General features: G+C 69.8%; 44 protein-coding genes. 16 read left to right on the top strand and 28 right to left on the bottom strand.

Annotation, left to right across the window (positions count from 1 at the left end):
- Window positions 1–19: 19 nt before the first annotated feature.
- Window positions 20–2,287 carry a transglycosylase domain-containing protein gene (locus ACFUPX_RS34130; protein ID WP_383331729.1) on the bottom strand — a complete coding sequence of 756 codons (2,268 nt, stop codon included), beginning with the start codon at window positions 2,285–2,287 and terminating at the stop codon, window positions 20–22.
- Between the two features lie 317 nt (window positions 2,288–2,604).
- On the opposite strand from ACFUPX_RS34130, the gene ACFUPX_RS34125 reads away from it, so the two are divergent.
- The 3 genes from ACFUPX_RS34125 to ACFUPX_RS34115 are packed head-to-tail and all read left to right on the top strand — an operon-like array spanning window position 2,605 to window position 6,256.
- Window positions 2,605–3,132 (top strand): PadR family transcriptional regulator, encoded by a 528-nt coding sequence (locus ACFUPX_RS34125; RefSeq protein ID WP_383331726.1) that lies wholly within the window; start codon window positions 2,605–2,607, stop codon window positions 3,130–3,132.
- Complete coding sequence (locus ACFUPX_RS34120; protein ID WP_383331723.1) at window positions 3,129–3,815, top strand: ABC transporter ATP-binding protein; 687 nt, start codon at window positions 3,129–3,131, stop codon at window positions 3,813–3,815. The genes ACFUPX_RS34125 and ACFUPX_RS34120 overlap by 4 nt, the downstream gene beginning before the upstream one ends.
- Window positions 3,812–6,256, top strand: a complete 2,445-nt coding sequence (locus ACFUPX_RS34115) for an FtsX-like permease family protein (protein ID WP_383331720.1) — start codon at window positions 3,812–3,814, stop codon at window positions 6,254–6,256. The genes ACFUPX_RS34120 and ACFUPX_RS34115 overlap by 4 nt, the downstream gene beginning before the upstream one ends.
- A gap of 36 nt (window positions 6,257–6,292) precedes the next feature.
- On the opposite strand, the gene ACFUPX_RS34110 is transcribed toward ACFUPX_RS34115, so the two are convergent.
- Window positions 6,293–7,249, bottom strand: a complete 957-nt coding sequence (locus ACFUPX_RS34110) for a LysR substrate-binding domain-containing protein (protein ID WP_383331717.1) — start codon at window positions 7,247–7,249, stop codon at window positions 6,293–6,295.
- A 170-nt stretch (window positions 7,250–7,419) separates the two neighbouring features.
- On the opposite strand from ACFUPX_RS34110, the gene ACFUPX_RS34105 reads away from it, so the two are divergent.
- Together ACFUPX_RS34105 and ACFUPX_RS34100 are read left to right on the top strand one after the other, a co-directional pair.
- Complete coding sequence (locus ACFUPX_RS34105) at window positions 7,420–7,974, top strand: peroxiredoxin (RefSeq protein ID WP_383331714.1); 555 nt, start codon at window positions 7,420–7,422, stop codon at window positions 7,972–7,974.
- A gap of 15 nt (window positions 7,975–7,989) precedes the next feature.
- Window positions 7,990–8,523, top strand: coding sequence for an alkyl hydroperoxide reductase (locus tag ACFUPX_RS34100; RefSeq protein WP_363307894.1), 534 nt, complete (start codon window positions 7,990–7,992; stop codon window positions 8,521–8,523).
- Between the two features lie 83 nt (window positions 8,524–8,606).
- Here ACFUPX_RS34100 and ACFUPX_RS34095 read toward each other — a convergent pair whose 3' ends face one another.
- The 5 genes from ACFUPX_RS34095 to ACFUPX_RS34075 form a co-directional block, all read right to left on the bottom strand.
- Window positions 8,607–12,011 carry a PQQ-binding-like beta-propeller repeat protein gene (locus tag ACFUPX_RS34095; RefSeq protein ID WP_383331711.1) on the bottom strand — a complete coding sequence of 1,135 codons (3,405 nt, stop codon included), beginning with the start codon at window positions 12,009–12,011 and terminating at the stop codon, window positions 8,607–8,609.
- A 54-nt stretch (window positions 12,012–12,065) separates the two neighbouring features.
- A complete protein-coding gene (locus tag ACFUPX_RS34090) occupies window positions 12,066–13,448 on the bottom strand; it encodes an AI-2E family transporter (RefSeq protein ID WP_383331708.1) in 1,383 nt (460 codons plus the stop codon).
- A 126-nt stretch (window positions 13,449–13,574) separates the two neighbouring features.
- The gene (locus ACFUPX_RS34085; RefSeq protein ID WP_383331705.1) at window positions 13,575–14,315 is read right to left on the bottom strand and encodes a lytic transglycosylase domain-containing protein; all 741 of its coding nucleotides are present in this window, start codon (window positions 14,313–14,315) and stop codon (window positions 13,575–13,577) included.
- Between the two features lie 391 nt (window positions 14,316–14,706).
- Complete coding sequence (locus tag ACFUPX_RS34080; RefSeq protein ID WP_383331702.1) at window positions 14,707–16,029, bottom strand: PhoH family protein; 1,323 nt, start codon at window positions 16,027–16,029, stop codon at window positions 14,707–14,709.
- A gap of 318 nt (window positions 16,030–16,347) precedes the next feature.
- On the bottom strand, window positions 16,348–17,109 hold the full coding sequence (locus tag ACFUPX_RS34075) for an isoprenyl transferase (protein WP_383331699.1): 762 nt from the start codon (window positions 17,107–17,109) through the stop codon (window positions 16,348–16,350).
- A gap of 129 nt (window positions 17,110–17,238) precedes the next feature.
- Between ACFUPX_RS34075 and mgrA the strand changes: the two genes are divergently transcribed.
- Window positions 17,239–18,276 (top strand): L-glyceraldehyde 3-phosphate reductase, encoded by a 1,038-nt coding sequence (mgrA, locus tag ACFUPX_RS34070; protein ID WP_383331696.1) that lies wholly within the window; start codon window positions 17,239–17,241, stop codon window positions 18,274–18,276.
- A 96-nt stretch (window positions 18,277–18,372) separates the two neighbouring features.
- On the opposite strand, the gene ACFUPX_RS34065 is transcribed toward mgrA, so the two are convergent.
- A complete protein-coding gene (locus ACFUPX_RS34065) occupies window positions 18,373–18,885 on the bottom strand; it encodes a hypothetical protein (RefSeq protein WP_383331693.1) in 513 nt (170 codons plus the stop codon).
- Window positions 18,886–19,314: 429 nt separating this feature from the next.
- On the opposite strand from ACFUPX_RS34065, the gene ACFUPX_RS34060 reads away from it, so the two are divergent.
- Window positions 19,315–19,677, top strand: coding sequence for a DUF192 domain-containing protein (locus ACFUPX_RS34060; protein ID WP_383331690.1), 363 nt, complete (start codon window positions 19,315–19,317; stop codon window positions 19,675–19,677).
- Between the two features lie 205 nt (window positions 19,678–19,882).
- Here ACFUPX_RS34060 and ACFUPX_RS34055 read toward each other — a convergent pair whose 3' ends face one another.
- Entirely contained in the window at window positions 19,883–20,368 is a 486-nt protein-coding gene (locus ACFUPX_RS34055) for a winged helix-turn-helix transcriptional regulator (protein ID WP_383331687.1), read from the bottom strand.
- A gap of 61 nt (window positions 20,369–20,429) precedes the next feature.
- On the opposite strand from ACFUPX_RS34055, the gene ACFUPX_RS34050 reads away from it, so the two are divergent.
- Entirely contained in the window at window positions 20,430–21,671 is a 1,242-nt protein-coding gene (locus ACFUPX_RS34050; RefSeq protein WP_383331684.1) for a winged helix DNA-binding domain-containing protein, read from the top strand.
- Here ACFUPX_RS34050 and ACFUPX_RS34045 read toward each other — a convergent pair whose 3' ends face one another.
- Window positions 21,672–22,439, bottom strand: a complete 768-nt coding sequence (locus tag ACFUPX_RS34045) for a class I SAM-dependent methyltransferase (RefSeq protein WP_383331681.1) — start codon at window positions 22,437–22,439, stop codon at window positions 21,672–21,674.
- A gap of 118 nt (window positions 22,440–22,557) precedes the next feature.
- Here ACFUPX_RS34045 and ACFUPX_RS34040 point away from each other — a divergent pair, with 118 nt between their 5' ends.
- From ACFUPX_RS34040 to ACFUPX_RS34030, 3 genes are all read left to right on the top strand, one after another.
- Window positions 22,558–23,052 (top strand): nuclear transport factor 2 family protein, encoded by a 495-nt coding sequence (locus ACFUPX_RS34040; RefSeq protein WP_383331678.1) that lies wholly within the window; start codon window positions 22,558–22,560, stop codon window positions 23,050–23,052.
- A 30-nt stretch (window positions 23,053–23,082) separates the two neighbouring features.
- Window positions 23,083–23,661: a GNAT family N-acetyltransferase gene (locus tag ACFUPX_RS34035; RefSeq protein ID WP_383331675.1), complete on the top strand. Its 579-nt coding sequence runs from the start codon at window positions 23,083–23,085 to the stop codon at window positions 23,659–23,661.
- A 91-nt stretch (window positions 23,662–23,752) separates the two neighbouring features.
- A complete protein-coding gene (locus ACFUPX_RS34030; protein ID WP_383331672.1) occupies window positions 23,753–24,106 on the top strand; it encodes an antibiotic biosynthesis monooxygenase family protein in 354 nt (117 codons plus the stop codon).
- 2,081 nt (window positions 24,107–26,187) lie between these two features.
- On the opposite strand, the gene ACFUPX_RS34025 is transcribed toward ACFUPX_RS34030, so the two are convergent.
- The 11 genes from ACFUPX_RS34025 to ACFUPX_RS33975 all read right to left on the bottom strand — a co-directional run bounded on the left by ACFUPX_RS34025 (window position 26,188) and on the right by ACFUPX_RS33975 (window position 36,149).
- The gene (locus ACFUPX_RS34025; protein WP_383331669.1) at window positions 26,188–26,847 is read right to left on the bottom strand and encodes an OmpA family protein; all 660 of its coding nucleotides are present in this window, start codon (window positions 26,845–26,847) and stop codon (window positions 26,188–26,190) included.
- Window positions 26,848–26,850: 3 nt separating this feature from the next.
- Window positions 26,851–27,249: a hypothetical protein gene (locus tag ACFUPX_RS34020; RefSeq protein ID WP_383331666.1), complete on the bottom strand. Its 399-nt coding sequence runs from the start codon at window positions 27,247–27,249 to the stop codon at window positions 26,851–26,853.
- Between the two features lie 239 nt (window positions 27,250–27,488).
- Window positions 27,489–28,094, bottom strand: a complete 606-nt coding sequence (locus ACFUPX_RS34015) for a pilus assembly protein TadG-related protein (RefSeq protein ID WP_383331663.1) — start codon at window positions 28,092–28,094, stop codon at window positions 27,489–27,491.
- Complete coding sequence (locus ACFUPX_RS34010; RefSeq protein WP_383331735.1) at window positions 28,094–28,282, bottom strand: hypothetical protein; 189 nt, start codon at window positions 28,280–28,282, stop codon at window positions 28,094–28,096. The genes ACFUPX_RS34015 and ACFUPX_RS34010 overlap by 1 nt, the downstream gene beginning before the upstream one ends.
- Window positions 28,283–28,818: 536 nt before the next feature.
- On the bottom strand, window positions 28,819–29,709 hold the full coding sequence (locus tag ACFUPX_RS34005; RefSeq protein WP_383331660.1) for a DUF5936 domain-containing protein: 891 nt from the start codon (window positions 29,707–29,709) through the stop codon (window positions 28,819–28,821).
- Between the two features lie 13 nt (window positions 29,710–29,722).
- Window positions 29,723–30,667 (bottom strand): type II secretion system F family protein, encoded by a 945-nt coding sequence (locus tag ACFUPX_RS34000; protein ID WP_383331657.1) that lies wholly within the window; start codon window positions 30,665–30,667, stop codon window positions 29,723–29,725.
- 22 nt (window positions 30,668–30,689) lie between these two features.
- Window positions 30,690–32,048 (bottom strand): CpaF family protein, encoded by a 1,359-nt coding sequence (locus ACFUPX_RS33995; RefSeq protein WP_383331654.1) that lies wholly within the window; start codon window positions 32,046–32,048, stop codon window positions 30,690–30,692.
- A gap of 10 nt (window positions 32,049–32,058) precedes the next feature.
- The gene (locus tag ACFUPX_RS33990) at window positions 32,059–32,388 is read right to left on the bottom strand and encodes a TadE/TadG family type IV pilus assembly protein (RefSeq protein WP_383331651.1); all 330 of its coding nucleotides are present in this window, start codon (window positions 32,386–32,388) and stop codon (window positions 32,059–32,061) included.
- Window positions 32,389–32,660: 272 nt separating this feature from the next.
- A complete protein-coding gene (locus tag ACFUPX_RS33985) occupies window positions 32,661–34,277 on the bottom strand; it encodes a CpaE family protein (protein ID WP_383331648.1) in 1,617 nt (538 codons plus the stop codon).
- A gap of 127 nt (window positions 34,278–34,404) precedes the next feature.
- Window positions 34,405–35,112, bottom strand: a complete 708-nt coding sequence (gene cpaB, locus ACFUPX_RS33980; RefSeq protein WP_383331645.1) for a Flp pilus assembly protein CpaB — start codon at window positions 35,110–35,112, stop codon at window positions 34,405–34,407.
- A gap of 125 nt (window positions 35,113–35,237) precedes the next feature.
- On the bottom strand, window positions 35,238–36,149 hold the full coding sequence (locus ACFUPX_RS33975; RefSeq protein ID WP_383331642.1) for a hypothetical protein: 912 nt from the start codon (window positions 36,147–36,149) through the stop codon (window positions 35,238–35,240).
- 247 nt (window positions 36,150–36,396) lie between these two features.
- Between ACFUPX_RS33975 and ACFUPX_RS33970 the strand changes: the two genes are divergently transcribed.
- Window positions 36,397–37,410 (top strand): chitinase, encoded by a 1,014-nt coding sequence (locus ACFUPX_RS33970; RefSeq protein ID WP_383331640.1) that lies wholly within the window; start codon window positions 36,397–36,399, stop codon window positions 37,408–37,410.
- A gap of 69 nt (window positions 37,411–37,479) precedes the next feature.
- Here the strand turns inward: ACFUPX_RS33970 and ACFUPX_RS33965 are convergent, their stop codons facing one another.
- Window positions 37,480–38,814, bottom strand: a complete 1,335-nt coding sequence (locus ACFUPX_RS33965; protein WP_383331637.1) for an Nramp family divalent metal transporter — start codon at window positions 38,812–38,814, stop codon at window positions 37,480–37,482.
- A 175-nt stretch (window positions 38,815–38,989) separates the two neighbouring features.
- On the opposite strand from ACFUPX_RS33965, the gene ACFUPX_RS33960 reads away from it, so the two are divergent.
- A complete protein-coding gene (locus ACFUPX_RS33960) occupies window positions 38,990–40,339 on the top strand; it encodes a M14 family metallopeptidase (protein WP_383331635.1) in 1,350 nt (449 codons plus the stop codon).
- Window positions 40,340–40,420: 81 nt separating this feature from the next.
- Here the strand turns inward: ACFUPX_RS33960 and ACFUPX_RS33955 are convergent, their stop codons facing one another.
- The 4 genes from ACFUPX_RS33955 to ACFUPX_RS33940 all read right to left on the bottom strand — a co-directional run bounded on the left by ACFUPX_RS33955 (window position 40,421) and on the right by ACFUPX_RS33940 (window position 44,225).
- Entirely contained in the window at window positions 40,421–41,911 is a 1,491-nt protein-coding gene (locus tag ACFUPX_RS33955) for a GntP family permease (protein ID WP_383331632.1), read from the bottom strand.
- Window positions 41,912–42,038: 127 nt separating this feature from the next.
- Entirely contained in the window at window positions 42,039–42,449 is a 411-nt protein-coding gene (locus tag ACFUPX_RS33950) for a RidA family protein (protein WP_383331629.1), read from the bottom strand.
- Between the two features lie 7 nt (window positions 42,450–42,456).
- A complete protein-coding gene (locus tag ACFUPX_RS33945; protein ID WP_383331626.1) occupies window positions 42,457–43,215 on the bottom strand; it encodes an IclR family transcriptional regulator in 759 nt (252 codons plus the stop codon).
- Complete coding sequence (locus ACFUPX_RS33940) at window positions 43,212–44,225, bottom strand: sugar kinase (protein WP_383331732.1); 1,014 nt, start codon at window positions 44,223–44,225, stop codon at window positions 43,212–43,214. Before ACFUPX_RS33940 ends, ACFUPX_RS33945 begins: the two co-directional genes overlap by 4 nt.
- A 210-nt stretch (window positions 44,226–44,435) precedes the next feature.
- Between ACFUPX_RS33940 and ACFUPX_RS33935 the strand changes: the two genes are divergently transcribed.
- Window positions 44,436–45,743: an amino acid deaminase gene (locus ACFUPX_RS33935; protein WP_383331623.1), complete on the top strand. Its 1,308-nt coding sequence runs from the start codon at window positions 44,436–44,438 to the stop codon at window positions 45,741–45,743.
- Window positions 45,744–46,025: 282 nt separating this feature from the next.
- On the top strand, window positions 46,026–47,639 hold the full coding sequence (locus ACFUPX_RS33930) for an amidohydrolase family protein (RefSeq protein ID WP_383331620.1): 1,614 nt from the start codon (window positions 46,026–46,028) through the stop codon (window positions 47,637–47,639).
- Window positions 47,640–47,688: 49 nt separating this feature from the next.
- Here ACFUPX_RS33930 and ACFUPX_RS33925 read toward each other — a convergent pair whose 3' ends face one another.
- Complete coding sequence (locus ACFUPX_RS33925; RefSeq protein WP_383331617.1) at window positions 47,689–48,297, bottom strand: hypothetical protein; 609 nt, start codon at window positions 48,295–48,297, stop codon at window positions 47,689–47,691.
- A gap of 187 nt (window positions 48,298–48,484) precedes the next feature.
- Here ACFUPX_RS33925 and ACFUPX_RS33920 point away from each other — a divergent pair, with 187 nt between their 5' ends.
- Window positions 48,485–49,909, top strand: a complete 1,425-nt coding sequence (locus tag ACFUPX_RS33920; protein ID WP_383331614.1) for an FG-GAP-like repeat-containing protein — start codon at window positions 48,485–48,487, stop codon at window positions 49,907–49,909.
- 79 nt (window positions 49,910–49,988) lie between these two features.
- Here the strand turns inward: ACFUPX_RS33920 and ACFUPX_RS33915 are convergent, their stop codons facing one another.
- On the bottom strand, window positions 49,989–50,858 hold the full coding sequence (locus ACFUPX_RS33915; RefSeq protein ID WP_383331612.1) for a trypsin-like peptidase domain-containing protein: 870 nt from the start codon (window positions 50,856–50,858) through the stop codon (window positions 49,989–49,991).
- Between the last annotated feature and the right edge of the window lie 197 nt (window positions 50,859–51,055).

Here is a 51,055-nt window from a genome sequence, read left to right as displayed (position 1 = left end):
CCTCAGGACCGTGTGGCCGTCAGTCCCTGTTGTTCGGCCGCCCGTTCGGGTTCTCCGGGATCTCGATGGACTCCGTGGGGTCCGGCTCCTCCGGGTCTTCCGTCGTCGGATCCGTGGTCGGGTCGTCCGTCGTCGGGTCGTCCGTCGGCGGCTTCGTCGTCGGCTTGTCCGTCGTCGGGTCGTCCGTCGGCGGCTTCGTCGTCGGCTTGTCCGTCGTCGGCTCGTCCGTCGGCTCCTGCGGAGCCTGCGTCGTCGGATCCGGGGGCGGTGCGATGGCCGCTCCCATGGACGTGTCCAGGTTGAACTTGCTGGGCGCGCCCATCGCGGAGAACGTGTACGCCGCCCAGATCTGCGCCGGGAAGCTGCCGCCGTCGACGCGCGGCAGACCGCCCGCGCCCTTCATGGAGACCTGCTTGCTCTCCTCGGCCGTGCCCGCGACGCCCTCGCCGAACAGGCCGACGGAGGTGACGAGCTTGGGCGTGTAGCCGGTGAACCAGGCCGACTTGTTGTCGTCGGACGTACCGGTCTTGCCCGCCACGTCCTGCACGGGGCTGCGCACCGCGCTGCCCGTACCGTCGTCGACCACGCCGGTCAGGACCGAGGTGAGCGAGTCCGCGGTGCCGCGGTCGACGACCTCCTCGCCGATCGGGTCCGGCAGCTCGATCGTGCGGTCCTTGTGCTCGACGGACGCCACGATCGCGGGGGTGACCTTCTTGCCGTGGTTGTCGAGCGTCGCGTAGACACCCGCCATCTCCAGCGGGCTCGCGCCCATGGTGCCCAGGGTCTGCGCGGGCACGGCGGGCAGGTCCTCGACGTCCATGCCGAGCTTGCCCGCGGTCTCCAGTACGTCGTCCATGCCGACGTCCACGCCCATCTGCGCGAAGACCGCGTTGACGGACTTGTTCATCGCCTTCTGGACGGTGACGGGCCCGTAGCTCTTGTCGTCCTCGTTCGGCGGCGCGAAGGCGACGTCGCTGCCCTTGACCGGGCGCTTGCTGGTGCCGTCGTAGATCGTGTTCGCCGTGATCGGCTGGCCGGACTGCGTCTGGGCGCCCTTCTCCAGGGCGGCGGCCAGGATCAGCGGCTTGAAGGTGGAGGCCGGCTGGTAGTCGCGCCGGGTGGCGTTGTTCGTGAAGTGCTTCACGTAGTCCTCGCCGCCGTACATCGCGAGGACCTTGCCGGTCTTGGGGTCGACGGACGCGGCGCCCGCCTGCACCCGGGCGTCGGCCTTGCTCTTCTTGGGGTCGAGCTGGTCGTTCAGCTTCTTGTCGACGGCCTTCTCGAGCTTCTTCTGCTTCTTCTCGTCGATGTTGAGCGTGATCGTGTAGCCGCCCGCGTCGAACTGCTCCTCGCTGAGGTGGCCGGCCTTCATGACCTCGGCCTTGGCCTCCTTCACGAGGTAGCCGGTCTGGCCCTCAAGGCCGGGCGCGGCCTTCGGCGAATCCGGCTTGTCGAACGTCAGGCCCTCACGCTCACTCGCGGGCAGCCAGCCCTCCTCGACCATGTTGTCGAGCACGTAGTTCCAGCGCGCCTTGACCAGCTTCTTGCTGGCGTCCGTGGCGGAGGAGTAGTCGTACTGACTGGGGGCCTGGAGGAGAGCGGCGAGATAGGCGCCCTGCGTGACGTTCAGCCGCTCGGCGTCGACGCCGTAGTAGGCCTGGGCGGCGGCCTGGATGCCGTAGGCGCCGCGGCCGTAGTAGCTGGTGTTGATGTACCCGGCGAGGATGTAGTCCTTGCTCTTGTTCTGGTCCACCTTCAGCGAGATGACCAGTTCCTTGAGCTTGCGGGTCACCGTCTGGTCCGACGTCAGGTAGTAGTTCTTGACGTACTGCTGGGTGATCGTCGAGCCACCCTGCTTGCCCTTGCCGGAGACGGTGTTGATCAGGCCGCGGGCGGTGCCCTTGAAGTCGACGCCCTTGTCCTTGTAGAAGGACTTGTTCTCGGCGGCCACGAACGTGCGCTGGACCTCCTTGGGCACCTTGTCCAGGTCGACGACCTCGCGGTTCAGCTCGCCGGTCCTGGCGATGACCTTGCCGCCCTTGTACTTGTAGACGTTGCTCTGGAGCTTGGCCGCCGCATTGCCCTCGGGCACGTCGACCACCATGTAGAGGACGACGAAGGAGAGCATGCCGAGCAGGCAGAGCCCGAAGAACGTACCCAGGATCTTCTTCAGGGTGAAGAAGCGGCGTATGCCCGTGCGCTTGGGTTTGCCGCCACCGGCGGGGCGCCCGCGCGATGCCCGGCGCGCGCCGCGCTGCCGCGCTTGTCGCTCTTCCGCTCGGCCCATGAGTATGTGTGCTCCGCTTCCGTCTCGTTCGTCCGTGCTCTGTCTGCGTCTGGTGCGGCCTGTCCGTACAGATGACTGGCAAGTCAGCTCAAGAAGCTAACACCGCACCTAGGGACAAAGGACTGCCGATCCGGCCTTTTCCGGACGTGACAATCAGCACCTGCCCCACAGGAACCGGTGGCTGCCCCCAGTAAACCGACGGTTCTGGGGCCCAGAAGGTTGCCCGGCTTTCGAACCTGTGATCCCCCAATGAGCCCGGAGCCGGCCCCGAACCGGGGTATACACACCACGTATACACACCGTGTAGAGTGCTCCGTATGTCCATCGGTCACACCCTCCTCGGCCTCCTTGAGTCGGGCCCGCGCCACGGCTACGACCTCAAGCGCACCTTCGACGAGAAGTTCGGTCACGACAAGCCACTGCACTACGGGCAGGTCTACTCGACCATGTCCCGCCTCCTGAAGAACGGCCTCGTCGAGGTCGACGGCATAGAGGCGGGCGGCGGCCCCGAGCGCAAGCGGTACGCGATCACCGAAGCCGGGATCACGGATGTCGAGCAGTGGCTCGCCACCCCGGAGAAGCCCGAGCCCTACCTCCAGTCGACCCTCTACACGAAGGTCGTCCTGGCCCTGCTCACCGAGCGGGACGCCTCGGAGATGCTCGACGCCCAGCGCGCCGAGCACCTGCGCCTGATGCGCATCCTCACCGACCGCAAGCGCAAGGGCGACCTCGCCGACCAGCTGATCTGCGACCACGCGCTCTTCCACCTCGAAGCCGATCTCCGCTGGCTCGAACTGGCCGCCGCACGCCTCGGCAAGCTCGCCCAGGAGGTGCGCTCCGCATGACCCCCGCCGGTTCCCTTCTCACCGCCTCCGGCCTGCGCAAGACGTACGGTCCGACGACCGCGCTCGACGACGCCGGGTTCTCCATCCACCCCGGAGAGGTCGTCGCCGTCATGGGCCCGTCCGGCTCCGGGAAGTCCACGCTCCTGCACTGCCTCGCGGGGATCGTCAAGCCCGACTCGGGCTCCATCACGTACAACGGCCGCGAGCTCACGGGCCTGCCGGACGCCGCGCTGAGCGCCCTGCGCCGCAGCGAGTTCGGCTTCGTCTTCCAGTTCGGGCAGCTGGTCCCCGAGCTGACGTGCGTGGAGAACGTCGCGCTTCCGCTGCGGCTGAACGGCGCCAAGCGCAAGGAGGCCGAGGCGACCGCCCGTACCTGGATGGAGCGCCTGGAGGTCGAGGACGTCGCCGCCAAGCGGCCCGGCGAGGTCTCCGGCGGCCAGGGCCAGCGGGTCGCGGTGGCCCGCGCGCTCGCCACGAGCCCGCGCGTGATCTTCGCCGACGAGCCGACCGGCGCGCTTGACTCGCTCAACGGCGAGCGCGTCATGGAGCTGCTCACCGACGCCGCGCGCTCGGCGAACACCGCCGTCGTCCTGGTCACGCACGAGACGCGGGTCGCCGCCTACTCCGACCGCGAGATCGTCGTACGCGACGGCAGGTCACGGGACATGGAGCGGGCGATATGAGTCTCGACACCCCCGCGAAGGCCCGTACGGGGTCTGCGGCGCCGCATCCCGAGCACACCGCGCCGACGGGCGTCCGCGCCTGGGCCCGCGATCTCGTGATGGGCATACGGTTCGCCGTCGGCGGCGGCCGTGAGGGCTGGACCCGCACGATCCTGACCGCGGTCGGCGTCGGCCTCGGTGTGGCGCTGCTGCTCGGCGCGGCCTCCGTGCCGAACATGCTCCAGAGCCGGGAGGACCGCTCGGTGGCCCGCTCGGACGCGGGCCAGTTCGACGGCAAGCATCACCAGCGCACCGACTCCACCGTCCTCACGCGCGACGCCGGCACCGACTTCCGGGACTCGACGGTGCAGGGCCGTACGGTGCGCGCCGAGGGCGAGCACCCCACCCTGCCGCCCGGCCTGAAGAAGCTCCCGGCAGACGGCGAGATGGTCGTCTCGCCCGCCCTGCGCGACCTTCTGAACAGCTCGGACGGCACGCTCCTCAAGGAGCGCTTCGACCGGTACCGCGTCACGGGCACCATCGGCGACCCGGGCCTCGTGCACCCCCAGGAGCTCTACTTCTACGCCGGTTCCGACGCCCTCACCCAGGCCAAGGGCGGCCACCGGGTAGCGGAGTTCGGCTATCAGGAACCCCCGAAGCCGCTGGATCCGATCCTCATCGTGCTGGTCGTCCTGGGCTGCGTGGTGCTTCTGACCCCCGTGGTCATCTTCATCGGCACGGCGGTCCGCTTCGGCGGCGAGCGGCGGGACAAGCGCCTCGCCGCGCTGCGCCTGGTCGGCGCGGACGCGCGGGCGGTGCGCAGGATCGCGGCGGGCGAGGCCCTGTGCGGGGCGCTGCTCGGCCTGGCCTTCGGCGCTGTCGCCTTCCTGGGCCTGCGCGAGCTGCTCGGCGTGTTCGACGTGTGGAAGATCAGCGCGTTCGCCACCGACGTGACGCCGATACCCGGCCTCGCGGTGCTCGTCCTGCTTGCCGTCCCGCTCACGGCCGTCGTGGTCACGCTGATCTCGCTGCGCGCCGTCGCCATCGAACCCCTCGGCGTCTTCCGCAGCGCGAAGCCCCGCAAGCGCCGGATCTGGTGGCGCGTCGCGATGCCGGTCGTCGGCCTCGGGATCCTCCTCGCCTCGGGCCAGGTCGGGGGCAACGTGGTCAATGGCTACGTCGGGGGCAACGTGGCTCCGCCGGTCTTCGCCATCGGCGCCGGAGCGACGCTCACCCTGGTGGGCCTTGCCGCCCTGCTCCCCTGGCTCGTCGAGGCGGCCGTGGCCAAGCTGCGCGGCGGCCCCGTGCCCTGGCAGCTGGCCACCCGCAGGCTCCAGTTGAGCAGCGGTACGGCGGCCCGCGCGGTCAGCGGCATCACGGTCGCGGTGGCGGGCGCCATCGCCCTGCAGATGATGTTCGGCTCGATGCACGACGACTTCGACCGGGTCACGGACAACGACCCCGGCCGGGCCAAGCTCCAGGTTCGGGCGGACGTCGGGGACGGCGAGCTCGCCGAGCGGATGAACGAGAAGTTCCGTACCACCAAGGGCGTCAAGAACGTCATCGGCACGGTCTCCTCGTACGTCGTGAAGCCGGGCAAACTGAAGAACGCCGACGACATCAGGCCCACCACCGAGCTGACGGTCGGCACCTGCGCGAACCTGCGCGAGCTGGCCCGGATCGGTTCGTGCGAGGACGGCGACACGTTCGTCGTGCACACCGGGGACACCGAGATGAACGACTGGGTCGACGAGTCGGCCCGCCCCGGCAAGCCCATCGACCTGAATTCCGACAGCTGGGACATCCCCGGCCGCAAGCACATCCCGTGGACGCTGCCCGCCGACTCGCGGACGGTCAAGGCCCGCCCCGACCCGGGCGGTGACCTGCACAACGGCATCTTCGCGACGCCCGGTGCGGTCCCCCCGTCCAAGCTGGTCGGCGCCTCGACGAATGCCATGATCCAGATCGATCCGTCGGTGCCGGACAGCGAGGAGTACATCCGCAACACCGCGGCCCGCATCGACCCGTTCCTCAACGTGATGACGCTGCGCGCGGTCGAGCGGGACAAGCAGTACGCCTCCATCCAGACCGGCCTGCAGATCGGCGCGATGGCGACGATGGTCCTCATCGCGGCGTCCATGCTGGTGTCGCTCCTCGAGCAACTGCGCGAGCGCAAGCGCCTGTTGGCCGCCCTCACCGCGTTCGGCACGCGCCGCTCGTCGATGGGGTGGTCGATCCTGTGGCAGACGGCGATCCCGGTGGTGCTCGGCCTCGGCCTCGCCGTCGCGGGCGGCCTCAGCCTCGGGCTCGTCATGGTCCGCATGATCGACAAATCGGTCGAGGACTGGTGGATCTTCCTTCCGCTGGCCGGCGCCGGAGCCGTGCTCGTCGCCGTCGTGACGCTGCTCAGCCTGCCGCCGCTGTGGCGCATGATGCGCCCGGACGGCCTGCGTACGGAGTAACTCCCCGCGCGGGAGCGGGACGTTGCCGGTGCGGGGTCACAACACCCGCACCGGCAACGGCTTCAGGGCCCCCCTCAGGGCGGCGGCCAGCTCCTCGTACTCCGCGGCGCGCGCGGCCCCCGTACGCATCGCCAGGGCGACCCGCCGGGTCGGCGCCGGGTCCGCGAAGTACCCGGTGAGCAGCTGGTTGCTGCGGCTGGTCTCGACGCGGACGGCGGTGCGCGGAAGCAGCGTCACGCCGAGGCCGCCGGCCACCAGCTGTACGAGGGTGGAGAGCCCGGCGGCCGTCGTGGTCACCGGGGCGTCCGCGCGGCCGGCCTCCCGGCAGATGTCCAGGGCCTGGTCGCGCAGGCAGTGCCCCTCGTCGAGCAGCAGCAGGTTCAGCTCGCGCAGGGCGTCGCGCGGAATCCCCTCGCGCCCGCCGAGCCAGTGGTCGAGCGGGGTGACGAGCACGAAGTCCTCGTCGAACAGGGGCAGTTCGGTGACGCCGGGCACGCCGAGCGGCACCGCGAGCAGCAGCAGATCGAGCCGTCCCGCGCCGAGCCCCTCGATCAGCGACGAGGTCTGCTCCTCGTGCACCTGGAGATCGAGGTCCGGGTACCTCTCGTGGACGAGTCCGATGAGCGTGGGCAGCAGGTACGGCGCCACGGTCGGAATCACGCCGAGCCGCAGCGCCCCGGTGAAGGGCGCGCGCACCGCGTCCGCCTCCTCCATCAGCGCCCCGACCTCTTCGAGCACGGCCCTGGCCCGCACCGCGAGGCGCGCGCCCGCCGACGAGAGCAGCACCTTGCGGGTCGTACGCTCAAGGAGGGTGACACCGAGTGTCTCCTCCAGGGCCGAGACGGCGCCGGAGAGCGCGGGCTGGCTCATGCCGATCGCGGCGGCGGCGTCCCGGAAGTGCAGATGCTCGGCGACGGCGGCGAAGGCGCGCAGCTGGGCGAGGCTCGGCTGGCGGGCGCCGCGCTTGGCCGCGGGCTTGGCACTGGTGGCCACGGCACTCCTCCCTCTGACTCCCCTTTACTACGGGGACTGATAGCTAGGTCCGATCAACACGACCCACTCTAGCTATTTCCATAATCAATGCACCCTGTGCCACCATCAACACCAGTCCAACCCCCCAGGAAACTCCCCAAAAGGGATTTTCTTTGCAGCAAGGAGAGCGCGTGCTCACTGTCGGTGACAAGTTCCCCCAGTTCGATCTGACTGCCTGTGTCTCGCTGGAGAAGGGCTCGGAGTTCCAGCAGATCGACCACAAGACCTACGAGGGCAAGTGGAAGATCGTCTTCGCGTGGCCCAAGGACTTCACCTTCGTGTGCCCGACCGAGATCGCCGCTTTCGGCAAGCTGAACGACGAGTTCGCCGACCGTGACGCCCAGGTCCTCGGCTTCTCCGGTGACTCCGAGTTCGTGCACCACGCCTGGCGCAAGGACCACCCGGACCTGACGGACCTGCCCTTCCCGATGCTGGCCGACTCGAAGCACGAGCTCATGCGTGACCTCGGCATCGAGGGCGAGGACGGCTTCGCCCAGCGCGCCGTCTTCATCGTCGACCAGAACAACGAGATCCAGTTCACGATGGTGACCGCCGGTTCCGTCGGCCGTAACCCCAAGGAGGTCCTCCGGGTCCTCGACGCACTCCAGACGGACGAGCTGTGCCCGTGCAACTGGAGCCAGGGCGACGAGACCCTGGACCCGGTCGCGCTCCTCTCGGGCGAGTGAACGGAGCTTTCTGACATGGCACTCGACGAACTGAAGTCCGCCGTACCGGACTACGCCAAGGACCTGAAGCTGAACCTCGGCTCGGTCATCGGCAACTCGGATCTGCCGAAGCAGCAGCTCTGGGGCACGGTGCTCGCCTGCGCGATCGCCTCCCGCTCCCCGAAGGTGCTGCGCGAGCTGGAGCCCGAGGCGAAGGCGAACCTCTCCCCCGAGGCGTACACCGCCGCCAAGTCGGCCGCGGCCGTCATGGCGATGAACAACGTCTTCTACCGCACCCGCCACCTGCTGTCGGACCCCGAGTACGGGACGATGCGGGCCGGCCTGCGGATGAACGTCATCGGCAACCCGGGCGTGGAGAAGGTCGACTTCGAGCTGTGGTCGCTCGCGGTCTCCGCGATCAACGGCTGTGGCCAGTGCCTCGACTCGCACGAGCAGGTGCTGCGCAAGGCCGGCGTGGATCGCGAGACGATCCAGGAAGCCTTCAAGATCGCCGCCGTGATCCAGGCCGTCGGCGTCACGCTGGACTCGGAAGCAGTGCTCTCCGAGTAGCCCTCGCGTCAAAGGGCCCCGCCGACCTACGGGTCGGCGGGGCCCTTCGCGTGCTCGGGCCCTTCGCGTGCTCGGCCCCTCGCTCAGCGGCGGGCGGCCAGCGCGTGGATCGTGCCGTCGTCCGTGAGGGCGAAGATCCGCCCGCCACTGACGGACAGGGCCGACGTGACGCCCGCACCCAGGTCGTAGGCGTGCACCTGCTTGCCGGTCGCACGGTCGACGACGAGCAGCCGTCCGTCCCACGTCCCCACATACACATGCGACTTGGTGACCAGCGGATGCGTGGTCGGCGACCCGGCGCCCTCCGTGCAGCCCATGGCGACCCGCCACTCGTCGTCCAGCGGGCTCTCCCCCGGCAGATATCCGGCCGCGGTCTCCCAGAGCGGCTTCGACGGATCGGCCGCGCGCGTGTCATAGGCGCGTACGACACCGTCGCGCCCCGCCACGTACGCGGTGTCGCCCCACACGGCAGGACTGGTCAGCGGCGCCTGACCCGGCTCGCAGACACCCGCGCCGCCCGCCTTCGACTCCCACGCCTGCGCGCCCGTCCCGGCATCGAACCCGCGGACCCCCGACGACGTGAACGTCACCAGTCGCGGATCACCCGAGGCGGGGTCGGTGAGCACGGGCGACGAATGGCTGTCGATGTCGCCCTTGGTGTCCTTCACCCACAGCTGCTTGCAGGTGGCCAGGTCCATCGCGATGACGGAGGTGCTCGAACCGGAGTGCAGATAGGCCGTGTTGGAGCCGGGTGCACGCACCGCGGTGCTGTGGAACTGCCCCCACGACCCCGCCGCCGCGAACCCTCCCGGCAGGCTCTCGCCGGTCTTCGCGTCCCGGCAGCGCACCTTGTCCCAGTCCTGGTAGACGGCGACGGAACGGCCCTTCGCAGACGCACCGGTGAGCCCGAAGACACTGACCGGACCACCGGCCCGCCCGTAGCGCCGCACGGTCTCCGCCTGCCGCTCCTCGCGGTCGACGGCCTCCCAGACGATGTGACCGTCGTCCGGATCGATGGCGTACACCCTGCCGACACCGGTCGTCAGATAGACACGGCCGCCGTGCAGCGTGGGCGCCGACTCCGCGTCGCCGTCCAGATACGTCCGCCAGATCTCGCGCCCGGAGACCACGTCGTACGCGAGCATCATGCTGTACGGCGAGTCGAAGGCCCGCGACGAGACGATGACCTTGCCGTCCGTGACGACCGAGCCGTTGAGGTTGAACTGCTCCCCGGTGTGGCGCGCCCACTTCAGGTCGAGCGCCGGGCCCGGATCGTCCCCGCTCGCGGAGCGCCCCGCCTCGTCGCCGCCCTGCCGGACCCAGTCCTGCCCCGCACGGACCGCTCCGGCCTTCGCCGTCACCGTGAACGGATTCCTCATCGCGGGCCAGGCCTTGCCCCTGGTGTCGTAGGCGACGGTCTCGGCCGTGTACGCGCCGGGCCGCAGGCCCCGCAGCCGGTCGCTCGCCCGGGTCCAGGAGCCGCGGGCGCCCGGACAGGGCTCGGGCTTCCCGCCGGGCGGTGTGTAGCAGTTCTCTGTGCCGGGCTTCGACGCGCCTTCGCCGAACCTGAGTGAATCGCGCCGCATGACATGGCCGCGCTTGTCCCGCACGGTCACCTTGGCCCGCCCCGGCGTACGGCCGTCGTCCTCCGCGTACACCTCGACCGGCACGCCGTCCTTCGCCGCGTGCACGCTGCCCCGCGCGGGGCTCACCAGCGCGGCATCGTCGTCCACGTCGAACTGCCGGTGGATTCCGGTGGCATGACCGGTGTCCTCGTTCCGGCGCGTGCGCGGGTCGTCGGTGATGCCGCTGAAGTCGAGGACCTTGTAGTCGGGGCGGGCGCCGTCGATCCCGTACGTGCCCTGGTTGTTGACCTCGACCGAGCGCTTGAAGGCGCCGCGCCGGAACTCGGACTGCTGGTTGTGGCCCGCAGCGACCATCCGCACGTCGTACTTGGCGAGTTCGTCGACGGTCGGCTGCATCCCGGCGCCCGGACCCCACTGGGTGAACAGCGAGCGGTGCGCGAAGACGAACACCTGCTTGCCGACCGCGTTCCGGGCGAGGTCCTCGCGCAGCCACTCCAGTTGCGGCTTCAGACCGCCGGCGTCGTAGTTGTCCTCCAGTACGACGACGTGGCGCCCGTCGCGGTCGAAGCTGTACCACTCGGGGCCGAGGTTGCGGCGGTAGTACTCCAGGCTGCCCGCGTACCCCTTGGAGGCCGCCGTGCCGCCGAAGTCGTGGTTGCCCATCACCGGGTAGAAGGGGTGGCCGAGCCTGCCCTCCTCAAGTCCCTTGCTGAACAGGTCGTAGCCGCCCTGGCGGCGCGGCTCCTCCGCGTAGTCGGTGACGGTGAGGTCGCCGGTGGCGATCTGCATCGTCGCCCCCTCGACCTCGGACATCGCCCGGACCTGCCCGGTCCACTGCGGCAGGACCTTGCGCGCCTCCTCGTCGGTGCGGTTGCCGACCTCGGTGTCGGAGTTCATGACCCACTTCTCGGTGGGGTTCGCCGCGTTCCTGTCGGGTACGAGCGCGAAGTCGGCGCCCGTGGAGCCGCTCCCGGCGACCTCGCGGAAGTACTTCGGTATGTAGTCGTCGCGCAGCGCGGGCGTGTAGCCGTCCGGCGAGACGATGCTGACGAGGTCCGTCTCGCGCCGGTCGGGATCGATGTCCAGACGGTACGAACCGTCGCGCCCCGAGGTCGTCCACACCGCACCGTCGGTGACATCGACACCGGCCATGGGCCGCTCGCCCCTGTCCCGCTTGCCGTTGCCGTCGGTGTCCCGGAAGACCGTGCCCGTCACGGCGACGGTCTCCGCCGCCCCGGCCCCGTCGGCGTACGCGGCCTGGGGCGCGAGGCAGGACAGCGCGACCGTCCCCGCGACGGCGCACCTCAGCCGCCCTGTGCGCAGCAGGCGTACGAGAAGGGGGAGTTGCCAGGCGCCGAGCGCGAGGAACGCTCCGGCCGCCGTCACCAGGAGCACGGTGGCCCAGGGGAAGGAAGGCGGCGCGTGCACGCCGTGGGCGTCGACCACCGGGGTGGCCGCGGAGGCGTCCACCGCCGCGCCGTCGAACTCGACGACGACCTGGCTCAGTCCGGCCTTCGCGAGCAGGGCGCTCACGTCGACGGAGTCGAGCCGGCAGCTCCACGCCAGTTCCACGACGACACCGCCCGGCACTCCGCCACTGGCGCCCGCGACGCCGGAGCCCTTGGCCGGGCAGTCCGCCGAGAGCAGCCGGGACGCCCAGGCACCGGCATCCCCCGGGGACACCACGTCGTGGTGGACGGTCAGGCGCCCGCTCGTGGCGCCGTCACCGGGGGCGACGACGAGTTCGGCGCGCTCGCGCGAGACGTGCGCGGCGGCGGGCTGTGCGCCGAGGCCCAGCATGAGGACGAGCAGCGCGAGCGCGAGCCCGCCCGCGGTGCGTATCCGTCTGTTCCGGTGGTTCCGTCTGTTCCGTCTGTACCTGTGGCTGTGGCTCTGTCTCATGCGCGCGGACTCTAGCCACCGGAGGTGGCCGTCAGGCCAAGATCCAGAAACCTTTCACTCGGCGGCGCTCGGCCGTTCCGCCGGCGCGACGTCCGCCGACGCGGCGTCCACCGGCGCGACGTCCAGCGCGGTGGCACCCCGGGGCTGCGGTGACTGCTTCAGGGCGGCTTCGCGCGAGTACGCCCGCAAGTAGCCCACCACGGTGTTGGTGACGGCGACCAGCGGCACCGCGACGACAGCTCCGCCGATCCCGGCGACGAGCCCGCCCGCGGCCACGGACAGCACCACGGCCAGGGGATGCACCCGTACGGCACGTCCGAGGATGAACGGCTGCAGGATGTGGCCCTCGATCTGCTGCACGGCGAGGACCACGACCAGGGTCATCACACCGGTGAAGACTCCCTGGGTCACCAGACCCACCACCACGGCGAGCGCGCCCGAGATCACCGCGCCCACCAGCGGGATGAACGCGAACAGGAAGATGAAGACGGCGAGCGGCACCGCCATCGGCACCCCGAGGAAGTAGATCCCGAGCCCGATGAAGATCGCGTCGATCAGAGCCACTATCACCGTGCCGCGCACATAGGCCGTCAGCGTGCGCCACGCCCTGGGCCCCGCGCCCGCGATACCGGGCCGCGCGGGCGCCGGGACCAGCTTCAGGACCCACTGCCAGATGCGCTTGCCGTCGTACAGCAGGAACAGCGTCGAGAACATCGCGAGCAGGATGCCGGTCATGGCCTCCACGATCACGGTGACCCCTTCGAGCCCCGCCGACGTCAGCTCCTCCGTGTTCGCGCCGACCGCCTCGCGCAGGCTCTTGGCGATGTCGTTGATCTGGTCCTCGGTCACGTGGAACGGGCTGGTGAGCAGCCAGTTGCGCAGATCGTCGATGCCGTCCTGGACCTGGCTGGACAGCGTGTCCACGTTGTCCATGACCTGCCAGACCACGAACCAGCCGACCAGGCCCATGACGACGAAGCCGAGGACGGCCGTGACGACCGTGGCGAGCCCCCGCGGAAGACCGAGCCGCTTGAGCCGGACCACCGTCGGCTGGAGCATCGCGGTGATGAGGAGCGCCGCGACGAAGGCGAAGACGACGAGCTGCACGGCGCTGATGACCTTCATCAACACCCAGAGCGTGCCCGCGAGTACGAGAAGACGCCAGCCGGCCTCGGCCGCGACCCGCATCCCCCACGGCACCGCGGCGACGGGGTCGGGGCGTGCCGATACGGCAGGCGCGTACGCGGGCGGCGCGGGGACCACGGTCTCCGCGTCCGGATCGGCGCCCGCTTCGACGGCCGTGCCGCCGTCGGCGGAAACGGAGTCGGAGTCGAGATCGCGATCCGCATCGGGATCGCGCTCGTCACGCCCCATCCGCTCACTCATCTGAGAGAGTCCGGAACCGAGCCGGCCGATCCACCCTGGTACTCGCGACATGATCCGTCCTCTTCCCCCGTCTTTCCCCACCACTCCCCCCTGGAAGTCGTCGGACTGACCGTACACGGCGAAGACCCCCCACCGAAGGACGGTGAGGGGCCTGCAAAAGGTTGAGTGAGCCGCGGCTCAGTACCAGTTGTTCGCCTGCCAGAAGTCCCAGGCTCCGCACGGGCTTCCGTAGCGGTCGTTCATGTAGCCGAGGCCCCACTTGATCTGCGTGGCGGGGTTCGTCTGCCAGTCGGCTCCGGCCGAGGACATCTTGGAGCCGGGCAGCGCCTGGACGAGGCCGTAGGCGCCCGAAGAGGCGTTGCTGGCCCGGTAGTTCCAGGTCGACTCGTGGTTGACGATGTTGCTGAAGCACTGGAACTGGTCACCGGGGACCATCTGCCGTGCCATCGCCTGGACCTGCGAGACGGAGTACGAGGACTGCTTGGCGAAGTCGCCGGCGTCGCGCGTGGAGGAACGGCTGGCCTTGACCTCGACCTTCTCCTCGCGCTCCTTCTTGGCTGCCGCCTTCTCGGCGGCCTCCTGCTTCTCGGCCGCCTTCTGCTTGGCGATCGCCGACTCGGCAGCCTGCTTGCGCGCTGCTTCAGCCGCCGACTTCTTCGCCGCCGTGTCGGCAGCCGTGGCCTGCGCCTCGGCCTGCTGCGTCAAGGACGCCGTCTGCACCTGGGCCTGCTGGCCCGCGGGAATGTCTGCGAGGAGAGTCGCGTCGCTTGCCGCCGCCTCGAAGTCGTTGTCATTCGAGGCGCCCGGGGTGCTGCCCGAGGCGACACCGACGACAGCGCCAACAGTGGTGACCGCGGTGGCGGATGCCACGGCGAATCCCCGGACCGAAATCCGGCTCACACGGTTTCCTTCCAGCATCGCCCGCATAGGTGACCTCGCGGACGCAATCGTGCCCCTGGACGCTGGCCTCCGCTTGGATCTCGGTCACGGGAGGCACGGGCCCGGTGGGCAACTCCCGTGATGGAAGTGCCACGTGGTGCTTCGGGCGGCATGCGACGGCCACTATGAAGTTCTGTTTTTCTGGGTTGCAGTACCTCTGGAGGTACAGGTGTGTCGCATGCGGGGCCTGACAGGACCCAGACTCTGCCCCAGCCGGATGCCGCAAGGCAATTCTCCGTGCCGTGTGAAAGCTCACACCTCGTTTGCCCCAGGAGTTTTTCGGAAAAGGGCGGACGCCACGACGCCGCCCGGCTAGGCTCCTTCGCTTCGCCGGGCGGCGCCAACTACTGCGTAACCAGAGTGAACTGGCTCAGATCGACCCTTCCTCCAGCATTTCGGTCACGAGTGCCGCGATCTGCGAACGCTCGGAGCGGGTGAGCGTGACGTGGGCGAAGAGCGGATGGCCCTTCAGCTTCTCCACGACGGCAACCACCCCGTCATACCGGCCCACTCGGAGGTTGTCGCGCTGGGCGACGTCATGAGTGAGGATGACCCGGGAGTTCGCCCCGATCCTGGACAGAACGGTCAGAAGGACGTTCCGCTCCAGGGATTGGGCCTCGTCCACGATCACGAACGCGTCGTGCAGCGAGCGCCCGCGGATATGGGTGAGAGGGAGCACTTCGAGCATGCCGCGCGCCGTCACCTCCTCGATGACCGCCTTGCCCGCCACCGAGCCCAGCGTGTCGAAGACCGCCTGCGCCCAGGGGCCCATCTTCTCGGCCTCGGTGCCGGGCAGATAGCCGAGCTCCTGCCCGCCCACCGCGTACAGCGGCCGGAAGACCATCACCTTCTGGTGCTGCCGGCGCTCCAGGACGGCCTCAAGTCCCGCGCAGAGCGCGAGGGCCGACTTGCCGGTGCCCGCCCGGCCGCCCATCGACACGATGCCGATGTCCGGATCGAGCAGCAGATCCAGCGCGATGCGCTGCTCCGCACTCCTCCCCTTGAGGCCGAAGGCCTCACGATCGCCGCGTACGAGACGGACGTTGCCCTCGGCCGTGACGCGGCCAAGTGCCTTGCCCTTCTCCGACTGGATGGTGAGGCCCGTGTGGACGGGCAGGTCGGCCGCCTCGGGCACGTACAGGGTGTCTTCCTCGAAGAGGAGGTCCACCTGTTCGCCGGAGAGGGTCAGTTCGGACATTCCGGTCCAGCCGGAGTCCGTGATGGCGAGCTCGGCGCGATACTCCTCGGCGAGGAGCCCGACCGAGGACGCCTTGATCCTCAGAGGCAGATCCTTCGACACGACGGTGACGTCGTATCCCTCTGCCTGGAGGTTGCGCGCGACGGCGAGAATCCGTGAGTCGTTGTCCCCCAACCGGTAGCCGGCCGGAAGCACGCCGGGATCGGAGTGGTTGAGCTCGACGCGCAGCGTGCCGCCCAGATCGCCGATCGGGATCGGCGCGTCCAGGCGACCGTGCCGGACCCGGCAGTCGTCCAGCAGGCGCAGGGCCTGCCGGGCGAAGTAGCCGAGCTCGGGATGGTGCCGCTTCGCCTCCAGCTCCGTGACCACGACGACGGGCAGCACTACTTCGTGCTCGTCGAAGCGGTACATGGAGTTCGGGTCTGCGAGCAGAACGCTGGTGTCGAGAACATAGGTGCGCCTGTCGGGCATGCGGCGCTTTGTGCTGGTCACCACGGAAGGACGTACCCCCTCGGATGAGGTCGGGGAGCGACGGGAAGGATGCCGGGAGAAGTCCGGACCGGTCTCGTGCCGCAGTGCGCGGGCCGAGCTCCGGCCCTCCACTTCGCCCGTACTCACCGCACGGTCGTCCTGGTGCAAAGGGCCTCCCGGGCGGACGGCCCCATGCCGCCCGCTGAGATACGACATCCGTGAATCGGATGTCGACCTGGAAGGCTTATTCCCTCGAACATGCGCAGCCATGCCAGGGCATATGACGGCGCATCCGTGAACTCTGGGTTACTCGCACCTCACCGACACGAGCACCCGCGGGGGTCAGCCCCCGTAACGCCGGTGCCGAGCGGCGTAGTCACGCAGCGCGCGCAGGAAGTCGACCTTGCGGAACGCCGGCCAGAAGACTTCACAGAAGTAGTACTCGGAGTGGGCCGACTGCCACAGCATGAAGCCGGACAGACGCTGCTCACCACTCGTTCGGATCACCAGGTCGGGGTCCGGCTGGCCGCGCGTGTAGAGGTGCTTGGAGATCAGGTCGACGTCGACGGTCTCGGCGACGTCCTCCAGGCTCGTGCCCTTCTCCGCGTGGTCCAGGATCAGCGAGCGGACCGCGTCGGCGATCTCCTGCCGGCCGCCGTACCCGACGGCCACGTTGACCAGTATTCCCTTGTTGCCGTGGGTGGCCTGCTCGGCCTCCTTCAGGACGGCCTGGGTGCGGGAGGGCAGGAGGTCCATCGTGCCGACGTGGTGCACGCGCCAGCGGCCGTCGGAGGCGAGGCTGCGGACCGTGTCCTCGATGATGCCGAGGAGCGGGATGAGCTCCTGCTCGGGGCGGTCGAAGTTGTCCGTCGACAGCATCCAGAGGGTGACGACCTCGACGTCCGTCTCGGCACACCAGCCGAGGAACTCCTCGATCTTGTACGCGCCCGCCTGATGGCCCTGTTCGGTGGTCCCGCCGGACGCCTTTGCCCAGCGCCTGTTGCCGTCGAGGATGACCCCGATGTGCTTGGGCACCTGGTCGTGGTCGAGGCGGCCTTCCACCCGGCGTGCGTAAAGTCCGTACACCAGGTCGCGCAGGTTCACTTCTGTCAGCCCCTCCAGCAGATGGCAGTCCCCGAAGGCGAAAGCCTACCGCTGTGAGGGCGTGCTTCTGCCCTCGGGTGACGCGGGGACGGCCCTCGGAAGATCGGGTCCTGAAGTAGCTTCGTACCCATGAACGACACGTCTCTGTACCGAGCGGCAACGGACCGTTACAGCACCATGGAGTACCGGCGCACGGGCCGCAGCGGCCTGAAGCTGCCCGCCGTCTCCCTCGGCCTGTGGCACAACTTCGGCGACGACAAGTCCCTGGAGAGCCAGCGCGCGATCCTGCGCCGCGCCTTCGACCTGGGTGTCACGCACTTCGACCTGGCGAACAACTACGGCCCGCCGGCCGGTTCGGCGGAGCTCAACTTCGGCAAGCTGTTCGCCCAGGATTTCGCCCCGTACCGCGATGAATTGGTCATTTCGACCAAGGCGGGCTACCTCATGCACCCCGGCCCGTACGGCGAGTGGGGCTCGCGCAAGTACCTGCTGTCGTCCCTCGACGCCTCGCTGAAGCGGATGGGCGTCGACTACGTCGACATCTTCTACTCGCACCGCTTCGACCCCGACACCCCGCTCGAGGAGACGATGGGCGCGCTCGCGTCCGCCGTGCGGCAGGGCAAGGCGCTGTACGTGGGCGTCTCCTCCTACAACAGCGAGCAGACCGCCGAAGCGGCGCGGCTGCTGCGGGAGATGGGCGTGCCCGCGCTCATCCACCAGCCCTCGTACTCGATGATCAACCGCTGGACCGAGGACGACGGCCTGCTCGACACGCTCGACGAGGCGGGCATGGGCTGCATCTCGTTCGTGCCGCTGGCGCAGGGCCTGCTCACGAACAAGTACCTGAAGGGCATCCCGGAGGGCTCGCGCGCCACGCAGGGCAAGTCGCTCGACCCCGACCTCCTGAGCGACGAGGTCGTGCGCCGTCTCAATGGCCTGAACGACATCGCGGCCCGCCGCGACCAGTCGCTCGCGCAACTGGCGCTCAACTGGGTCCTGCGCGACGAGCGGATGACCTCCGCGCTCATCGGCGCCTCCAGCGTGAAGCAGCTGGAGGAGAACGTGGCGGCGCTCGCCGGGCCGAAGCTGACCGACGCGGAACTGACGGAGATCGACACGTACGCGGTCTCCACGCCCGGCACCAATATCTGGGCCGGGCGGGGCTAGTTCCGATAGCTCCGATGGCTCCGGATAGCTCCGGATAGCTCCGGATAGCTCCGGATAGCTCCGGCGGATCGTCTCAGCTAGTTCCGACGGGGCTTCTCAGCCCGCGTATCCCTGCCCCGGGGCGGGGGTGCGCGGGCGCTTGAACCAGGCGCCCGCGGCACCCTGCGCGAGCAGGACGACCGTGGCGATCGAGCCCAGCAGGCCGATGAGGCCGCCGGGGTTGCCGGAGGCCAGGCCGCCGAGGCCGAGGGCGATCTGCACGCTCATCAGGACGATGCAGGTCACGCGTATGCCGTTCCCCGCGTTCTGGAACGAGAACGCGAAACCGCAGGTCACCAGCAGACACAGGTTCGCCCCGAAGGCCGCGCCCGCCGTCTCGGAGTCGCCCGAGGCCGCGATCGCGATCGTGCCGAGCAGGACGAGTCCGCTGAGGACCCAGACGACGATCTGCGCGGCACGCACGACGCCGGGCATCTTGAACGGGGCGACCGGGCCCTGTCCGTATCCATATCCGTACGCGGGGTCCTGCGCCGGGCCGGTGTAAGTGGGGAGGCCCGGCTGCGGGTTGACCTGCGGGTCATGGGGCGGCGGGGGGAACTGGTTCGACATGTCCCTGACCATATCCGGAGGTCTCGCCTCCACGGCGGGGCGGTCCGGGGCGGGGCGCGCAGCGGAGCCCGCAGCGGCGTCCGGAGAGGCGTCCTGAGAGGCGTCCGGAGCGGAGGCTCGGCGTCCGGGCATAAAAAATCGGGCCGGTCCGTGGGGGGGAGACGGACCGGCCCGAGGGGGGGTTTCCACCATAACCCTTCGTAAGTGATGCTGCGTGCATCGGCGTGCCACAACTACTCTCCGAAATCGGTCGGCGACTCCGGGGCCCTGTTCCCCCACCGGATTTCGGCCCCGGAGGCAGATTCAGGCCCCGTACGGCGGTAACCCATTGGAGGGATGGAGGGTGGCGCGCCCGCTTGACGCGGCGGGCGGTCGGGGCCGTCGGCTTGGGCTCGCACGCGGGCGGTCGGGCCGCTAGCTTCGGCTCGCATGGCGACGCTTCTGCTCCTCCCGGCCGGCCGGACGATTCCCCTGGAGATCGCGGACTCCGCCGGCGCCCGGCGGCGCGGGCTGCTCGGCCGGGACGGGGTGATCGGGGCGCTGCTGCTGACCCCGGCGAGCAGCGTCCACACGCTGGGGATGCGGTTCGCCATCGACGTGGCCCACCTGGACCGGGAGCTGCGGGTGCTGTCCGTGCGGACGATGCGACCCGGGCGGATCGGGCGGCCCCGGCTGCGGGCCCGGCACGTCCTGGAGGCGGAGGCGGGGGCGATGGCCCCGTGGGGCGTACGCCGGGGCGCGAGGGTCGAGGTGCGGTCCACCGAAGCCGACGCCGACCCCGCTACGGAATGAGGGCGCGCGGAGCCGCGCAGCCCCCTCCGCCGCGCGGCACCGCACACGTGGCTTTGCTCACGCGAATTCGCCTTGGTCTGAACTTACGTGATGCGGGCCGCTGAATCGAGTCAGTCCCGATAACGATGCGGAATCAACGCCACCTGTTTCGGGATCACTTGGTTAACGATCGGCACGCGGGGCAACCTCACGCCCCATTTCCCCGTCAGGCAGCTTTGCCATCGTCCGTGCCCTTGCTCGAGGCGTCGCCCTGGCCGCCCTGCTTGCCGTCCCGCTTGCCGTCCTGCTTGCCATCCCGCTTGCCGTCCTGCCTGCACTCCCGGTTGGCCACCAGCTGCTGCATGTGGTCGTCGCCCCACACGCCCAGCGGGATCAGCGCCTCGTTCAGGGACTGGCCGAGGGGGGTCAGCGAGTACTCGACCTTCGGCGGGACCTCCCGGTACACCTCGCGGTGCACGATGCCGTCGGACTCCAGCTCGCGGAGCTGCTGGATGAGCACCTTCTCGCTGATTCCGGTGATGTTCCGCCGGAGCTCGCCGAAGCGGAGCGTCGCGCCCGCGTACAGCGCCCAGAGGATCATCGGCTTCCACTTGCCGCCGACGACGTCCACGGCGGCGTCGAGGCCGCAGACGTACAGCGGCTTGCTCTCCTTGCCGCTCCCCGAATCGCCCTCCGCGCCACTCTTCGGCATGGTCCACTCCTTCCATCCGCAGAGTCACTTGCCCGACCGACAGTACTGAAGGGGAACGCCGATGACCGTCGCCGCTATTTCGTGGAGTGCCGCCAACGCCCGGCGCATGGAGCGGCAGTTCCTGCGGAATCCGGCCAAGCCCGGCGAGGCGGGACCCGGCGAGGTGGTCGACGCGATGCTCGCGGCGCAGGCGCAGGTGCTGTCCGCCGCCGAGCTGTCGGTGGGGCTGCGGATGGACGGGGCGACCCGGCAGGACGTACGCGACGCGCTGTGGGGCGAGGAGCCGAGCCTGGTCAAGACGTACGGCCCGCGCGGCACGATCCACTTCCTGCCGGTCAGCGAACTCCCCATGTGGACGGGTGCGTTGTCCGCGATCCCGGGCGGCCCGAGCCCCTTCAAGGCGGGCGAGCGCCTGACCCCCTCCCAGACGGACGAGATCGTGGCGGCGATCGGCGAGGCGCTGGACGGGGCCCGGCTCACCATCGACGAGCTCAGCGAAGAGGTGGTCGCGCGCACGGGGCCCTGGGCGGGCGACCTGGTGCTGCCCGCCTTCCAGGGGATGTGGCCGCGATGGCGCTCGGTCATGCACGTGGCGGGCCACCGTGGCGTGCTGTGCTTCGCACCGAACCGGGGCCGCAAGGTGACGTACACACGCCCGTCCGCCGCGGGCTCCGAGGAGCCGCCGCAGCCGCTCTCCGCCGAGAGGGCGACGGGACGTCTGGTGCGCCGCTTCCTGTACGCGTACGGCCCCGCGACGCCCGCCCAGTTCGCCAAGTGGGCGGCGGCGCCGCCCGGTTGGGCGACGGAGGTGTTCGCGTCGCTGTCCGCGGCGGACGAGATCGAGACGGTGGAGATGACTACGGAAACGGAGACGGGGACGGGGCCAAGGCCGGAGACGAAGACGAAGACGAGGGCGGACGGGGCGTCGTCGGCGTGGGTGGTCGCGGACGACACGGAGTTCCCCGAGGAACCGGTGCGGGGCGTCCATCTGCTCCCGTACTTCGACGCGTACGTGATCGCCTCCCACCCCCGCGCGCGGCTCTTCCCCGGCCGGGCCTACGAGCGCGCGCTGGCCGGGGGCCAGGCCGGGAACTTCCCCGTGCTGCTGGTCGACGGGGTCGTGGCGGGCGTCTGGCACCAGCGGCGCTCCGGGCGCCGCCTGACGGTCACGGTGGAGCCGCTCGAACCGTTGGCCGCGGGGCGCCGGGCGGAGCTGGAGGGACAGGTGGAGCGGGTGGGTGAAGTGCTGGAGGGGCAGCCGGAGTTGGTGGTGGGCCCGGTGACGGTGGGCGCCCACGCATAGCTACTTCCCCTTCGCGGGCTTCCGGGCGTCGAAGAGGTGGCGCGTGCTGTGGGCCACGAACGGGCCGTCGGCCTCGATCCGCTCGTGCAGCTCCCGCAGCCGGGGCCGGTACTTCTCCACCGAGAAGTCGGGCACCATCCACACCACCTTCCGCAGGAAGTGGACGACGGCCCCGATGTCGTGGAACTCGATCCGGAGCCGCTCGGCCGGCAGGTCGACGATCTCTAGGCCCGCCGCTTCCGCATCGGCCCGCTCGCCGTCGGGGTGGCGTCCGTTCCGTACCTCGTCGGCCTGCGGCCCGAGAAAGTACTCGACGACCTCGAAGACGCTGGCGGGGCCGACGTGCTGGGCGAAGTACGTCCCGCCGGGACGGAGCACGCGGGCGATCTCGTCGAAGTGGGCCTTCACCGGATGCCGGCTGGTGACCAGGTCGAACGCCTCCGCCGCGAACGGCAGCGGCGCGTCCTCCGGCGAGGCCACGACTACCGCGCCGCGCGGATGCAGCAGGGCGGTGGCCTTGGCGACGTTCGGCGGCCACCCTTCCGTGGCGACGGCGAGCGGCGGCAGGGCGGGCGCGGAGGCGAGGACTTCGCCACCGCCGGTCTGGATGTCGAGGGAGGCGGTGGCGCGGCCCAGGCGCTCCCCCATGGCGTGGGCGTACCGCCAGGAGGGCCGCTCCTCCGTGGCCCGCCCCTCGAACCAGGAGAAGTCCCACCCTTCGGTAGGGGCCGACTCCGCTTCCGCCACAAGTACGTCGAAACTGCTCATGCGGCGATCTTCGCATCGCACGGGGCCACGGCTCACGCCCATTACTCCGAAGGTAATCGCCCCGCTCCCGCCTCTGCGGCCAGAATCAAGGCCCCGCGTACCAGGAGGGACCCACACCATGCCGACGCCCACTCCCACGCCCACTCCCACGCCCACCCCTACTCCCCTAGCGACCCGCTCCGTGGTGGAGGACCTGCTGGGCCGCATCGGCGAGGGCGATCCCGAGCGGATCGCCGAGCTGTACGCGGACGGCGCGGACGGCGTGGACGGCGTGGACGGCGTGGACTGGAAACTGTCCTGGCCGCAGGCCGAGCACGGCCGCACCGCCACCCCCTGGATCCGCCCGCGCTCCACCCGGGCCGACGCCGCCGCCCACTACCGGGAGCTCGCCGAGCATCACCTGCCCGAGCAGGTGGCGACCCAGGTCGAGCACATCCTCGTCGACGGCCCCCATGCCGTCGTACTGGGCGAGATCCGCCAGACCGCGCGCTCGACGGGCCGCGCCTACCGCGCACGCTTCGCGCTGCACCTCACGGTCGAGGAGGGCCTCGTCACACGCCACCACGTGTACGAGGACAGCCTCGCGGTGGCGCAGGCGTTCACGGAGGGGTGAGCGGGCGAATCCGCCAACTACATTGCTGCGATGAGTGATCACAACGACCCGGTGAGGCTGCGGCCCGTCCGCGAGAACGATCTCCCCCTGTTCGACCGGTTCCTCACCGACCCGGACGCGCTCGGGGAGTTCCAGTGGCAGGGGTGGCGGGATCCGAACACGTTCCGGCGGCGCTGGGCCGAGAACGGGATGCTAGGCGAGGACGGCGGCCAGTTGATGGTGGTCTCCGGCGGGGAGGCCTGCGACGAGGAGTCGCTCGGCTGCGTGGCCTGGCGGAAGGTCGTGATCTTCCGGACCTCGTACTGCTGGAACATCGGCATCCAACTGCTGCCCGAGGCACGTGGGCGCGGGGCCGGCACCAGGGCCCAACGACTACTCGTCCAGTACCTCTTCGCCCACTCCCCCGTGATCCGCGTGGAGGCCACCACCGAGTCCGGGAACATCGCCGAGCGGCGTTCGCTGGAGAGGGCCGGTTTCAGCCAGGAGGGAGTGTCCCGGAGCGTGGTGTTCCGGGACGGGCAGTGGCGGGACGGGGTGCGGTACGCGGTGCTGCGGGGCGATGTGGGGTGGCGGGGCGGGGAGGAACCGCAAGCCGGAGCCGGCCTGTAATCCGGAGCCGGGCCACAGGGTCAGGCCCGGCCGCAGGGTGAGCCAACACCCCCTTATCCAGGCTTAATTAGGACACCCCTAGAGTCCGATCATGACCGCAGAGAGCCAACAGCCAGTGGACTCACCGGCCCCCTCGTCCGTCACCTTCATCAACATCTTCGAGATCGCCCCCGAGGACGTCGACGCCTTCGCCGAGAAGTGGGAGCAGCGGGCCGCGATCATGAGCAAGAAGCCGGGCTTCATCGACACCCGGCTGCACCGCGCCCAGTCTCCCGAGGGCCGCTTCCAACTCGTGAACGTGGCTCATTGGGAGAGCCAGGAGGCGTGGGAAGCGGCAGGCACCGACCCCGAGTTCGCGAACCGAGCGAACGCCGCGCGGGACTCGAAGGAGACTCCGGTGACGGCGAACCCCGGCCTGTACGACGTGGCCGTACGGTTCCCCTAGCCGCCGCTCCCCCTGCCTTCGGTGGCCCGGGGGCTGTGATGCGTACCGGGGCCGCCCGGTTGTCCCGAGGTTGGCGGTTCCGGGCCGGGTGTAAAGGGCGCTCCTGCGTCGCGTCGGCTGCGCCGATTCCGCTGCGCTCCACCCTTGACACCCGTCCCTCCACCGCGCGAGGGAAGACGACCGGACGGCCCAAGGGGCGAGACTCTCGACCACTCCCGTCACTCTCCATCGGCATTCCTGCCGAGTGCGGACTAGTTCTTCCGGCGTGACCGTCACGGGGAGAAGAGCGGGCGCCCGATCCGCAAACGCCCCGGGGAGGGGCACCGGTCTCGTCAAGCGGCTGCCAACCGGATCGTCCGGGGTAGCCGGCAGGGGCATGGGTGCGCGGTCGCCTCCAGGGATGGTGCCGGTCTCGTCAAACGGCTCCCGACCGCATCGTCCGGGGTAGCCGACAGGGATTGAGCGCGCGGCCCTCCCTGGCAACGGCGCCGGTCTCGCCAAGCAACTCCCGACGGGATCTTCCGGGGGTAGCTGCCAAGCCCAAGGGGCGCGCGGCCCTCTCATGGACGAGTGCTGGTCTCAAGCGGCCACCGACCGCATCGCCCTGGGGCGGCCGTCACGGGAGGGGAAGGGTGCGCGGTCGCCCCCAGGGATAGTGCCGGTCCGGTCAAGCGGCTGTCGGGTGGGGCTTCCGGGGTGGGCGTCGTGGGTGCGGCCCGTGGTGTCGCTCGTAGCGGCAGCCGTCCGTATTGGCCGGAGGCGCCTTGCCGTCAACGGCCGGAGCCGCTGACGGCAGGGCTCGGGCGGCCCTCGTGGCGGCGGGGTGCAGGGCCTGGTTCGCAGGAAAGTCTCACGATGCAGAGCCCAGGGGCCGGGGCGGCGGGACTTTTCTGCATCCGCCCGCTCGGCACCGTGCCGCGTCGCGTCGCATCACTCGGCACCGCGCCGCACCGCGTGGCACCTACTTTGGGGAAGTTGTGTTCTGGCAGACGGGGGGCGCGCGCGTTGCCCGATGCGCCTTCTCGGAATTAGGTGCCGGACCCCCAGCCCCCACACCCCGCCACCCATCACCTGGTCAGCGGGGAGGGGACTCGTTGTCGGGGGTGGGTTGCTGTGGGTTTGGGACCTTGCCTGGGCCCTGGCTTGGCCAGTCGCTCGGGGGCGGGGTGCGGCCGTCCTCACGCCGCTCCTCCTGCCAGTTCCCGTCTCGGCACACGTAGGACCGGGACCTGGTTCTGAGGTCCCATGCGCCCTCGTCCACGCAGGGCTCCCTCGCCTGGGGAGGGGTACGCCAGTGCCAGCGCCACCGTCCGTCATAGTCCTCGCACCGCACTTGCGTAACGTGGCGGGTCACGCCGCCCGTACCCCGCACGTCCGACGGGCAACTGGGGTTGCTCCAGCCCCACTTCGCATCCCCTCCGGCGCCATCGTCACCGTGGGCTGCGCGTTGGGCGACGGCTGTTCCGCACAGCCGGTGGACTTCCGACTCGGCGGCGGTACCGTGCCCGGCCAGACGCAGAACATCCCTCCCTCCCCTCCCCGGGACTCACCGGCGGAGGGCTCAGCGGTCCCGCTGCTGCCGCACGCAGTGAGCAGCAGCACCAGAGCGCCGATGGCTATGCCATTGCCGATGCCACTGCCGATGCCGATGCCGATGCCGAGTAAGACCCCGCGCGTTCGTCTTCGCCCCATGTTGCGACAGGCCAGGCGTGAGGGTCACCCCGGACGATCCGGTTGGCAGTCGCTTGACGAGACCGGTGCCCCTCCCCGGGCCGTTCGCGGAGCGGGCGCCCGCCCTTCTCCGGCGTGACGGTCACGCCGGAAGAACCAGTCCGCACTCGGCAGGAATGCCGATGGAGAGTGACGGGAGTGGTCGAGAGTCTCGCCCCTTGGGCCGTCCGGTCGTCTTCCCTCGCGCGGTGGAGGGACGGGTGTCAAGGGTGGAGCGCAGCGCAATCGGCGCAGCCGACGCGACGCAGGAGCGCCCTTTACACCCGGCCCGGAACCGCCAACCTCGGGACAACCGGGCGGCCCCGGTACGCATCACAGCCCCCGGATCAGCAAAGCCAGCGTAAGGGCGGTCAGTCCTGGCTCCCGGAAGGCGCCGTCCCCGCGTCCGTCCCGGAACCCCGGGGGAAGGACACCTCCACGCGGCGGTTCTTCTTGCGGCCCTCCTCGGAGCCGTTGTCCGCGATCGGATAGTCCTCGCTGTAGCCACGTACGGAATAGGTGACCTCGGGGCCCAAGTAGCTGGCCATCGTGTCGTGCACGACCTCCGCGCGTTCGCGGGACAGCTTCTTGCCGTGGCTGTACGAGCCGAGGTTGTCCGTGAAGCCGAACACCCTGACGTTCGTGGCCTTCTGGGCCTTGGCCTCCTCGGCGATCGCCTTGATCCGCGAGGTCGCCTCGGGGTTGAGTTTGGGGCTGTCCTTGGGGAAGAGCACCTCGGCTTGAAGCGCGAACTTCACGTCCGTGTTCGTGTCCTCGCGGCGCTCCTCGCCGCCGAGGTCTTCGACGACGGACTTGATGTCCAGGACCTTCGCGGGGGCCAGGGTCGCCCCGTCGGCCAGCTTCAGGCCGGGGCTGTTGGAGTCGACCTCCTGGGGCGGGGAGGTGGTCGTGCTGCCCGGGGGCGCGCTGGGGTCGTCGTCGTCCGCGAAGGCGGGGGTGCCGGTCAGGAGGACCAGGGCCGTGAGGGTGGCGGTGGCTGTGGCGAGGGTGCGTGATCGTGGGTCGCCCATGGGTCACTCACTCTCGGAGAGCTCGATGGACGCGGGGGGCATGGCGCCTACCTGGAAGTCGACCTTGCCCGTCTCCGCTGGCGGCGCCGGGAACTGGGCGTACCAGTCTGCGGTCTGGCCCGCTTTAACGCCTCCCCCGTCGAACTTTGTGCAGAGGCAACGCCCCTCCGTGTCGCGGAGGACGAGGTACTTCTTCTTGCCTTCTTGATCCACGAGAGCCGCGCCTGCCATGGAGGCTCCGTTCTTGCGCAACTCACGCTCGTCACCTCGCCAGTTGTCGGCGATCCAGAACTCGCCACCGCTGTTCTTGATCTGGCCACTGACGGTCAGAAAGCCGCCCTCGTCACGATCGGCGGAAGTGACGGTGAGCGATACACCATCGCCGCCTTGCACTTCGGCCAACGCCGCGTCTGTAGCGGGAGCTTGAGAATCACCCTTCTTCCCACCGCCGCCGCTATCCTTTGAGGGCTTAGAAGGGGCGCTGCTTCCTCCGGACTTGGGCTCGTCGTCCCCACCACCCCCACACCCGGCCACCGTGAGGACCAGCCCAGTAGTGATCGCCACAGCGGTCATTGCCCTGCGGGTCATTCTGGTGCGCCGAATGTTCATCGGTACGGCTTCCTTCTTTCGTCGATCGATCATCAGTCGGCCAGGTGGACAGAGAAGAGAACGGATGCATCCGGGAGGTCGTCCGGGTCGAACTCGTCCGGATCTATCTCGAAAGACTCTCCGTCATCGCAGTCAAACTCCACGACCTTCTCTGGGTCAGCCGACGGAGCAACATCGCAGCGCGGCTTAATGATGGCGGTGGCCTCGGCCATGGCGTGTTGGCTCTCCGTACCCGGAATGATCGAGTCGCCGACGGTGTAATTGGTCTCGATCTTCACCCGGAAGCCCGGGTAGCCATTCACTTCAGCTGCACCGAACTGCCTCACAGCCGAGTCGTTGTCCGCAGCCAGCGCATCCGCCGCGCCTTCGGCACCGTCGCCGGTGAACTTGTCGCCATCCAGCCAGTCGAGCCAGTCGTCACCCTCACCGATGGACGCCCCCAGCCGATCGACGAGTTCGTCTCTGGCGTCCTGGGCAGCCGCCAGCGCCGCGGCGTCAGCGGCGGATTGGGCACCGTTCCGAGCGGAGGCGGCTTGAGCGAACGCGAAGAACGCGAACGCAACAAAGAGCAGAATCCCCGTCATCCAGATGTAGATCGGGAGAGTCTGCCCTCGGTCACTTCGCAGGTCCCGCGGCATTAGCCGCCTGTTACGTCGGTAACCGCGTCGCGAATGGCTCCGGAGATCATGCCGTCCAGGCCGATCTGATCGATCAACGTAAAGATCCCCGCAATAAGAATCATCAACCCCGCATACTCCACAAACCCAGCCCCCGCATCCCGCTCCCTCCCCCGAACCCGGGAAGCCACGGTCACGTTCCAGTCCACCCAGACTCTGAGTACGCGATCCTTCAGCACGATGGCCCCTTCTCTCCCACCCGATACACGCAGACGTACACGCACCCGCACCCGCACCCGCACTCACACCGCTGGCGCAACCAATTCCGGCGCCGCTGTCGTCATAGGCAACGTACGCGAGATCATGTGACCCTTCAGCCACTCTCCGCAACCAATACCCTTTGATACGCGGAAGTTGGCGAGTTCCCTTCCCCGGCGGCGAGGTCATCACGCACTCCGGGGGCATGTGGTGGAGGTCCGCGTCCGGACCGTCGGCGGGTCAATGCGTTCCACGACTTCCCCTCCCGCGAATACCGTGAACACGTCTTTTGCAAAGGGCAGTTGAGACGGCAGGGTCTGGCAGGGGCCGGCCCCGGGGGCATCGCACCCTTCCCACCCTCCGAGCGACTGTCCCACATCGGGTTGCAGCCGCGAAGAGGTTTCGCCGAGTGGCTTGATAGCCGCTCCCCGCGTCACGCCCACCGAACCGTCCACCGAACCGCCCACCGAACCGTCCACCGCACCCCTCACTTCCCCAGGATCGAGCCGAAGTCGGATCCCGAGCCGAGGAACATTCCCGCCGCGATCAGAATCATCGTGGCCGGAAGCATGAAGACCAGCGTCACCATCGTTGCCTTGGGGATCGTCTTGGCCGCCCTGCGGCGGGAGTTCTGCGCGTCCGTGCGGCGCATGTCCGTGGCGAGCTGGATGAGCGTGTCCGCGATGGGGGAGCCGAGTTCCTCGCCCTGCTGGAGCGCCGAGACGAACTGCGAGACCTGCTCCGAGGCGTTCCTGCGGCGGAGTTCGTCGAATGCCTGGCGGCGGCTGACTCCCATGTCCATCTGGCGCAATGTGATGCGCAACTCGTCCGCCCAGGGACCCTCGTACCGCTCCGCGACGCGATCCAGCGCCTGGCGGAAGCCGAGGCCCGCCGACACCACCACCGCAAGGACGTCCAGGAAGTCCGGCAGTGTGCGGTCGATGACCTCGCGGCGTTCCCGTATCGCCTGCCAGATCAGCGCGTCCGCCGCCGTCACGCCGAAGGCGAAGGTGAGGAGGCCGAAGAGCGATGAGCCGTTCGTGAGGAAGATCAGGCCCATGATCAGGCCGAAGAGGCCGTAGACCGCCCGGCGTGCCGCATAGCGGTCGATCGTCAGGCCCCCGGGGTTTCCCGCCATGTCGATCCTGCGGCGCTTGGCGTCCACCCGTTTGGGGCCCATCAGGCGCAGGACGAGCGGCGCGAAGCGCATGCCGAGGCGGTCCACCGCCGAGCCCGCCGCCGAGACGCGGGTGGCGCCGACCTCCAGGGCGATCGCCAGGTCCGAGGGGATCTTCGCCTCCGCGCGGTACATGCGTACGCCTTGGCAGACGCCCGCCACGGCGAGTCCCATCACCCCTGCCAGAGCCAGTGCCAGCAACGTAACTCCCCCCTCACACTTCGATCTTGCCGAGGCGTCTGATCACGAAGAAGCCCACCGCGTACAGGCCGAGCGAGATCAGGATCAGCATCTGGCCCATCGGTGATCCCGTCACCCTCGCCAGCGCTCCCTCATTGGAGGAGTTGATGAGGAGCAGGGAGCCCAGGCCCAGGAGCGGGACCGTGAACGCCGTCGCGTGGACCTCCGAGAGCATCGTGCGGACCTCGCGGCGGGTCTCCTTGCGGTCCTCCAGGGTCTGGGTGAGGTTGCGGAGGGAGTTCACCACCGATCCGCCCGCCTTGTTGGAGAGGACCAGAGTCGTCACCAGGACTATCAGTTCGCGGGACGGGAGGCGTTCGGCCAGTTCGCCCAAGGTGTCGTCGATCGAGCGGCCCAGCGACAACTGGTCGGCCACCATGGAGAGTTCCTCGCCCGCCGGGGCCTCCAGCTCCTCTGCCGCCATCGCCAGTGAAGTACGCAGGGCCAGGCCCGCCGCCGTCGCGTTCGCCAGGATGCGTGCCACGTCCGGGAGTTGGTTGATGAACGCCTCGATGCGCTTCTGGCGCTGCCAGTTGAGGAACACGACCGCGCTCCAGACCGCCACCACTCCCGCGATCGGGCCGAAGAACGGGGCCAGCGTCGCCGCCGCCATCAGCCAGAGCGCGGCGACGACCGCCACGACGTAGACGAAGAACTCGCCCGCCGTCAGGTCGAGGCCCGTCGCCGAGAGACGCAGGTGGATGGAGCGGCCGAGGCGGGTGCGGCGCAGGCGGCGGTCGACGGCCGAGAAGCGGCGGCCCCGGTGGCCCGCGTCGCCCGTGCCGGGGCCGATCGACAGGCGGTCCACCAGCGCCTGGCGCTGGGCTCGGCCCGACGCGTAGGCGTGCACGCCCGCGACGGCGAGCGTGCCGGTCAGGATCGTGGCGCCGAGAGCCAGCAGGGCGGCTTGGTTCTCCATCAGCCCCTGGCCTCCCTCGTACTCATCCGATGGCCTCTCTCGTGTTCAGTACGTCTATGGCCTGCGCCACGCCGAAACCGGGGGGCACCGGCTCGCCCGCCACATAGAGGCGCTCTGCGACCGAGCGGGGCAGCGGCAAGTGCTCGAAGTAGCCGTGCACGCGGCGGTCCAGGCCGCCGTCGCCCGGTCTGCGTGCCACGAAGCGCGTCGCCGGGGCGATGCGGAACTGTTCGCGGCCGTGCGAGACGAGGAGGACGATCTCGGCGATCTTGCGGGAGCCGTCCGCGTGCCGGGCGAGCTGGACGACCACGTCCACCGCCGAGTTGATCTGGTCCTTCAGGGCCTCGAAGGGGATCTGGACCTCCGACATCGAGCCGAGGGTCTGGAGGCGCATCAGCGCGTCCTCCGCCGTGTTGGCGTGGACCGTGGCGAGGGAGCCGTCGTGGCCCGTCGACATCGCCTGGAGCATGTCGAGCGTCTCACCGCCTCGGACCTCACCGACGATGATGCGGTCGGGGCGCATGCGGAGGCTGTTGCGGACCAGGTCGCGGATGGTGATCTGGCCCTTGCCCTCGACGTTCGCGGGGCGTGATTCGAGGCGGATCACGTGGTCCTGCTGGAGTTGGAGCTCGGCCGAGTCCTCGATGGTGATGATGCGTTCGTGGGACGGGAGCAGGCCCGAGAGCGCGTTCAGGAGGGTCGTCTTGCCGGAGCCCGTGCCGCCGCTGACGATGATGTTGAAGCGGGCCCGGACGAACGCGGAGAGCAGGAGCAGCATGTGCTCGTCCAGCGAGCCCAGGCCGATGAGCTCGTGCAGCGTGTACGCGCGGGGGAAGCGGCGGATGGTGAGGGTCGCGCCGGTGAGGGCCAGCGGCGGGATGATCACGTTCACCCGCTCGCCGGTGGGCAGGCGCGCGTCGACCATCGGATTCGACTCGTCCACGCGGCGGTTGACCGTGGAGACGATGCGTTCGATGGTCTGCATGAGCTGGTCGTTCGAGGCGAAACGGAGGGGGAGCTGTTCGACTCGTCCGGCCCGCTCGACGAAGATCGAGTTCGGGCCGTTGACCATGATTTCCGTGATGGAGGCGTCGGCGAGGAGTGGTTCCAGTACGCCCAGTCCCAGGGCCTCGTCCACGACGCGGCGGATGAGCTGGGAGCGCTCCGAGGTCGAGAGGACGGGGCCCTCGCGGCTGATGATGTGGCCCATGACGCGTTCCAGGCGCACCCGGCGGTCCGCCGTGGTGAGGGACGACATCTCGGCGAGGTCGATCTCTTCCAGGAGCTTGGCGCGGTAGACGGCCACCAGGCCGTCGTCGCGGCTGGGGCCGCCGCCCTCGCCGTGGTCGTGCGGGGTCGCTATGCGGTCGCGGAGGCTCATGTCTTCTCTCTCAGCTCCCGTCTTCGTCTTCGTCGTTGGGCATGGTGGCCGACTTCGTGACGGACCAGCCCGCGTCCACGAAGGGGAGGAGCGTGGGGACCTGGACGGTGACCTCCGCCGTGGTCGTGGCGCCGCCCCCGCTGAGGGCGACCTGGGCGTCGAGGCTGCCGTCCATCGCCGCCATCCCCGCGGCTTCGCCGCCCTCGCCCTGGGAGGCGACGCGGGCTGCCGCGCGGGCGCCCGATCCGGCCTGGTTGACCGCGTAGCCGACGAGGCCGAGCTGGATGGCGGCGAGGCCGATGAGGAGCAGGATGGGGAGGAAACCGGCGAATTCGAGCATGGATACGCCTCGGTCGTCGAGGAGGCGTTGCCCTCTCCGCCTCCGACGGTGATCCAGCCCGTCTGGCGTGTGAGGACGAGCTCGCCGATCCAGCCCGCCCGGCGTCCGAGGACGAGCTCGCCGATCCAGCCCGTCCGGCGTCCGAGGACGAGCCCGGCGATCCAGCCCGTCCGGCGTGTGAAGACGAGCCCGCCGATCAAGCCCGTCCGGCGTGTGAGGACGAGCGCGGCGCAGCCGGTGATCGGCGGTGCGCGAGGCTACCGGGTCCGCGTTCAACCGTCCTCCCCCTCCTTCGCCGCCCCCGCCTCCCCGCTCACGCTCCACCCCGCGTCGATCCCGGGGAAGAACAGCGGGACGTCCGCGTCCACGTGGGCCTTCCACACCGCCCCGTCGTCCGTGCACGACACCTCCGCGCCCTGCCAGGCGTCCGGCAGGTGTTCCTTGGCCGCGGACTCGCACGCCGCCGCCCCGCCCTCGCCCACGGCGTACGCGGCCGTCGCCGCCCGTGCCGCCTCGTCCGCGGCGTTGCCCGCCAGGGAGAACGTGTAGCCGTACAGCGCGCACTGCCACAGGAGGCCCATCACGGCCAGCAGCAGCGGGAACATACCGGCGAACTCCAGGGTGACCGCGCCCCGGTCGCCCCCGACGCGCTTACGGAGCGTCAGCGCGCCTCGCTTGCTGCCGCTGCCGGCTGCCGCCTCCGGGTCGACCAGGCCCAGCTCGCCCGCCAGGGCCCACAGCGCCTGCTTCACCGTGGACTTGCTGTCCAGGTCCTGCATGCGGCCCGCGTCGACCGCGCCCTGCAGCTCCTTGAAGTTGGCGGGGACGGTCGTGCGGGCCACGCGTGTCCCCGTCACCCGTTCCACCAGGGAGGGCTGGATCTCGGCGCTCTTGCCGTGGCGGTTGACGACGGTGAGCGTCTCCTCCGCCTTGCGGATCTGGAGGCGGTCCCACAGGCGGACCATGCGCTTGGCCGCGCGTACGGACACGACGTCCGGGGTGACGAGGAGAATCGCCTGGTCGGCGAGTTCTATGGCCGCCGCGCTCGCCCCGGTCACGTACGTACCGCAGTCGACGAGCACGACGTCGTAGCGGCTGCGCAGGGCGCCGAGCGTCTGGCGGGCCACCCGGTCGGTGATCTCCTCGCCCCGCTCGCCCTCGCCGGGGGCCAGGAGGAGGCCGATGCCGGTCTCGTGGGTGTAGACGGCGTCCTGGAGGACGCGGGGCGTGATGTCGGTGATCGCCGCGAGGTCGGCGATGGAGCGGCGGAACTGGACGTCCAGGTACGAGGCGACGTCCCCGGACTGGAGGTCCAGGTCGAGCAAAGCGACGCTGCGGCCCGAGGCCCGTGCGGCGAGGGCGAGTTGGACGGTGGCGAGGGTCGTTCCCACGCCCCCCTTGGAACCGCTCACCGCGACGACGTGGCCGCCGCCCGGGGCCTCGCCCGGCCCCGCGTAGAGCTCCATGCCCGCGCTGCCCAGGTGCCTGCGCATGCCCGCGGACCAGGACGCCGCCGCGTTGACCCGCTCGGCGAGCGCCTCGTAGGCGAGCGGGAAGCCGACGATGCCGCGTGCTCCGGAGTCCATCGCGGCGGTCAGGAGCGCGGGGCTCGTGTCGGCGGTGATGAGGACGACGCCGACCGCGGGGAAGCGCAGGACGAGGTCGCGGATCAGGTCAAGGGCGGGGACGGGGCCGATGCGCTCGTGGATGAGGACGACTTCGGGCAGCTCGTCGATGGACTCCGCGCCGAGGCGGGCGAGGGTGTCGAGCAGCGCGGTCGAGTCCGCTACGGGCAGTGCGGGTTCGGCGTCCGGCAGCTGCCCCGTCAGCGTCGAGAGGGCGCGGGCGGCGTCCATGTCCCCGACGGCGGGGAGGATGCGGGTCGTCATACCTGGCACCGCCGGGCGAACAGGCGGGCGGGTGGGAGAGATCCGTCGCGCAGCGGCGGCCTCGAGCGGCTACCCACCGCGGGAGCGGAAAGCGGTGGTTCTGACGTGCAGCACATCCGCAGGCCCCCTACTTGTCCTCGTCGAGTGTGTAAGTACGGTCACCCCGCGGGATGGCGCTCTCCCCGCCCTGTCCCACCAGGGCGAGCCGTACATGCGTCGCGAACGACTCCGCGTACGCCACGCGCTGCGCGTCCGCCGTGTCCAGGGCGAACGTGATCGGCACCGCCTCCGTACGACGGCTGCCGCGGTCGTCCTGGTCGGGGTCGAGCGCCGTCAGCTTGCCCACGTCGATCACCTTCGCGGACTCGACGATGACCTTCGACTGGTCCTTGGCGTTGTCGCTCTCGCCCTTGAACGTGGCGTAGATGTTCACCGTCGAGCCCGGCGTGATCTTGCCCGCGACGCCCGTCGCCGCGTCGATCATGATGGCGATCTCCTGCTGCCCCGGGTCGAGTTCGGGCCGATCGACGATCATGTCCGTCTGGAGCAGCGAACCCTTGCGCAGCTCCGTCACCGCGATCTTGCCGCGGACCTGGCGCAGGTTGGTGACCGCGTTGTCCGAGAGCCATCGCTCCGGCATCTCGACCTTCTCGAACTGGTCCGCGCTGAGCTCCTTGTAGGGGGCGATGTCCCCCTTGAGCTTGTACGCGGCCACCTCCGGGCCCACCTTCGAGTTCACGTCCCGGATCACCGAGAGGACACCCGCGAACGCACCGAACGCGGCCAGGACCGACAGGACCAGCAGGATGACGCCGCGGCGCTGGCGTGAGTTCATGAACCGGACTACCTCGATCGAGTGCGGACGGCTACGGACAGTGAGCGGTGTGACGCGCGTTCAGTTCGAGCGGTTCGAGCGGGTCGAGCGGGTCGAGTTCGTGCGCTGGAAAAAGGGGCCGAGGCCTACGTCGCGCCTCGTGGCAGCGCCCGTACGGCGGAAGCACGGGCAGGCGCGCGGGCCGGCGCGGACGCCTGGCGTTCGGGAGGCGGCGGCAGCGGCGCGGCGCAGAAGCCGCAGCGGTCGCCGATGAGTTCGAGGCCGCACCAGTGGCAGTCGTCCCGCCGGACGGACGCCACCAGTTGGTAGAGCACGGAGATGTCGGGGATCGCCGCGGCGAACTCGACGAGCTTGCCCGTCGCCCACCAGCGCGCGGACTCCCCGGGAAGGCGCGCCTCCGAGACCCCCTGGGTCCGCCAGGCGGGAGCGAGCGTCTCGGTGACCCAGTCGGACGTCAACTGCCCGGTGGCGTACAGCATCTTGGTGCCGAACCCGGGGCCGGGCAGCGTCGCGTCGGCCGTCACCTTGACCAGCTCGGGGCGCGGCGTCGCGAGGACGGCGAACTGGGCGCCCGGCACCCATGACTTGGCGTGGGACTGGAGGGTCACCGGGACCCGGTCCAGCTTGGCCACCGAGCCGAGCAGCGCGCCCGCGTAGATGTAGTGCGAGAGGAGACGGGCCGCCGACGCGAGGACGCCGGGGCTGAAGTCGCAGATCGAGAGCTGGCGGAGCTGGAGCGCGAGGACCGCGAGACCGAGCGGCGGCAGGTCGGGGCGGAGGATGGAGATGCGGTCGCTCTCCAGGACGGAGCGGATCGCGTGCATGCGCTGGACGAGGGCCCGTGGCGCCGAGGCGGGGCAGAGCACGACCACATAGCCGTGGTGCTCGATGAGCGTGTGCATCTCGGTGAGCGCCTGGTCCAGGGAGTACGTCCGCGGTGACTGGACGGCGCTCTGCAGGACGGCCGCCGACGGGGTGTGCCGGTCGGGCGACGGCAGCACCAGGTCAGGTCCGGTGACGGCTATGGCGGTCGGCATGCGTACACCCCCCGGTCTTCGTGCACTTCTGCCTCAGCACCTTATCCAGGTCAGCGCCACCTCAACACCCAACTTCCCACTGTTCACATTGAGGTTGGCCGGACTCGTGGGGTTCGAGTGGCGTCAGAGGTCTTGACAACTCAATTGGTCTGGACCAGCTTGTACGACCACTGGACCAGGTCGTACGAGGTTGTACGAGCAAGTGAGAGCTCTCCGAATGCCCCAACTCCCCCCACCGGAGGCAGAAGTGGATCACGCACGCGGCAGGACACGCAGGAAGGCAGGTTCCGTCATCGGTCTGACCACGGCACTCGCCCTCGCGCTCACCGGCCTGCTCACCGGCGGCGCCGACAACGCCGACGCCGGCACCCGGGCGGTACCGAAGCACGCGGTGACCGGCTACTGGCAGAACTTCGACAACGGCGCCACGGTCCAGAAGCTGAGCGACGTACAGGACGAGTACGACATCATCGCGGTCTCATTCGCGGACGCGACCGCGACGCCGGGCGAGCTGGCCTTCAACCTCGACTCGGCCGGGCTCGGCGGGTACACCGTCGAGCAGTTCAAGGCGGACATCAAGGCCAAGCAGGCGGACGGCAAGTCCGTGATCCTGTCGGTCGGCGGCGAGAAGGGCGCGGTGTCGGTCAGCGACGGCGCGTCCGCGACCGCCTTCGCGGACTCGGCGTACAAGCTCATGCAGGAGTACGGCTTCGACGGCGTCGACATCGACCTGGAGAACGGGCTCCACTCGACGTACATGTCACAGGCGCTGAAGTCCCTTGCTGGGAAGGCCGGTTCGGGCTTCGTCCTGACCATGGCGCCGCAGACGATCGACATGCAGTCGACGTCGGGCGAGTACTTCAAGACGGCGCTCGCCGTGAAGGACATCCTCACGGTCGTCAACATGCAGTACTACAACAGCGGTTCGATGCTGGGCTGCGACGGCAAGGTCTACAGCCAGGGCACGGTCGACTTCCTCACCGCGCTCGCCTGTATCCAGCTGGAGGGCGGCCTCGATCCCTCGCAGGTCGGCATAGGCGTCCCGGCATCGGCGAAGGCGGCCGGCGGCGGCTATGTCTCGCCGTCCGTCGTGAACCAGGCCCTGGACTGCCTGGCGAAGGGCACCAGCTGCGGTTCCTTCAAGCCGTCCAAGACCTACCCCGGCATCCGGGGCGCGATGACCTGGTCGACGAACTGGGATGCCTCGGACGGCAGTTCCTGGTCCAAGGCGGTCGGACCGCACGTCCACGGGCTGCCGTAACCGGCGGGAGCCCCGCACACCCGCAGCGCCGCCGCTCCCCCGGCGGCGCTGCTGTTGTCTCCGTGGGAACTACCAGGGCAGGTCGCGCACCTGCTGCACGCACAGGACGAGGAAGAGCAGTCCGGCAGCCGCGAGCATCACGTTGCTCAGGATGCCGTTGCGCCATTCCTTCGGGGTGCGCGAGGTGTTGAGCAGCCAGAGCAGCGTGAGCGCGAGGAACGGCATGAAGAACGCGCCGAGCACTCCGTAGGCCACGACCAGGCCGAACGGCTGGTCCAGGAAGAGCAGGCCCATCGGCGGGAAGGTGAGCCACAGCAGGTAGGCCCGGAACGGCACCGACTTCTCGCGCTTTCCGGCCGCGACCTCCTTGACCATGCCGTCGGGGCCCGCGCTCGCCTCCTCCGCTTCGGTCACGCCGGCCCGCTCGCGCCGCAGCCGCTCCACGAAGTCCGCGAACATCAGGCTCACGCCGTGCCACACGCCCATCAGGGCGCCGAAGGACGTGGCGAAGAACCCGATGAGGAAGAGGTTCGCGGTGACCGCGCCGAACTTGTCCTCCAATACGTTGCCGAGGTCGATGAGGCCCCGGTCGCCGGAGGTGAGGGCGATGTTCGTGGAGTGCAGGAGCTCGGCGCCGATGATCATCATCGCGACGACGAAGACGCCGGTGGTGATGTAGGCGACGCGGTTGTCGAGCCGCATGACCCGGAGCCAGCTGATGTCGGTCCAGCCCTTGGAGTTCACCCAGTACCCGTACGCGGCCATGGTGATGGTGCCGCCGACGCCGCCGATCAGGCCGAGCGTGTAGAGCAGCGAACCGTCCGGCAGGGTGGGCACCAGGCCCTTGACCGCGTTGCCGAGGTCGGGGGCGACGCGGATGGCGACGTACACGACGATCAGGAACTTCATCCCGATGACGACCGTCATGACCTTTTCGAAGACGGCGTAACGGTTGAACCAGACGAAGGCCAGACCGAGCAGGCCGCAGAGGATCGCCCAGAACTTCAGGCTCGGCCCGTCGGGGAAGAGCGCGACCAGCGGCAGGGCGCTTGACGACATGGCCGTGGCGCCGTAGACGAAGCCCCAGATGACCACGTAGATCGCGAAGTACCAGGTGGTCCACTGCCCCAGGCTGCGCCAGCCCTCGAAGAGGGTGCGCCCGGTGGCCAGATGCCAGCGGCCCGTCGCCTCGGCGAGCGAGATCTTCACCAGGCAGCCGATGATCGCGGCCCACAGGAGCGTGTAGCCGAATTTGCTGCCCGCGATGAGCGTCGCGACGAGGTCGCCCGCGCCGACGCCGGTAGCGGCGACGACGATTCCGGGGCCGATGTACTTCCAGCTCGGCTTGCGGAGCCGGGGAGCCGCACCTCCCGTGGCAGCGTCGCTGCCTGTCGTTTCAGCCATGCCGATCAAGAAACCTCATGGCGGCGCGCGACACAAGGGGTTGGCCGAAGACAGCGTTGACCGGAGCATGCCATGCGCCCACGATGGGGCCGCGCAACCCGCACCTCGTCACCAGCACCGCGCACCCGCACCGCCCGCGTCGCACTGAACCACCCCCCACCCCTCAGGAGACTTCATGCGACTTCGCATACGTGGCAGAAGATCCGCGGCCCTCGCGGTTCTTCTGGCCCTCGCCGTGGCGGCACCCATCACCGCCAACGCCTCACCGGACACCACGGACCGCACCGACCGGACCTCACGGACCACGGCGGCGGCCGACGACGAAACGCGCCAGTACGAGATCCCCCTCGGCGACGACCCCGCCGCCCGCACCGCGCTCGCCCGCACCGGCATCGCCATCGACGAGGTCGACGCCCGCACGGTGGTCGTCTCCGCCGACGGCCGCGAGGCGGCGCAGCTGCGGGACTCGGGCTACGAGCTCAAGGCCCTGGCCGGACCCCCGAAGCGTACGAACGGCGAACCGGTGGAGGCCAAGGACTTCCCGCCCGCCGACGCGAAGTACCACAACTACGCTGAAATGAACGCGGAGATCGACCAGCGCATCGCGGCCCACCCGGGCCTGATGAGCAAGAAGGTCATCGGCAAGTCCTACTCGGGCCGGGACATCATCGCCATCAAGGTCAGCGACAACGTGGGCACCGACGAGGCCGAGCCCGAGGTCCTCTTCACCCACCACCAGCACGCCCGCGAGCACCTGACCGTCGAGATGGCGCTCTACCTGCTGCGCGAGCTCGGCGACGACTACGGCACGGACGCCCGCATCAAGAAGATGGTCGACTCGCGCGAGATCTGGATCGTGCCGGACATGAACCCGGACGGTGGCGAGTACGACATCGCGACGGGCTCCTACCGCAGCTGGCGCAAGAACCGTCAGCCCAACAGCGGTTCGTCGAACGTCGGCACCGACCTGAACCGCAACTGGAACTACAAGTGGGGCTGCTGCGGCGGCTCTTCGGGTTCCACCGGTTCGGAGACCTACCGCGGCAAGGCGGGCGAGTCGGCCCCCGAGGTGAAGGTGGTCGCCGACTTCGTGCGCAGCCGCGTGGTCGGAGGCAAGCAGCAGATCAAGGCGGGCATCGACTTCCACACGTACAGCGAACTCGTCCTGTGGCCCTACGGATACACGTACAACGACACGGGCCCCGGCCTGACCAAGGACGACCGCGACGCCCACGCGGCCGTCGGCGGGAAGATGGCCGCGAGCAACGGCTACACCCCCGAGCAGTCCAGTGACCTCTACATCACGGACGGCACGATCGACGACTGGCTGTGGGGCAACCAGAAGATCTTCAGCTACACCTTCGAGATGTACCCGTCGTCCGCGGGCGGCGGCGGCTTCTACCCGCCCGACGAGGTGATCGAGCGGGAGACGAACCGCAACAGGGACGCGGTGCTCCAGCTCCTGGAGAACGCGGACTGCATGTACCGCTCCATCGGCAAGGAGCAGCAGTACTGCACGAGTTGAGTGGCCGTACAGCCGAACAGCGGAGGGCGCCCGGTGGATCATCACCGGGCGCCCTCGTCGTTCAGCGAACGTGTGGAGCCGCTAGACGAACAGGCTGACCACGGCCGCCACCGCGAACCCGGCCAGGGAGAGCACCGACTCCAGGACCGTCCACGTCTTCAGCGTGTCCCGCTCCGAGATGCCGAAGTACTTCGCCACCATCCAGAAGCCGCCGTCGTTCACGTGCGAGGCGAAGATCGAGCCCGCCGAGATCGCCATGATGACCAGGGCGACGAACGCCTGGGAGTGGTCGCCCTCGGCGAGGAGGGGGGCCACGATGCCCGCGGTCGTCACGATCGCCACCGTCGCCGAGCCCTGGGCGACGCGCAGGACCAGGGACAGCAGGTAGGCGAGGACGATGATGGGCAGGCCCACGTCCTGGAAGGTGTCCGAGAGGGCCGCTGCCACGCCGCTCGCCTTGAGGACCGCGCCGAAGATGCCGCCCGCGCCGACCACGAGCAGGATGTTGCCGACCGGCTTCAGGGACGAGGTCGACACCGTCTCCAGGGACTTGCGCGACCAGCCGCGCCGGATGCCCAGGAGGTAGTACGCCATCAGCAGGGCGATCGTCAGGGCGACGAAGGGGCTGCCGAAGAACTCGATGACGCTGCGCAGGGTCGAGGGGTCGAAGGCGATCGACGAGAAGGTCGCGAGGAGGATCAGGAGCAGCGGCGTTCCGATGATCGCGAAGACGATGCCCAGCGGCACCGGCTTCTCGCTCGGCTGCACGCCGGCCTCGCGCTGCTCGGCGACGACCGCGGCCTTCGCCTCGTCGGCGGCCTCGACCATGTCCTGCGGGACGGGCACGAAGATGCGCTTGCCGACCCAGGCGGCGAAGACCCACGCCGCGAGGACGGCCGGGATGCCGCAGATGAGGCCCATCAGGATGACCCAGCCGAGGTCCACGTGGAGCAGACCGGCCGCGGCCACCGGACCGGGGTGCGGGGGCAGGAAGGCGTGGGTCATCGAGAGACCCGCGAGCAGCGGCAGGCAGTAGATCAGGATCGACTTGCCGCTGCGCTTGGCGGCGGCGTACACGATCGGCGCGAGGACGAAGATGCCCACGTCGAAGAAGACCGGGATACCGAAGATCAGGCCCGTGAGGCCCATCGCGAGGGGCGCCCGCTTCTCGCCGAAGAGGCCGAGCAGGCGTGAGGCAAGGACCTCCGCGCCGCCGGAGACTTCGAGGATCGCGCCGAGCATCGTGCCGAGGCCGATGATGATCGCCACATGGCCGAGGATGCCGCCCATGCCGGACTCGATGACGGAGACCGCGTCGGATTTCTGGACCGTGCCGAAGAGTTCGGTGACGGAGAGACCGGCCGAGAGGCCGACGACTATGGAGACCGCGAGCAGCGCCACGAAGGGCTGCAGCCTGACCTTGATGATCAGGAAGAGCAGAAGCAGGATGCCGAGCGCGGCGACGGTCAGGAGACCTGCCGTGCCGTCGATCAGGGTGAGGATGCCACCGGTGTGCGGTGGTATCTCGGCGGGGGCGGCGGCCGCGAGCGCGGCGGAGGGGGACGGGGACATCGTTGACCTCGTAAGTGCATGGGGCTTTCGGGGCAGGGGGGATCACGGCGCGGCGCCCGAAGGGGGGAGTTGGGCGCCGCACCGTGAAGACTCGTGGCTTGCGGGGTGCTCGGAGTGCCGGGGCGGATCAGCCCAGGACGGCGAGCGCGTCGATCTCGATGAGCAGGCCCTTGGGCAGGCCCACGTAGACCGTGGTGCGGGCCGAGGCGGGGGCCTTGAGGCCCTGCTCCTCGAAGTACGCGTTGTAGATCTCGTTCATCTCGGCGAAGTGGTCCACGTCCGTGAGGTAGACGCGCATCATCATCACGTCGTCCCAGGTCGCACCGCCCTCTTCGAGGATCGCCTTGACGTTGGCGAACGTCTGGAGGGTCTGCTCGCGCAGGGTCGGGCCCGCAGGGGTGGGGGCCTTGCCCTCCTCGGCGGGCAGGAAGCCGACCTGACCGGCGACCTGAAGGATGTTGCCCTTCTTCACGCCGTGGGAGAACTTCGCGGGCGGGGTGGTGTGGGTGGCCGGGGTGAGGGCGGTCTTCTCGGTCATGACTGGTTCAGGCTTCCTTGAGGGGTGACTTGCCGGAGTACTCCCGGCTGATGGCATCCGCCGTACGGCGCACCAGCGGGAGCAGCGTGAGGAGTTCGTCGGCGGTGACGACGACATTCGGCGCGGAGACCGACATGGCGGCGACGACCCGGCCGTCCGCACCGCGGATGGGGGCCCCGATGCAGTTGATGGACTCCTCGTGGCCACCGAGGTCGGTGGCCCATCCCTGTTCGCGCACGGCGCCGAGCTCCTTGAGGAACGCGGCGGCGTTGGGCGTCGACCGGGACGTGTACGTGGGGTAGTCGAGCTTCTCCGCGACGGCGCGGCGCTCGGCTTCGGGGAGGTCGGAGAGCAGCAGCTTGGCGACGGCGGCGACCGTGATCGCCACCGGCTTCCCGATGCGCGAGTACATCCGCACCGGGTAGCGGCTCTCGACCTTGTCGATGTAGAGGACTTCCTGCTCCTCGTAGACCGCGAGGTGGATCGTGTGGCCGCACTTCTCGTTGAGGGCGAGGAGGTGCGGGTGCGCGATCTCGCGTACGTCGAGGTTCTCGACGGCTTCCTGGGCGAGCGCGAAGAGGCGGGCGCCGAGGCGGTAGCGCTGGTCGGACTGGCGGTAGACCAGGCCGTGTTCGTGGAGCGTGCGCAGCAGCCGCAGGGCCGTGGACTTGTGCACTTCGAGGCGCTCGGCGACCTGGCCGAGGTCCGCGGGGCCTTCGGCGAGCAGCGGCAGGATGGACAGGGCGCGGTCGACGGTCTGGCTCATGTACGTGCATCCTCCTTGGCCTCGGTGTTCACGGGGGCGCCGGTCACGGTGACGTCGTCCGTCCAGCCGGGGCCGAGACGAAGTGTGCCCCAGGCGTCGGCGTCCAGTGCGGCAAGACGGTCGGTGTGCTCCCCGGCGGGGGGCGTGGCGAGGTCGCCGGGGACGGTGAGCGCGGCGGCGGCCATCAGGTGCCCGTGGCGAAGGCGCCGGTCGGCGGTCAGTCCGCGCAGGGTGGCGGAGAGGAACCCGGCGGCGAAGGCGTCACCGGCGCCGACGGGCGCGACGACGTCGACCTTGAGCGCGGCCTGGAAGACGGCGGGCTCCCCGTGGGTGTGGAGGGTGGCGCCGTGGCTGCCCTGCTTGACGACCAGGGTCGCGGGCTCGGGGAGCGCGGCGCGGATGGCGTCGGGGCCGCCGGTGATGCCCCACGCGTCGGCGGCCTCGTCCTCGCCGACGAAGACGAGGTCGGCGCCGCGGGCGAGGTCGAGGAGGACGCGGGGGTCCTCGCCGGCCGCGGCGCTCCACAGACCCGGGCGGTAGTTGACGTCGAAGGAGACCAGCGGGCGGCCGGGGCGGGGCGCGGTCAGTTCGCGCAGGAGGGCGAGGCAGTCCGCGGACAGGGCTGCGGTGATGCCGGAGAGGTGCAGGATGCGTCCGGCGTCCAGGGCCTCGCGGTCCACGCTGTGCGGCGCCATCGCGGATGCGGCGGAGCCCGCGCGGTAGTAGAGGACCTCGTGGGCGTCGGTGTCGCGGTCGTCGGCGGTGCGGAAGTAGATGCCGGTGGGGCGGTGCGGGTCGCGGCCGACGCAGCCGGTGTCCACTCCGTAGCGTGCGATCGCCTCGACGAGGTGGTCCCCGAAGCCGTCGTCGCCGACGCGGCTGACCCAGCGGGTGCGGTGCCCGGCGGCGGCGAGCGCGCAGGCGACGTTCGACTCGGCGCCGCCGATCCCGCGGTCGAAGGACGGCACGTCGGCGAGGCGGCCCGCGCGGGAGGGCAGGAACGTGACCATGGACTCGCCGAGTGCCACGACGTCCACTGCTGTCTGCGCGGCCTGTGCGGCCTTTGCAGCCTCGGCAGCCTCTGCGGTCACGATCTTTCCTGCCCCTCAACCGACTGTCCGGATCCGTTGACCCGGCGTTGGCTCGGATGTTAGACAGCAGTAAGCGACATACGCAATGACCGTTGCACATAATGCAACGCACCTTTTCGAGGAGGCGCCATGGCCGCCGACAGCACCGCAGACCACTCCGCCGGACGTGCTGCCCGGGAGCTCGGCCGGCTCGCCGACGAGCGGGTCGACCACCGTTTCAAGGGGCTCCCGCCGGACGCGGAGGGCCTGACGGTCGGCGAGCTCGCGGCCCAGCGCCGCAACCTCTTCACGGACGGTTTCACCACCCCCGTCCTCGCGCTCTCCGCCGAGCGCCTGGAGCACAACCTCGCGCTGATGGAGACGTACTCCGAGCGGCACGGCCTCGCCTTCGCCCCGCACGGCAAGACGTCCATGGCGCCGCAGCTCTTCGCGCGCCAGATGGAGCGCGGCGCGTGGGGCATCACGCTCGCCGTGCCGCACCAGGTGCGGGTGGCGCGGGCCTTCGGCGTGGAGCGGATCTTCCTCGCCAATGAGCTGGTGGACGCGGCGGGGCTGCGCTGGATCGCGTCCGAGCTGGACGCGGATCCGTCCTTCCGCTTCATCTGCTACGTCGACTCCGTACCCGGCGTCGCCCTGATGGACGCCGCTCTGCGCGCGGCGGGCGCGACGCGTCCCGTCGACGTCGTGGTGGAGCTCGGCGCGGGCGAGGGCGCGCGCACCGGTGTGCGTACGGAATCCGAGTGCGTCGAGATCGCCAACGCGGTCGCGGCGGCGGACACCCTGCGTCTGGTGGGTGTCGCCGGCTACGAGGGCGAGGTGCCGGACGCCACGCCCGAGCGGGTGCGGGCCTGGCTGGAGCGCCTGACCGCGCTCGTGGTCGAGTTCGACAAGGCGAACCGGTTCGCGGATCTGGACGAGGTCGTCGTCAGCGCGGGCGGCAGTGCGTGGTTCGACGCGGTGGCGGACGTCTTCGCCACGATCCCCGAACTGTCCGTGCCGGTCCTGAAGTTGCTGCGTTCAGGGGCGTACGTCTCGCACGACGACGGTCACTACCGCCACCTGACCCCCTTCAACCGGGTCCCGGACGAGGGCACTCTGCACCCGGCGTTCCGGCTCTGGGCGCAGGTGGTGTCCCGGCCGACGTCGGAGCAGGCGTTCACCAACGCGGGCAAGCGGGACGCGGCGTACGACATCGACCTGCCCGAGGCGCAGGTCGTCCACCGGGGCGGGGTGGACCGGCCCGCGACGGGCGTCACGGTGACGGGCCTCTCCGACCAGCACGGGTGGGTGCGGACGACTCCGGAAGCGGATCTCGCCGTGGGCGACTGGATCGGCATGGGTCTTTCGCACCCCTGCACGTCCTTCGACAAGTGGCAGCTGATTCCCCTGGTCGAGGGCGACGGGACGGTCACGGACTACATCCGTACTTATTTCTGACCCCTGGGTCTCGGGCGGGTTCCTGAACCACCGCTCCGCGGCGGATCTCTCCCGTCCACCCACCCGATCACCCCGCGGTGACTTGCGGGGGCAGGACAAATCCACCCGCCCGATTACCCGGCAGTCGCCGACGGCGGGCGGCCCCCGCAGGGGCCACCCGCAGGGGCCACCCGCAGCCGGCGACGAGAGCCGCACGGGTGGTGCGGGTGGGAGCCACAACCCGGCCGGAGGTCGGGTGCACCACAACACAGCGCGCAGTCAAGCGAAGAGAGAGACACCCCCATGGACCTGGTCATCCGGGACGCCCGCGTCATCGACGGCACCGGAGGTGCCTCGTACCGAGCCGACGTCGGCGTACACGAGGGCAGGGTCGCGACGATCCACCGGGAGGGGGACGCGGGCCCCCGCCCCACGGGGACCCGCACGGTCGACGCCCAAGGCCTAGCGCTAGCGCCCGGCTTCATCGACATGCACGCCCACAGCGACCTCGCCCTCCTCCGCGACCCGGACCACAGCGCGAAGGCCGCCCAGGGCGTCACCCTGGAGGTCATCGGCCAGGACGGGCTGAGCTACGCCCCGGTCGACGACCGCACCCTCGCCCAGGTCCGCCAGGCCATCACCGGCTGGAACGGCGACGGCGGCGACATCGACTTCGACTGGCGCACGGTCGGCGAGTACCTGGACCGCCTGGACCGCTCCCACGGCGGCCGGGGCATCGCCGTCAACGCGGCCTACCTCATCCCGCAGGGCACCGTCCGTATGTACGCGGTCGGCTGGGACGACCGCCCGGCGACCCCCGCCGAGGTCGAGCGCATGAAGCAGCTCGTCGCGGAGGGGATGGAGCAGGGTGCCGTGGGCATGTCCTCGGGGCTCACCTACACCCCCGGCATGTACGCCGACGACTCCGAACTCACCGAGCTCTGCAAGGTGGTGGCCCGGTTCAGCGGCTACTACTGCCCCCACCACCGCAGTTACGGCGCCGGCGCCCTCCAGGCGTACGAGGAGATGGTCGACCTCACGCGCATCGCGAACTGTCCGCTCCACCTCGCGCACGCCACCATGAACTTCGGCGTGAACAAGGGCAAGGCGCCCGACCTGCTCGCCCTCCTGGACGGCGCGCTCGCGCAGGGCGCCGACATCACCCTGGACACCTACCCCTACACCCCCGGCTGCACGACCCTGGTCGCCATGCTGCCGAGCTGGGCGAGCGAGGGCGGGCCCGACTCGATCCTGGCCCGGCTCCAGGACGACGGGACCGCCGAGAAGATCCGCCACCACATGGAGGTCATCGGCGCCGACGGCTGTCACGGCGTACCGATCGAGTGGGACAAGATCGAGATCTCCGGTGTCTCCGACCCCGGTCTCGCCTCCTGCGTGGGCAAGACAATCGCCGAGTCCGCACGCCAGCGCGGCGAGGAGCCCTGGATCACCGCCCGGCGTCTGCTCATCAACGACAAGCTGGGGTCGACGATCCTCCAGCACGTCGGCCACGAGGAGAACGTCCAGGCGATCATGCAGCACCCCGTGCACACCGGGGGCAGCGACGGCATCCTCCAGGGCTTCAAGCCGCACCCGCGCGCGTACGGCACGTTCCCGCAGTACCTCGGCCGTTACGTACGCGAGCTCGGCGTCCTCACCCTCGAAGAGTGCGTCGCCCACCTCACCGCACGCCCGGCGGCCCGGCTGCGCCTGCCCGACCGGGGCATCGTCCGTGAGGGCTACCGCGCCGACCTGGTCCTCTTCGATCCGCAGACGGTCGCGGCGGGTTCCACCTTCGACGCGCCCCGTACGCTCCCGACCGGCATCCCGCACGTCCTGATCGACGGCAAATTCGTGATGGAGGACGGGCGACGCACGGACGTCCTCGCGGGACGTGCCGTGCGCCGGACGCCGTAGGCAGGTCCCGCCGCCGCTGCTCCTACTTCTCCTGCTTCTTCTGCTTCTCCTACTTCTTCCTGATGTTGATGTGAGCGTTGAACTCGGCGCCCAGGATGGTCACGAACACGTTGCCCTGCCATTTGCGCGTGTCCAGCGTGTCCCCGACCTGCCCTTTGCCGAGTGAGCTCTTGTCCTGGATCTTCATCGACCGGAAGTCCGTGAACTGGTCGTAGGTGCGCTCCTCGGCGAGCTCCCCGGCTTCCCTCCATTCCGTGCGGAAGGAGGCGTAGTCCTCCTCCGACATGTCGGGGCCGAAGGTGAAGTTGGGCGGGTTGGCCTGCTCGTAGTGGTGCTTGCACAGGTCGAGGAGCTCACCGGCGGTCGACTTCGCTCCGACGGCCTTCACCAGGGCGCCGCCCTGGCCCGCGATCGCCGCCTTGCGCTCCGCCACGTTCTCCGCCCGACGCAGTTCGATCAGGTCGTCCTCGATGGTCTTCTTGGCCGCCGCCAGGCCGTTGTTCTTGTCCTCGGTCCACGCGATGCGGACAGAGGCATCCCGCTTGCGCTGAGAGATCACTCCCCAGGGGAGACCGAGCTCCGCGCTGTACTCGCTCAGCAGCTTGGTCGCTTCCGTCGCGTCGTTCGCGTACTCCACCTTGCCGATCATCTTGGTCATGGTGACCCTCTCGTCCCCCGCCGGCTCGTCCGACAGGTGCGCGGGCAACGTCTCACCGGCACGGGCCGCCGTCACCGGGTGGCGGCCCGTCCGGTTCGGCCACGGGCGGCGCCGGCCACGGGTACAACCATTCGACTCCTTGGATGGTCTTGGGCACGTCCAGGACTGCTCCAAGGAGAGACCCTTCATGCCCCTGCCCTTGCGCACCGCTGTCGCCGCCGCGGCCGTCACCGCCCTGACCGGCGGCCTCTTCCTCGCTGGTCCCGTGGCGTCGGCGGCTGCCGCACCCGCCGAGCTCGCCGACGACTTCAACGGTGACGGGCACCGGGACATCGCGGTCGGCGCGCCGTACAAGACCGTCGGCGGGGCGGAGGCCGCGGGTGGTGTGGTCGTGGCTCTCGGGTCGGCCGACGGTCTGACCACCGACAAGGTCGCCCTCACCCAGAGTTCCGCGGGAGTGCCGGGCACGCCGGAGGACAGTGACCACTTCGGCATCTCGATCGCGAGCGGCGACCTGGACGGTGACGGATACGCGGACCTCGTCGTGGGCGCCGACGGCGAGGACGTGGGGGCCTTCGAGGGCCAGGGCAGCGTCACCATCCTGTGGGGCGGCGTCAAGCCGTTCACCAGCAGCACCACGACCACCGTGGAGAATCCGGAGCAGTGGCAGGCCCACGGCTGGGACATCGCGGTGGGGGACTTCACCGGTGACAGCGGCGCGGATCTCGCGGTGATCGAGCCGGGCGCGGCCGTCGTCTACAAGGGTGGCTTCGCCCGGGGGACCCAGCCGGTGCCCGCTTACACCTTGTCGGCCCCTGGTGGAGGGCTCCGGTACTCGGAGGCCGCCGTGGGCGACGTCAACGGCGACGGCAAGGACGACCTGGCGGTGACCGGCGATGCCGGCACCGGACGGCCGGGCACTGACGTCTTCACGGGCCAGGAGGGCCGCCCGAACCGGATACAGCGCGTGGAGGACGGGAACACCGCCGTCGCGCTCGGCGACGTGAACGGTGACGGCTTCGACGACATGGCCACTTCCCTGACCTGGCCCGATTTCTTCTCCGTCGACGACCCCAGCAACGGTTCCGGCTACGTCACCGTCCGCTACGGCAGCCGGACGGGCTTCGGCGACCCGGTGACCCTGCACCAGAACAGCACGGGTGTGCCCGGCGCCAACGAGGACGGCGACAACTGGGGCGCCTCGGTGGCGATCGGTGACATCACCGGCGACGGCAAGGCCGAACTGGTGGTCGGCGCCAACGGCGAACAGCTCGGCGCACTGGACAACGCCGGCGACGTGACCGTGTTCCGCGGCTCCGCCTCCGGTGTCTCGCAGTCCTCGGTCGTGCGTGTTTCCCAGGACACCACCGGAGTTCCGGGCTCCGCCGAGGCGGGGGACCTCTTCGGCGCACAGGTCCGGATCGCCGACTACGACAACAACGGCAAGGGCGACCTGGCGGTGACGGCCTCCTTCGAGAACGACCGCAGCGGCGGCCTGTGGACCCTGCCGGGCTCGTCGTCCGGCCTCACCGGTTCCGGTTCCAAGTCCCTCAGCTCCGCCGACTTCGGCCTGGCGAGCGGCTCGCGGTTCGGCGAGAGCCTGCTCGACTGAGGCGCGACCGAGAGACGCGATCGAGAACGGCCCCCGCCCCCCCCTCACCGGCGGGGACGGGGGCCACGCACACCGCCCGCTACCTCCGGGCAGCTGCCGGGCGCGGCAGCTTGCAGCCCTTCCGGCCGAGGTCGATCTTGCTGTCGTGTCCGACGCAGGGGACGATCCCGTAGGTCTCCTGTGCGTAGTTGATGCCCTGGCGGACCGTCACGTTGCCGTGCCGGTCGACCTCACAGGGGTTGTCGAAGGTGCAGCGCTCGCCCGCCTCGTTCCCCGTGTTGTTGACGGCGGTGACCTTGCCGGTCTTGTGGTCGATCACCGGCGATCCTGACGTGCCGCCGATGGTCTGGCACTCGGGGGTGTAGCGGACCGAGTCCTTCCAGGTCCACTCGTCCTCCTTGAGGCGGTACACGAACCCGTCGATCTTGCAGGTGTACGTCTCTTTCCAGTACCCGGAGACGACGGTGATGGCCCGCTTCTTGACCGGGTGGGCGTCCTCGATCTCCAGCGCCTTGATGCCGTACTTCTTCTTGATGTCGCCGTAGCTGGTGGTGAGTTGGTACAGCGAGATGTCGGTGTCGGTCATCGTCGCGTACGAGACCTTGCTGGCTTTGAGCGTCGCCTTCTCGGCGCCCTTGGCGTCCAGGAGCTTGAAGGTGCGGGTGGACGGCTGGTCGACGACGACCTCGCCCGCCGCCGGGAGGCCGCTCTCCAGACAGTGGCCGTTGGAGAGGACGAGCGCGGGATCGTCCGCTTTGGACCGCGGCACCCGGACGACGGAGCCCGAACAGTTGCTGAGCGCGACGGTCCCGGCGAAGTCGACGCTCTTCTTCGCGCTCTCCCCCGCCGCCCGCGTCGATGGTGCGCCGTCCGGAGCCGCGACCGACGGCGCGGAGCCGAACCCTACGAGGGTGAGGGCGAGTAATCCGCCCGCGAGAGCCTTCTTCATGTGTGGAGCCCCCCTTGCAGCTGTGCCCTGTGTGGTTGTCATGGGCATTCTTCGGGGGCCCGTGGAGGGGGACAAGGGGTGGGAACTCTTGACAATTCGGCGGGCCGGCCCGGAAGGGCCGGCCCCCCCAGGTCCCCAGCCATAACGGGTGGGGGGCGCGCACCCCACCCCGCGCAGGTCGATCTTGTTTGCGGGTG

Source organism: Streptomyces sp. NPDC057302, assembly GCF_042667685.1.
Classification (GTDB): Bacteria; Actinomycetota; Actinomycetes; order Streptomycetales; family Streptomycetaceae; genus Streptomyces.
Note: the sequence above shows the minus strand (reverse complement) of the source record. Positions and strands in the feature narration are given on the sequence as shown.

Bases quoted from the DNA above. Each gene is read 5' to 3' on its own strand.
- ACFUPX_RS34095 (WP_383331711.1), bottom strand. From the start codon at position 12,011: ATGAGACAGAGCCACAGCCACAGGTACAGACGGAACAGACGGAACCAC.
- ACFUPX_RS33990 (WP_383331651.1), bottom strand. From the start codon at position 32,388: ATGCTCGAATTCGCCGGTTTCCTCCCCATCCTGCTCCTCATCGGCCTC.
- ACFUPX_RS33920 (WP_383331614.1), top strand. From the start codon at position 48,485: ATGCCCCTGCCCTTGCGCACCGCTGTCGCCGCCGCGGCCGTCACCGCC.
- ACFUPX_RS33930 (WP_383331620.1), top strand. From the start codon at position 46,026: ATGGACCTGGTCATCCGGGACGCCCGCGTCATCGACGGCACCGGAGGT.
- ACFUPX_RS34100 (WP_363307894.1), top strand. From the start codon at position 7,990: ATGGCACTCGACGAACTGAAGTCCGCCGTACCGGACTACGCCAAGGAC.
- cpaB (WP_383331645.1), bottom strand. From the start codon at position 35,112: ATGAACTCACGCCAGCGCCGCGGCGTCATCCTGCTGGTCCTGTCGGTC.
- ACFUPX_RS33960 (WP_383331635.1), top strand. From the start codon at position 38,990: ATGCGACTTCGCATACGTGGCAGAAGATCCGCGGCCCTCGCGGTTCTT.
- ACFUPX_RS33995 (WP_383331654.1), bottom strand. From the start codon at position 32,048: ATGAGCCTCCGCGACCGCATAGCGACCCCGCACGACCACGGCGAGGGC.
- ACFUPX_RS34115 (WP_383331720.1), top strand. From the start codon at position 3,812: ATGAGTCTCGACACCCCCGCGAAGGCCCGTACGGGGTCTGCGGCGCCG.
- ACFUPX_RS34035 (WP_383331675.1), top strand. From the start codon at position 23,083: ATGAGTGATCACAACGACCCGGTGAGGCTGCGGCCCGTCCGCGAGAAC.
- ACFUPX_RS34085 (WP_383331705.1), bottom strand. From the start codon at position 14,315: ATGCTGGAAGGAAACCGTGTGAGCCGGATTTCGGTCCGGGGATTCGCC.
- ACFUPX_RS33945 (WP_383331626.1), bottom strand. From the start codon at position 43,215: ATGAGCCAGACCGTCGACCGCGCCCTGTCCATCCTGCCGCTGCTCGCC.
- ACFUPX_RS34065 (WP_383331693.1), bottom strand. From the start codon at position 18,885: ATGTCGAACCAGTTCCCCCCGCCGCCCCATGACCCGCAGGTCAACCCG.
- ACFUPX_RS34030 (WP_383331672.1), top strand. From the start codon at position 23,753: ATGACCGCAGAGAGCCAACAGCCAGTGGACTCACCGGCCCCCTCGTCC.
- ACFUPX_RS33965 (WP_383331637.1), bottom strand. From the start codon at position 38,814: ATGGCTGAAACGACAGGCAGCGACGCTGCCACGGGAGGTGCGGCTCCC.
- ACFUPX_RS34000 (WP_383331657.1), bottom strand. From the start codon at position 30,667: ATGGAGAACCAAGCCGCCCTGCTGGCTCTCGGCGCCACGATCCTGACC.
- ACFUPX_RS34055 (WP_383331687.1), bottom strand. From the start codon at position 20,368: ATGCCGAAGAGTGGCGCGGAGGGCGATTCGGGGAGCGGCAAGGAGAGC.
- ACFUPX_RS33975 (WP_383331642.1), bottom strand. From the start codon at position 36,149: ATGCCGACCGCCATAGCCGTCACCGGACCTGACCTGGTGCTGCCGTCG.
- ACFUPX_RS33985 (WP_383331648.1), bottom strand. From the start codon at position 34,277: ATGACGACCCGCATCCTCCCCGCCGTCGGGGACATGGACGCCGCCCGC.
- ACFUPX_RS34060 (WP_383331690.1), top strand. From the start codon at position 19,315: ATGGCGACGCTTCTGCTCCTCCCGGCCGGCCGGACGATTCCCCTGGAG.
- ACFUPX_RS33950 (WP_383331629.1), bottom strand. From the start codon at position 42,449: ATGACCGAGAAGACCGCCCTCACCCCGGCCACCCACACCACCCCGCCC.
- ACFUPX_RS34050 (WP_383331684.1), top strand. From the start codon at position 20,430: ATGACCGTCGCCGCTATTTCGTGGAGTGCCGCCAACGCCCGGCGCATG.
- ACFUPX_RS34120 (WP_383331723.1), top strand. From the start codon at position 3,129: ATGACCCCCGCCGGTTCCCTTCTCACCGCCTCCGGCCTGCGCAAGACG.
- ACFUPX_RS33915 (WP_383331612.1), bottom strand. From the start codon at position 50,858: ATGAAGAAGGCTCTCGCGGGCGGATTACTCGCCCTCACCCTCGTAGGG.
- ACFUPX_RS34125 (WP_383331726.1), top strand. From the start codon at position 2,605: ATGTCCATCGGTCACACCCTCCTCGGCCTCCTTGAGTCGGGCCCGCGC.
- ACFUPX_RS34045 (WP_383331681.1), bottom strand. From the start codon at position 22,439: ATGAGCAGTTTCGACGTACTTGTGGCGGAAGCGGAGTCGGCCCCTACC.
- ACFUPX_RS34090 (WP_383331708.1), bottom strand. From the start codon at position 13,448: ATGTCGCGAGTACCAGGGTGGATCGGCCGGCTCGGTTCCGGACTCTCT.
- ACFUPX_RS34025 (WP_383331669.1), bottom strand. From the start codon at position 26,847: ATGGGCGACCCACGATCACGCACCCTCGCCACAGCCACCGCCACCCTC.
- ACFUPX_RS34040 (WP_383331678.1), top strand. From the start codon at position 22,558: ATGCCGACGCCCACTCCCACGCCCACTCCCACGCCCACCCCTACTCCC.
- ACFUPX_RS33955 (WP_383331632.1), bottom strand. From the start codon at position 41,911: ATGTCCCCGTCCCCCTCCGCCGCGCTCGCGGCCGCCGCCCCCGCCGAG.
- mgrA (WP_383331696.1), top strand. From the start codon at position 17,239: ATGAACGACACGTCTCTGTACCGAGCGGCAACGGACCGTTACAGCACC.
- ACFUPX_RS33940 (WP_383331732.1), bottom strand. From the start codon at position 44,225: ATGGTCACGTTCCTGCCCTCCCGCGCGGGCCGCCTCGCCGACGTGCCG.
- ACFUPX_RS34015 (WP_383331663.1), bottom strand. From the start codon at position 28,094: ATGCCGCGGGACCTGCGAAGTGACCGAGGGCAGACTCTCCCGATCTAC.
- ACFUPX_RS33925 (WP_383331617.1), bottom strand. From the start codon at position 48,297: ATGACCAAGATGATCGGCAAGGTGGAGTACGCGAACGACGCGACGGAA.
- ACFUPX_RS34130 (WP_383331729.1), bottom strand. From the start codon at position 2,287: ATGGGCCGAGCGGAAGAGCGACAAGCGCGGCAGCGCGGCGCGCGCCGG.
- ACFUPX_RS33935 (WP_383331623.1), top strand. From the start codon at position 44,436: ATGGCCGCCGACAGCACCGCAGACCACTCCGCCGGACGTGCTGCCCGG.